General features: G+C 73.8%; 17 protein-coding genes (2 of these 17 cut by a window edge). 11 read left to right on the forward strand and 6 right to left on the reverse strand.

The genetic code is table 11. The annotated features are described in order from the left end of the window. Window positions 1-4,617: the end of a non-ribosomal peptide synthetase gene (locus QSK34_RS35580; protein WP_285590926.1), read on the forward strand. Its footprint begins 4,764 nt before the window's first position; the window shows 4,617 of its 9,381 coding nt (coding positions 4,765-9,381); its start codon lies beyond the left edge, outside the window; its stop codon occupies window positions 4,615-4,617. 50 nt (window positions 4,618-4,667) lie between these two features. Here the strand turns inward: QSK34_RS35580 and QSK34_RS35585 are convergent, their stop codons facing one another. Both QSK34_RS35585 and QSK34_RS35590 read right to left on the reverse strand, forming a co-directional pair. After that, a complete protein-coding gene (locus QSK34_RS35585) occupies window positions 4,668-5,141 on the reverse strand; it encodes a hypothetical protein (RefSeq protein WP_161483861.1) in 474 nt (157 codons plus the stop codon). Window positions 5,142-5,218: 77 nt separating this feature from the next. Beyond that, window positions 5,219-6,712, reverse strand: coding sequence for a tryptophan 7-halogenase (locus tag QSK34_RS35590; protein WP_161483862.1), 1,494 nt, complete (start codon window positions 6,710-6,712; stop codon window positions 5,219-5,221). 100 nt (window positions 6,713-6,812) lie between these two features. Between QSK34_RS35590 and QSK34_RS35595 the strand changes: the two genes are divergently transcribed. Beyond that, a complete protein-coding gene (locus tag QSK34_RS35595; RefSeq protein ID WP_285590932.1) occupies window positions 6,813-8,135 on the forward strand; it encodes a cation:proton antiporter in 1,323 nt (440 codons plus the stop codon). On the opposite strand, the gene QSK34_RS35600 is transcribed toward QSK34_RS35595, so the two are convergent. Beyond that, window positions 8,132-9,067, reverse strand: a complete 936-nt coding sequence (locus tag QSK34_RS35600) for a TauD/TfdA family dioxygenase (RefSeq protein WP_285590933.1) — start codon at window positions 9,065-9,067, stop codon at window positions 8,132-8,134. The two genes, QSK34_RS35595 and QSK34_RS35600, sit on opposite strands and share 4 nt — an antisense overlap. Window positions 9,068-9,148: 81 nt before the next feature. Continuing rightward, window positions 9,149-9,361: an MbtH family protein gene (locus QSK34_RS35605; RefSeq protein WP_030455519.1), complete on the reverse strand. Its 213-nt coding sequence runs from the start codon at window positions 9,359-9,361 to the stop codon at window positions 9,149-9,151. Between the two features lie 201 nt (window positions 9,362-9,562). Here QSK34_RS35605 and QSK34_RS35610 point away from each other — a divergent pair, with 201 nt between their 5' ends. The 5 genes from QSK34_RS35610 (at window position 9,563) to QSK34_RS35630 (ending at window position 15,152) form a co-directional block, all read left to right on the forward strand. Beyond that, window positions 9,563-11,155 carry an MBL fold metallo-hydrolase gene (locus QSK34_RS35610; protein WP_285590935.1) on the forward strand — a complete coding sequence of 531 codons (1,593 nt, stop codon included), beginning with the start codon at window positions 9,563-9,565 and terminating at the stop codon, window positions 11,153-11,155. 6 nt (window positions 11,156-11,161) lie between these two features. Then, entirely contained in the window at window positions 11,162-11,962 is an 801-nt protein-coding gene (locus tag QSK34_RS35615) for an alpha/beta fold hydrolase (RefSeq protein ID WP_285590937.1), read from the forward strand. A gap of 156 nt (window positions 11,963-12,118) precedes the next feature. Further along, complete coding sequence (locus tag QSK34_RS35620) at window positions 12,119-13,264, forward strand: peptidoglycan-binding protein (RefSeq protein WP_285590939.1); 1,146 nt, start codon at window positions 12,119-12,121, stop codon at window positions 13,262-13,264. Further along, the gene (locus QSK34_RS35625) at window positions 13,261-13,962 is read left to right on the forward strand and encodes an ABC transporter ATP-binding protein (protein ID WP_161483868.1); all 702 of its coding nucleotides are present in this window, start codon (window positions 13,261-13,263) and stop codon (window positions 13,960-13,962) included. Before QSK34_RS35620 ends, QSK34_RS35625 begins: the two co-directional genes overlap by 4 nt. Further along, on the forward strand, window positions 13,959-15,152 hold the full coding sequence (locus QSK34_RS35630) for an ABC transporter permease (protein WP_161483869.1): 1,194 nt from the start codon (window positions 13,959-13,961) through the stop codon (window positions 15,150-15,152). The genes QSK34_RS35625 and QSK34_RS35630 overlap by 4 nt, the downstream gene beginning before the upstream one ends. Window positions 15,153-15,157: 5 nt before the next feature. Here QSK34_RS35630 and QSK34_RS35635 read toward each other — a convergent pair whose 3' ends face one another. Together QSK34_RS35635 and QSK34_RS35640 are read right to left on the reverse strand one after the other, a co-directional pair. Then, the gene (locus QSK34_RS35635; protein WP_285590942.1) at window positions 15,158-15,967 is read right to left on the reverse strand and encodes a sulfotransferase domain-containing protein; all 810 of its coding nucleotides are present in this window, start codon (window positions 15,965-15,967) and stop codon (window positions 15,158-15,160) included. After that, window positions 15,964-16,758 (reverse strand): sulfotransferase domain-containing protein, encoded by a 795-nt coding sequence (locus QSK34_RS35640; RefSeq protein ID WP_285590943.1) that lies wholly within the window; start codon window positions 16,756-16,758, stop codon window positions 15,964-15,966. The genes QSK34_RS35635 and QSK34_RS35640 overlap by 4 nt, the downstream gene beginning before the upstream one ends. A gap of 100 nt (window positions 16,759-16,858) precedes the next feature. Between QSK34_RS35640 and QSK34_RS35645 the strand changes: the two genes are divergently transcribed. From QSK34_RS35645 to QSK34_RS35660, 4 genes are all read left to right on the forward strand, one after another. Beyond that, window positions 16,859-17,572 (forward strand): ABC transporter ATP-binding protein, encoded by a 714-nt coding sequence (locus QSK34_RS35645; protein WP_030455527.1) that lies wholly within the window; start codon window positions 16,859-16,861, stop codon window positions 17,570-17,572. Further along, window positions 17,557-19,854 carry an ABC transporter permease gene (locus QSK34_RS35650; RefSeq protein ID WP_285590945.1) on the forward strand — a complete coding sequence of 766 codons (2,298 nt, stop codon included), beginning with the start codon at window positions 17,557-17,559 and terminating at the stop codon, window positions 19,852-19,854. Before QSK34_RS35645 ends, QSK34_RS35650 begins: the two co-directional genes overlap by 16 nt. A 184-nt stretch (window positions 19,855-20,038) precedes the next feature. Then, window positions 20,039-54,241: a non-ribosomal peptide synthase/polyketide synthase gene (locus QSK34_RS35655; protein ID WP_285590947.1), complete on the forward strand. Its 34,203-nt coding sequence runs from the start codon at window positions 20,039-20,041 to the stop codon at window positions 54,239-54,241. After that, window positions 54,241-57,671 carry the start of a non-ribosomal peptide synthase/polyketide synthase gene (locus tag QSK34_RS35660; protein WP_285591170.1) on the forward strand. It continues 22,471 nt past the right edge of the window, so 3,431 of the gene's 25,902 nt are visible here — the first part of the coding sequence; the start codon lies at window positions 54,241-54,243; its stop codon lies off the right edge, out of view. The genes QSK34_RS35655 and QSK34_RS35660 overlap by 1 nt, the downstream gene beginning before the upstream one ends.

The following is a 57,671-nucleotide window of genomic DNA, read 5'->3' on the forward strand; positions in this document are numbered from 1 at the left end:
GACCTCCCGGCGGGGCGCACGCGGATCGTCGCTGCGGAGGACCTGCTCGTGCCGGAACCGGACACGGCGCCCTTCGCCGGGGTGGAGCCGCGCGGGCTGGCGTACGTCATCTACACCTCGGGCTCGACCGGCCGGCCCAAGGGCGTGGCCGTCACCCACGGCGCGCTCGCGGCCTACTTCGCGACCGTGCCCGGCCGGCTCGGCTGGACCGCCCCCGGCGACCGCTACGCCCTCCTCCAGCCGCAGGTCACCGACCTGGGCAACACGACGCTGTTCGGCGCGCTGGTCACCGGCGGCGAGGTGCACGTGCTCGACCCCGACAGCGTGCTCGACCCGGCCGAGGTCCGTCGCTACCTGGCCGACCACCGGATCGACCACCTCAAGGCGGTGCCGTCGCACCTGGCCGCCCTCTCGGCGATGCCGGCCCGCACGCTGGTGCTCGGCGGCGAGGCGGCCCCGCCCGGCTGGGTGGCCGGGCTGCTGGCCCAGGCGGGCGACCGCGAGGTGCACAACCACTACGGCCCGACCGAGACCACGATCGGCGTCACGACCACCCGGCTGACCGCGGACGACGTGGCGGCGGGCCGGGTCCCGATAGGGTCCCCGATCGGCGGCGCGCGCGTGTACGTCCTGGACGACCGCCTTCGCCCGGTCCCCGTCGGCGTCACCGGCGAACTGTACGTCGCGGGCGAGGGCCTGGCCCGGGGCTACGTGAACCGGCCCGGCCTGACCGCCGAACGCTTCGTCGCCTGCCCGTACGGCCCCGCCGGTCGCATGTACCGCACCGGCGACCGCGCCCGCTGGGGCGCCGACGGACGCCTGGCCTTCGCGGGCCGGGCCGACGACCAGGTGAAGATCCGCGGCCACCGGGTCGAGCCCGCCGAGGTGCAGGCCGCGCTCGCCACCCACCCCGAGCTCGGCCAGGCGGCCGTCGTCGCCCGCCACGACGCGCCGGGGGAGACCCGCCTGGTCGCCTACGTCGCCCCGGGCGAACGCGGCGAGCCCGACGGCCTGGCCGGCCGGGTCGTCGACCACCTGTCCGCGCGCCTGCCCGCCCACATGGTTCCCTCGGCCGTCGTCGTGCTGGACGAACTGCCGCTGACCGGCAACGGGAAGCTCGACCGCGCCGCGCTGCCCGCGCCCGGCCACGCGACCGGGCCGGGCGAGGGGCGGGGCCCGGCGACCGTGCAGGAGGAGATCCTCTGCGCCGCCTTCGCCCGTGTGCTCCGCCTCGACGCCGTCGGGCCCGACGACGACTTCTTCACCCTGGGCGGCAACTCCCTGACGGCCGTCACCCTGGTCGAGGACCTGCGGGCGCGCGGCGTCTCGGTGTCCGTACGCGCCCTGTTCCTGACCCCGACCCCGGCCGAGCTCGCCGCGGTCGCCGGGCCGGAACCGGTCGAGGTGCCGCCCAACCGCATCCCCGACGGCGCCCGCGAGATCACCCCCGGCATGCTCACCCTCGTCGACCTCGACCCGGAGGAGATCGCCCGGGTCGTCGCCACCGTGGACGGCGGCGCGGCCAACGTCAAGGACGTCTACCCGCTCGTCCCGCTCCAGGAGGGCATGCTCTTCCACCACCTCACCGACGACGCCGACGTCTACCTCCGTTCGGTGGTGCTGGAGTTCGACACCCGGGACCGGCTCGACGCCTTCTTCGGCGCGCTGCAACGTGTGGTCGACCGCCACGACGTCTACCGGACCGCCGTGGTCTCCGAAGGGCCGCGCGAACCGGTCCAGGTGGTCTGGCGGCGGGCGGTCATCCCGATCGAGGAGGTCACCGGCGAACTCGGGGGAGCCGAGCGGCTGCCGCTCGACCGGGCCCCGCTCATGGGCGTGCGGGTGAAGGCCGGCGGGGAGGGGCCGGTGCGGGCCCTGCTGCGCATCCACCACATGGTGGGCGACCACACCACCGTCGGCCTGCTGCTCGACGAGGTGCGCGCCTTCCTCGCGGGCCGGGGCGACACGCTGCCCGAACCGCTGCCGTTCCGCAACCTGGTCGCCCAGGCCCGGCTCGGGACGCCCGCCGCCGAGCACGAACGCCACTTCGCCGCCCTGCTCGGCGACGTCACCGAGACCACCGCCCCCTACGGGCTGGTCGACGTGCGCGGCGACGGCGGCGGCCTGTCGCGGGCGGGCGGCCCGGTCGACGGCGCCCTGGCCGACCGGGTCCGGGCCGCCGCCAGAGGTCTCGGCACGAGCCCGGCGACCGTCTTCCACCTGGCGTGGGCGCGCGTGCTGGCGACCCTCTCGGGACGCGACGACGTCGTGTTCGGCACCGTGCTCACCGGCCGTCTCAACGGCGGCGCGGGCGCCGACCGGGTGCCCGGCCTGTTCCTCAACACGCTGCCCCTGCGGGTCAGGGCCGGCGACCGGACCGTGGCCGAGGCGCTGGCGGAGGTCCGGAGCGGCCTGGCCGACCTGCTCGACCACGAGCACGCGCCGCTCACGCTGGCCCAGAAGGCGGCCGGGATCGCCTCGGGCGGCCCGCTGTTCACCTCGATCCTCAACTACCAGCACGAACAGCACCTCAAGGAGTCGGTCCCGGTCCTCGACGGCGTCACCGTCCGCGCCACCACCGAGCGCACCAACTATCCGGTGACGCTCATCGTGCGCGACACCGGCGCCGACTTCGTGGTGACCGTCGACGCGCGCACCCCGGCCGATCCGGCCCGCGTCCACGCCCTGCTGCGCACCTGCCTCCAGAACCTGACCGGCGCGCTGGCCGCCGACCCCGCCCGGCCGTTCCTCTCCGTGGACGTGCTCGACCCCGAGGAGCGGCGACGGGTGGTCGGCGACTGGAACCGGACCGCCGCGGCCGGGCCCGTGCCGACCGTGCCGGAGGCGTTCGCCGCGCAGGCGGCCCGCGCCCCCGGCGCCGTCGCCGTCGTCTGCGGCCCCGACCAGGTGCGCTACGGCGACCTGGACGAGCGCGCCAACCGGCTGGCCCGCCACCTGCGCTCCCTCGGGGTGGGCCCCGAGTCGGTGGTGGGCCTGTGCCTGCCGCGCGGCCTCGACATGGTCGCCGCGATGCTGGCCGTGTGGAAGGCGGGCGGCGCCTACGTGCCGCTCGACCCGGCCCACCCGGTGTCCCGGACCGCCGCCGTGCTCGCCGACAGCCGGGCCGGGGTGCTCGTGGGGTCGGCCGACGTCCTCGACGAGATGCCGGTCACCCGCCGGGTCCGCCTGGTCGCGATCGACGACCCGGCCGTGGCCGCCCAGCCCGCCACTCCGCTGGGGCTGGTCCCCGACCCCGGATGGCCGGCCTACGTGATCTACACCTCCGGCTCGACCGGCCGCCCGAAGGGCGTCGCCGTCACCCACGGCAACCTGGCGAACTACACCGCCCACGTGCCGCCCCGGCTGGGCCTGGGCGCCGAGGGCGCCCGCTACGCGCTGCTCCAGCCGCTCGTCACCGACCTGGGCAACACGCTGGTCCTCGCGGCGCTGACCACGGGCGGCGTGCTGCACGTCCTGGACCCCGACACCGTCACCGACCCCGTGGCGGTCGCCGGCTACCTGGCCCGCCACCGGATCGACCACGTGAAGATGGTGCCCTCCCACCTGGCCGCACTCGGCTCGGCGGGCGACCTGACGTGGCTGCTGCCCCAGGGCTCGCTCGTCCTGGGCGGCGAGGCGGCCGAGCCCGGCTGGGCCCGGCGCCTGGTGGAGGCCGCCGGGGACCTGCCGGTCCACAACCACTACGGCCCGACCGAGACCACGATCGGCGTCGTCACCGGCCGCCTCGCCGCCGACGGCGCCGTCCCGATCGGCACCCCCGTGCCGAACACGGCCGCCTACGTCCTCGACGACGCGCTGCGTCCCGTCCCGGCGGGCGTCGAGGGCGAGCTCTACGTCGCCGGCGCGCAGCTCGCCCGCGGCTATGCCGGACGGCCCGGCCTGACCGCCGAACGCTTCGTGGCCAGCCCGTTCGGGTCGGGCACCCGCGTCTACCGCACCGGCGACCGCGCCCGCTGGACCACCGGCGGAGTGCTGGAGCACCGGGGGCGGGCCGACGACCAGGTCAAGATCCGGGGCCACCGGGTCGAGCCCGGCGAGGTGCGGGCCGTGCTCGCCGCACACCCCGCCGTGGCGCAGGCGGCCGTCGTCGCCCGCCCCGACCCGGCGGGGGACCTGTCCCTGGTCGCGTACGTGGTGCCCACCGGCGCCGACCCCGGACTCGTGCGCGGCCTGCGGGACTTCACCGCCGAGAACCTGCCCCGGCACATGGTGCCCTCCGCCGTCGTCCTGATGGACCACCTCCCGCTCACCGGCAACGGCAAGCTCGACCGGGCCGCCCTGCCGGAGCCCGAACGGGTCGCCGCCGACACCGGCCCCCGTCCGTCGGGCGCCCGCGAGGAGGCGCTGTGCGCCGCGTTCGCGGAGATCCTGGGCCTGCCGTCGGTCGGCGTCGACGACGACTTCTTCGCCCTGGGCGGCCACTCGCTGCTGGCCACCCGCCTGGTCAGCCGGGTCAGGGTGACGCTCGGCGAGGAGATCCCGATCCAGGAGCTGTTCGACCGGCCGACCCCCGCCGCCCTCGCGGCGTGGCTGGCGACCGGCGACCGGGCCGACGAACGGCCCCGGCTGCGGCCGATGCGCCAGCCCGCCCGCTGACACGCGAAAGCCCGTCCCCCACGATCGGGGGACGGGCTTCCGTCTGCTGGTCAGGCCTCCGGGGCGGGATACTTCTGGGTGCAGGTCGCGTACGCGGCCCGCAGCTTCTCGGGCGACTCGGCGGCGCCCTCCTCAAGGGTGAGGTTGTTCTCGCCCGGCTTGGGATCCTTCGCGGCGATGCCCTGCTCGCGCAGGCACGCCGCCATCTTCAGCGCGTGTTCGACCACCCCGGCGGGCGGCGCCTGGTCGGCGACGAGGGGCGGGGCGAACCGCTCACACGCCGCGCGGGCCGCGAGTTCCTTCGGGTCGTTCGGGTCGGCGGTCTGGCCGCCGCCGATCGCCGGTCCGCCGTTGGGGTCGGGGACGGGCACCTGAACGCCGTACTCCTTCATGCACTCGGCGTACTTCACCATCTTGTCGCGGTCGGCCTGGGACATCGACCGTCCGGTGAGCTCGTCTCCGCAGCCGGCGAGCCCGAGCGTGGACACGGCCAGGACCGCCGCCGCGAGCATCAGTCTCCTCATGCCCTGAGGATCGCGAACCGGGGGTTTCGGCACGGTGACCGCCAACGTTAACCCTCTCCTTATCCGGCCGGGCCGGGTCAGTCGGTGTCGGGGACGGCCCAGCGCAGGCCGTCGCCCGAGGGCACCAGCCCTCCGGGGAACATCGGCGCGTCGGCGCCCACGCCGAGGATGGCCCGGGTCTGCTCCTGCGTGCCCTGCTCCATCGCCTGGCGCACGACCGACGACTTGAACAGCGGCTTCATGTCGCCGCCCTCCTCGGGGCCGGACAACTCGCCGACCGCGTCGGCGAACTCGGCCGACCGCTTCTTGAACCGCAGCGCCACCGACTCGGCGTCGCTCAGGTCGAACTCCTCGGCCGAGATCCCGGCGACCAGCTCGACGAACGACTCCAGCTCGCCGCGTGTGCTGGAGGTGACCTTCTTCGCCTGCCAGAAGTAGGAGTCCTCGTCGACGTGCATGTCGTAGAACGACATCAGGAACTCGTAGAAGACGCTGTACTCGCGGCGGTAGCGGTTCTCGAACTCGGAGAAGGCCGCCGTCTCGCCGATCTCGCCCGCCAGCACGCTGTTGATCGAGCGGGCCGCCAGCAGGGCGCTGTAGGTGGCCAGGTGGACGCCCGAGGAGAAGACCGGGTCGACGAAGCAGGCCGCGTCGCCGACGAGCACCATGCCCGGCTTCCAGAACTTCGTGTTCGTGTACGAGTAGTCCTTGCGGACCCGCAGCTTGCCGTACTCGCCGGTGGTGACCCGGGTGGCGTCCTTCAGGTACTCGCTGATCAGCGGCGACTCGGCGACGAGCTTCATCAGCGCGGTCTCGGGGTCGCCCTGGATCTTGTCGGCGTCCTCGCGGCGCACGACCGCGCCCACGCTGGTCAGCGTGTCGCTCAGCGGGATGTACCAGAACCAGCCGCTGCCGAACGCCACCGACAGGATGTTGCCCGACCGCGGGGCGGGCAGGCGCTTGCCGTTCTCGAAGTAGCCGAACAGCGCCAGGCTGCGGAAGAAGTCGGAGTACTCGCGGGTGCCGCCGACGTGGCGGTGGAGGCGGCCGGTGTTGCCCGAGGCGTCCACGACGTAGCGGGCGCCGGCCTGGCGGACGGTCCCGTCGGCGTCGGTGTAGGTGACGCCGACGACCTTCCCGTCGTCCTCGACCACGTCGTTCACCGCGCAGCGCTCCCGGACCTCGACGCCCTTTCTCCGCGCGTTGTCGAGCAGGATCTGGTCGAACTTCATGCGCTCGACCTGATAGGCGTAGGAGGTGCTGCCCGCGGTTTTCCTGGAGACCGAGAACGAGAAAGTCCAGGGTTCGTCGCGGGCGCCCCAGCGGAATGTGCCGCCGAGCTTGTGGGTGAATCCGGCCTTCGCCAGCTCGTCGGTCACGCCGATGAGACGGCAGACGCCGTGCACCGTCGACGGTAGCAGGGACTCACCGATCTGGTAACGCGGGAACGACTCCTTCTCGAGGATCAGCACCCGATGCCCGGCCATTGCCACGAGCGTGGCCAGGGTCGAACCGCCGGGGCCGCCGCCCACGACGACGACATCGAATTCCTCTTGATTTACGCTGGTCATTCACGGCCGCCTTCCGAATTTGGGCAATCGCCGATGAAGATAATGCTCTCCACTTCCTTCGCCCGCCAAATGCGCGGCCCTTTTCCATGGAATGGTGACCATGCCGACGGCGCCGATACCGCCAATTCCCGCCCACCAGCTTCTGTTATTCCTCCTCCAGGTCGGCGGACTGCTGCTGCTCGCGTTCGTGCTGGGCCGCCTCGCCCGGCGGGTCGGGCTGCCGCCCCTTGTGGGGGAACTGTGCGCCGGCGTGCTCGTGGGGCCCTCGGTGCTGCTGCACGTCGCCCCGGCCGTCAGCGAGTGGCTGCTGCCGCGCGACCCCGGCCAGCAGTACATGCTGGACGCCGTCGGCCAGTTCGGCGTGTTGCTGCTCATCACGCTGACCGGCGTGCACATGGACTTCGGGCTGGTGCGGCGGCGCGGCGGCGACGCGCTGCGGATCTCGGTGGCCGGGATCGCGGTGCCGCTGGCGGCGGGGGTGGGACTCGGTCTGGCGCTGCCCGGCTCGCTCGTCCCCGACACCGCCGACCGGCCCACGTTCGCGCTGTTCATGGGGGTCGCGATGGGGGTCAGCGCGATCCCGGTGATCGCCCGGACGCTGATGGACATGAAGTTGCTGCACCGCAACGTGGGCCAGCTCATCCTCTGCGCGGTCATGGTCGACGACATCGTCGGCTGGATGTTGCTGTCGGTGGTCGCGGCCATGGCCACGACCGGCGTGGGCGCGGGCGACGTCGTGCTGCCGGTCGTCTGGCTGACGGTGGTCCTGCTCGGCGCCGGGCTGGCCCGCCGGCCCGTCGCCGCTCTGCTGCGGGCCGCGCAGCGGTCGCCGGGGAACGGGACGCTCGTCACCGTCGTCGTGCTGATGACGCTGCTGGCGGCCGCCGCCACCCACGCGATGGGCCTGGAGGCGGTGTTCGGCGCGTTCGTGGCCGGCATCGTGATCAGCAGGTCGGACGCGCTCGACCGGGAGCGCATCGCCCCGCTCCAGACCATGGTGGCCGCGGTGCTGGCGCCGGTCTTCTTCGCCACCGCCGGGCTGCGGATGGACCTCACCGCGCTCGCCGACCCGGTCGTGCTGCTCACCGGGCTCGGGGTGCTCGCCGTCGCCGTCGTCGGGAAGTTCGCCGGCGCCTACCTGGGGGCCCGCCTCAGCAGGCTGAACCACTGGGAGGGGCTCGCGCTCGGCGCCGGCATGAACGCCCGCGGCGTCATCGAGGTGATCATCGCGATGGTGGGGCTGCGGCTCGGCGTGCTCGGGCCCGAGATGTACACGATCATCGTGCTGGTGGCGATCGCGACCTCGCTGATGGCCCCGCCGATCCTGCGCACGGCGATGTCCCGGATCGAGCACACCGCCGAGGAACGGCTGCGCGCCCAGGCCTTCGGCGTCGACGACGGCTCGGGCTCCCGGGCCGTCTAGGACGGCACCCCCGACATCGCCACCAGCACCCGGCGGGTGCCCTCGAACGGCCGCCGCCCGTGCGCCAGCAGCACGTTGTCGATGAGCAGCACGTCGCCGTCGCGCCAGTCGACGTCCACGGCGGCGGCCAGCCCGCGCTCCTGGATCTGCTCGACGTGGGCGTCCGGCACCGGCGTGCCGTCGGCGAAGGTCACGTACTGGGGGAACTCCTCGGCCGGGAGGATGTCGTACAGCTCCGCCGAGGTCTCGTCGCCGAGGCCGGCCGGGTGCCACTGGTCGGCCTGGTTGAACCAGACCTCGGCGCCCGTCACCGGGTGGCGCGTGGTCGCCGGGCGGAGCTGCACCACCCGCAGCCCGTCGGGGCCCCACTCCCACTCGGCCCCCGACTCGCGGAGGAAGTCCTCGACCACGCCCCGGTCGGCCGTCTCGAAGGTGTCCTGCCAGCTCTTGCCGAAGCCGAACCCGTCGTGGAGGTTCTGCACGTAGCGGACCCCGCCCGCGAACGCCTGCCTGACCTGCGGGTCCAGCGAGGCCAGCCACCGCTCCCCGTCGACGACCGGGGTCGCGCCGCCGCGCTCGGCCGCCTTCTCGCAGTAGAACGCCAGCCGGGTGGGCCAGCGGTGGGCGTAGCTGAGCTCGTTGTGCATGGAGATCGTGTACTGCCGCGGATACTCGGTCGAGGTGTAGACGTTCCCGCCGACGCGCGTGCGCGGGGAGTTCCCGTGCACGTACGCGAGCCGATCGGGCACCAGCCGGTCGAACACCGCGCCGACCGAGCCGGGGGTCACGCCGAAGCCGCGGAAGACCAGGCCCCGGCGCTCGGTGAGCAGGGTGGTGAGCTTGTCGGGGCCGAGGTCGTCGAGCCACCCGACCAGGTCGGGCGTGCCCGTCTCCTCGACGGTGATCTCGTGGGGGCGCCAGTCGCCGTTCATCGCGGTCGTCCCTTCGCTGCCGGGGAAATGGAGAAAGCCGGCGGCCAGATGGCCGCCGGCCGGGAACAACGGGCTCGGTCGCTATTTCTGTTTCATCGACTCGATGAGGCTCTTCGGCCTCATGTCGGTCCACGACTTCTCGATGTATTCGAGACACTCGTCCCGCGACGCCTCCCCGAAAACGGTGGTCCAGCCGTCGGGCACGTCGATGAAAACCGGCCAGAGGGAATGCTGGTTCTCGTCGTTCACCAGGACCAGATAACTCGCGTCGGGATCTTCGAACGGATTCGGCACCGGACCGTCCTCACTTGTCGGCGAAAAAGGCGATGCGCTATTCGCGTCGCAGCGGGATCCACCATCGCACGCGCCGCGAGGCCGTTCAAGATTTCGGCGTCGGTGTTCAACCGCGGCCGTGCGGCGGTTGAACACCTTTCGTTGACGCGCCGCCCGGCGCCGTGATGCGTTATCGCTTATTCCAGAATGGGAGAGGTCAGAATGCCCGACAGCAGCGAGCGTCTCTTTCTCCGCTCGAACGCGATCATCGAACCGCTGGTCGACCGGTTCTACGCCTGGATGCACATCGTGGCGCCGGCCCAGGCGGCGATGAACCTGGCGAACGTGCAGGTGCCACTGCTGGAGTCCTATCTCCACTCCCCGCAGGTGCACATCGCCGCCAGCACCAACCCCGCCCTCCGGGGCGGCTACTTCGTCAACGTCGAGGAGTCGCGGGCCACCGAGATCGGTGACCTGCTCGACACGATCAAGCGCGACCGGGCCGACATGCTCACCTTCGCCGTCGCGATCCAGGACGCCGACGAACTGCTGCGGCAGAACGCGACCGGCTTCGACCTGACCCCGCTCTACCCGAAGCTCCACCCGTCGCTGCACGGACTGGTCGAGCTCGCCTACGACACGAGCAACCAGGCCTCGCTCCACGTCATGGAGCCGCTGCTCTACCACAGCCCGGCCTTCGACCGCCGCCGCCAGTCGGTGCAGCTGTCGCTGGAGGACGGCGTCGAGCGGCCGTTCATCCTCAGCACCCCGCGCCTGCCGATGCCCGGCGTGCTGGAGCTGCCGATCGCCTTCGACCACCCGGGACTCGACGAGCTGTTCCGCGCCCGGATCGAGGGCACCACCCTGGCCCGCCTGCGTGAGCTGTTCGACCTCGACGACGCCCAGGCCGCCCTGATGCGCGGCCTGCTCGACACCCGGCCGAGCCTGTCGCCCGACCGCCACATCGAGGGCGGCGGCCGCATCCGCTACTACGGTCACGCCTGCCTGGTGCTCCAGACGCCCGAGGCGGCCGTCGTCGCCGACCCGTTCATCAGCGCCGACAACCGCCACGGCGACCGCTACACCCTCGACGACCTGCCCGACCGCATCGACCTGGTGCTGATCACCCATGGCCACCAGGACCACATCGTCCTGGAGACGCTGCTCCAGCTGCGCTCGCGCACCGGCGCGGTCGTGGTGCCGCGTTCGTCGCGGGGCAACCTGTGCGACCCCTCGATCGGTCTCTACCTGCGGTCGATGGGCTTCACCGTGATCGAGGTCGACGACTTCGACGAGATCCCGCTGCCCGGCGGGGCCAAGGTCGTCGCGACGCCGTTCCTCGGGGAACACTCCGACCTCGACATCCGGGCCAAGTCGACCTACCTGGTCCAGCTCGCCGGGAAGTCGGTGTTCATCGGCGCCGACTCCTCGGGCATCGCCCCGCCGCTCTACCGGTACATCCGCTCCCACCTGGGCGAGGTCGACATCGCCTTCCTCGGCATGGAGTGCGACGGCGCCCCGCTGACCTGGCTCTACCAGGGCCTGCTGACCCGGCCGGTGACCAAGAAGATGAGCGACTCGCGCAAGCTGTCGGGCTCCAACGCCGAGCAGGCCGCCGCCATCATGACCGAACTCGGCTCCCGCGAGGCCTACGTCTACGCCATGGGGGAGGAGAGCTGGCAGGGCCACGTCATGGCGACCACGTACACGCCCGACACCTACCAGATCAAGCAGATCGAGGAGTTCATGACCTGGTGCAAGGAGCACGACGTGGCCGCCGAGCATCTGCTCAACATCCGTGAGTGGACCTGGTAGGAGAGCATGCCTTTCGTCCGCGCCAACGGGATCCGGCTGTCGTTCCAGCGGTCGGGACAGGGCGACACCGTCCTGCTCGTCATGGGGTCCGGCGCGTCCAGCACCCAGTGGGACATGCACCAGACCCCCGCCCTGCGGGCGGCGGGCTACGCCACCGTCACCTTCGACAACCGCGGCATCCCGCCGTCGGACGCCCCGCCCGGCCGCTACACCCTGGCCGACATGGTCGCCGACACGCGGGGCCTGATCGAGGCGCTCGGCCTGGCGCCGTGCCGGATCGTCGGCACGTCGCTGGGTGCCATGGTGGCGCAGGAACTGGCCGCCGGGGCGCCCCATCTCGTCCACTCGGCCGTGCTCATGGCCACCCGGGCCCGGTCGGACATGCTGCGCCGGGCCCAGACGGCGGCCGAGCTGAGCCTCCGGCGCGACGGGGTCACGCTGCCGCCGGAGTACCGGGCGCTTCACTCGGTGCTCACCATGCTCTCCCCCCGCACGCTGAACGACGACCACGCCGTGGCGTCGTGGCTGGAGGTCTTCGAGCTGAGCGGCGGCGGGCCGGGCGCCTCCGGCCAGGAGTGGATCGACACCGACCAGGACCGCCGCGCGGTGCTGGGGCGGATCACGGCGCCCTGCCGGGTCATCGCCTTCGCCGACGACGTCGTCACGCCGCCCCACTTCGGCGCCGAGGTGGCCGACCTCATCCCCGACTGCGACCTGGTCGAGATCCCCGGGGCCGGGCACCTCGGCCACCTGGAGCGGCCCGACCAGGTCAACCAGGCGATCGTGGAGTTCTTCGACAAGGTCTGACGGCCCGTCCCGGCCCCCGCGCGGCACGCCCGCGCGGGGGCTTCGCGTGTCCCCGCCGCGCGCATAAGGCGGTGGTTAACGCTTGCGGTCACCGGGGGGAAACCGCCCGGAGGCCAGAGTTCGGATGGCAGGAGTTCGTTCAAACGGAGGGAGCCGATGATGCTGGATTCCGAGATCGGGGCATCGGCGGCGCGGACGGCCCCGGCGCCACCCGGGGAGGCCCCGTCGCGGCACCGCCGGGGCCGCCGGCGTGTGCTCATGGGTGGAGCCGTCGTCCTGGTGGTCGGCGCGGCCGCCGCCGTCTACGCGCTGCAGAACCGCGCCGAACCCCCGCCCGCAGTGGTCTCGACGCTGCCGACGGTCCCGGTGGAGCGCACCGACATGGTCAACGTGCGGGAGGTCGACGGCACGCTCGGCTACGCCGGTACCTACACCGTCCTGGGCGCCAAGGGCCGCATCACCTGGTTGCCCGAGGCCGGCGACGTGATCAGGCGCGGCGACCGCGTCTACGGCAAGGACGGGGTCACCGTCCCGCTGTTCTACGGCGCGACGCCGTTCTGGCGGGACCTCCAGCAGGGCCGCACCGGCCGCGACGTGCTCCAGCTGGAGCGCAACCTCGAAGCGCTCGGCTACGGGAAGTACGTCACCGTCGACCGCACCTTCACCTGGGCCACCGCCCAGGCGGTCAAGGCCTGGCAGGACGACGTGAACCTCCCGGAGACCGGCGTCTTCACGCTCGACACGGCGGTGGTGCAGCCCGGCGCGATCCGGGTCACCGACGTGAAGGGCCTGCTGGGCGGCGACGCCGGCGGCACCGTCCTGACCGCGAGCGGCCTGGGCCGCACGGTCACCGTCGACCTGCCGGTCAACGACCAGGGGCTGGCCAAGAAGGGCGCCGAGGTCAGGGTCACGCTGCCCGGCGGCAAGGCCACCAAGGGCCACATCACCTCGATCGGGACCGTCGCCACCGCCGGTACCACCAACGCCAAGTCGCAGACCGGCGAGGGCACCGAGAACGCGACGATCCCGGTGTCCATCACGCTCGACAAGGCGAGCAGCGCCGGGCGTCTCGACAGCGCCCCCGCCACGGTCGGCTTCTCCAGCACCGTCCACGAAGACGTGCTGGTCGTGCCGGTCAACGCCCTGCTCGCCTCGGGCGAGGGCGCCTACTCGGTGAACGTCAGGGACGCCTCGGGGGCGGTCCGCTCGGTCCCGGTCGAGCTCGGCATCTTCGACGGCGACAAGGTCGAGGTCAAGGGCGACCTGGAGCCGGGGATGAACGTCGAGGTGGCCCGCACATGAGCCCGACACCGGTCATCGAGGTGGAGCACGTCACCAAGAACTACCCCGGCGGGGTGCAGGCGGTCCGCGACGTCTCGCTCACCATCGGGCCGGGGGAGCTGGCGGCGATCGTCGGGCCGTCCGGGTCGGGCAAGTCGAGCCTGCTCAACCTGATGGGGACGCTCGACCGGCCGACCACCGGCCGGGTCCTGATCCAGGGCCACGACGTCGCCAAGCTCGCCGACAGGCAGCTGGCGGCCGTGCGGGCGCGCTGGATCGGGTTCGTCTTCCAGCAGTTCTTCCTCACCCCCTACCTGTCGGCCGTCGACAACGTGGCCACCGGCCTGCTCTACCACGGCGTCGCCCCGCGGCACCGCCGCGAGCGGGCCCGCGTGGCGTTGGAGCGGGTCGGCCTCGGCCACCGTCTCGACCACCGGCCCAACCAGATGTCCGGCGGCGAGAAGCAGCGGGTCGCCATCGCGCGGGCCGTGGTGAGCGACCCGCCGCTGCTGCTGGCCGACGAGCCCACGGGCAACCTCGACTCGGTCTCGGGCGCCGGGGTGCTCGAACTCCTGGCCGAGCTCAACCGCGACGGCACCGCCATCGTGGTCATCACCCACGACATGGAGGTCGCCGCCGCCCTGCCGCGGCGGCTGGAGGTTCGCGACGGCCGGATCCAGGCCGACGTGCGCGGAGTGGAGACGGGGGTCCCGGCATGATCACTCTTCCCGAGCCGGTCCGGCTGCGCGGCGGCGACCTGGTGGCGGTCGGCCTCGAAGGGCTGCGCGGCCGGATGACGCGGGCCGTGTTGTCGGCGCTGGGCATCGCCATCGGCGTCGCGTCGATGGTCGGCCTGGTCGGCATCAGCACGATCAGCATGGCCGGGCTCATGGAGGAGATCCGGCAGCTCGGCACCAACATGCTGACCGTCGAGGCCGGCACCACCCTGCTCGGCGAGGAGGCCCGGCTGCCCGCCGAGGCCGAGAGCATGGTGGCCCGGATCCCCGGCGTCGAGGGCGTCACGGCGGTCGGCCTGGTCGACGACGCCACCGTCCGGCGCACCGACAAGATCCCGTCGTCCAACACCAGCGGGGTGGCGGTGCAGGCCGCCCGTACCGACCTACTGGGCGCGCTGGGCGGCACGGTGAAGTCGGGCACGTTCCTCAACGAGGCCACCGGCCGCTATCCGACCGTCGTCCTGGGCGCCAGCGCGGCGAACTGGCTCGGCATCGGCGAGGCGGGCGGCCACGTCTACATCGCCGGGCGCTGGTTCATGGTGGTCGGCATCCTCGACGCGGTGAAGCTCGCGCCCGAGATCGACCGCTCGGCGCTGATCGGCTGGGACTACGCCCGCCAGCTCGGCTTCGACGGCTACGCCACCACCCTGTACGAACGCTCCAGCAACGAGTCCGTCCAGTACGTCCGCGACCGGCTCAGCCACACGGTCAACCCGGCACACCCCGAAGAGGTCAAGGTCAGCCGCCCGTCCGACGCGCTGACCGCCGAGGCCGCGGCCAACAACGCCTTCAACGCCCTGTTCTTCGGCCTGGGCGCGGTGGCGCTGGTGGCGGGCGGGGTCGGCATCGCCAACATCATGGTGATCTCGGTGCTGGAGCGCCGCCAGGAGATCGGCCTGCGCCGCTCGCTCGGGGCGACCCGGGGGCAGATCCGCATGCAGTTCTTCACCGAGGCGGTCACGCTGTCGGCGCTCGGCGGCGCGGCCGGGGTCGGCATCGGCCTGGTCATCTGCTTCGGGTACGCCGCGTTCAAGGGCTGGCCGCTGGAGCTGCCGGTCCAGGCCATCGCGGGCGGCGCGCTCGCCTCGGTGGCCATCGGCGCCGTCGCCGGCCTCTACCCGGCCAGACGGGCGGCGCGCCTCACCCCCACCGAGGCGCTCGCGACCGTTTAGACCCCTCAGGGCAGGTAGCCGAACCGCTTCACCAGCGCCGCGAACGCGGCGTCGCCGGCGATCCGCCGCCGGTAGGCCTCCTCGGCCTCGGGGCTGATCTCCGCCAGCGGCGGCGGCTCGTCCGGCGCCTTCCCCGGACGGGGACGGGGGTCCCGGAACGCCTCGATGCCCGGGAGGGGCGAGGAGATCGGGGCCTCCCTGACGGCGTCGGGCGTCCAGGCGGCCAGGGTCCGCTTGATCCGGTCGTCGTCGACCGGGCCCATCGTGCCGAGGAAGGCGACGAGACGGCGCAGGGCCGCGGCCGGATCGCCGGTCAGGTCCTCGTAGCGGACCACGCAGATCTCGCTCAGGCCGGGGAAGTGGGCGCGGGCCCGTTCGGGCGTCGTCCACTCGGCGACGTGGTCCTCCCAAGTGGCCCTCGACGGGCCGAAGCCGGGGATCGCGCCGAGGGCGCCGACCAGTTCGACGGCCGTCCTGGCCCGGTCGCCGGGCTTCACCCGTCCGCCGTGCACGATGGCCGAGATCAGGGACCGCGGATCGCGCACCACGTAGACGACCTTGCCGGTCGCCTCGCGGTAGGGCGCGATGATCTCCTCGCCGGGCAGGGCGTAGGTGCGCACCACGTGGGGGCGGCGCTCGTCGAGCGGCACCGTCCGGCCCCAGTTGCAGAGCTGGAAGAGGTCGGGGGCCGCGGCCAGCGCCGCCTCCTGGGAGACCTCGTGCGGCGGCGCGTCGAACAGGTAGCCGACGAGCAGCAGGTGGGCGGTGGCCGAGCCCGACTGGCGGCACGACGTGATCCAGGCGAGCGGGCTCATGAGGCGTATCCGTGGTCGCGGGCCAGGCCGGCGAACTCGGCGTCGCCGTCGAGCAGGCGGGCGTAGGCCTGTTCGACGCCGGGGCCGTAGCCCGCGAGGCTGCGCCTGGTCAGGCCGTCACCGAAGAACGGCTCGGCCGGGGCGCCGCGCGTGTCGTCCTTCTTCTCGACACCGCGCAGCACGTCGAGGCGCGAGTTGGCGACGGCCCGCTCGACCCGCCCGGGGTCGGGGTCGTCGTCGAACCCCAGGAAGACGATCATCTCGCGCAGCACCGCGACGGGGTCGCGTCTGAGGTCCTCGTAGCGGACGACGCTGATCTCGGCGCCGGGGAAGTGGCGGTGCAGCCGGTCGGGCGAGGTCCACTCCAGGACGCTGGCCGGCCAGGAGCCGTAGCCGACCTTCTCCCACGCCCGCGCGCCCCGATGGGCGACGAAGTGGTGGGCGAACGCCTCGCGGTGGCCGGGGCCGACCCGCAGGAACCGTTCGGCGCTGTGCAGCACGTCGCGCGGGTCGCGGATCAGGTAGAGCACCTTGCCGACCGCGTCCCGGTAGGGGCGGTGGACGTCGGCGCCGGGCAGGAAGTGGGTCTTCACCGCCAGGGTGCCGGGCCGGTCGAGGGGGAGGGCCCGGCCGTGCTCGAAGACGTCGATCAGGTCGGTGACCGCCTCGTCGAGCACGCCCAGTTCGGCGACCTTGAAACTGATGGCCGCGTCCCTCAGGTAACTCGCCAGCAATATGCGCGTCCAGGTGTTGCCCGATCTGGGATAGGAGGCGACCCAGGCCAGCGGCATGATGAGTCCTCTTTCCACGGTGGGGGGAGCGCGCCGGATAAGGACAGGGTTAACGCGGACGGTCACTCGGATGCAACCTTCCGGCGACCATGGTGGGAGCATGAACGAAGGCGAGGGAGCGGTGATCCGGCTCGACGCGGTCCGCAAGGTCTACGGCGGCGTCGCCGCCCTGCACGACGTGACTCTGGAGATCTCCCCCGGCGAGGCGGTCGCGGTCGTCGGGCCGTCGGGCAGCGGCAAGTCGACGCTGCTCAACATGGTGGCGGGCCTCGACCGGCCCACGTCCGGCTCGGTCGTGGTCAACGGCGAGGACCTGACCGCCATGGGCGAGGCGGCGCTCGCGCGGTTCCGCCGCCGGCACATCGGGATCGTCTTCCAGTTCTTCAACCTGCTCGACGACCTGCCGGTGCTGGAGAACGTCGCGCTGGCGGCGCGGCTCGTCGGCGTGCCCGCGCGCGGCGCCCGGGCCCGCGCGCTGGAACTGCTCGACGGGCTCGGCATCGCCGACCGGCGCGACGCCTACCCGGCGACGCTGAGCGGCGGCGAACGTCAGCGGGTCGGCGTGGCCCGCGCTCTGATGAACCGGCCCGCCCTGCTCATGGCCGACGAGCCGACCGGCGCGGTCGACAGCCGGACCGGCGAGCAGATCATGGACCTGCTGCTCGACCTCAACCGCACCGGCCAGACCCTGCTCCTGGTCACCCACGACCAGTGGCTGGTCACCCGGTGCGCGACCCGGCAGGTCGACTTCATGGACGGCCGCATCGTCGGCCAGACCGAGCTCGACAGGGGCCGGTCGTGGCACGCCCGCTGAGCGCCGTCTGGACGGTCGCGCGCGCGGGCGTGCGGCGCCGCCGCCTCCAGACGGTCAGCATCGCCCTGGTCGTCGCACTGGCCACCACCACCCTCATCTTCGGCCTCGGCCTGGTGACCCGGGCCGGCTCCCTCTTCGACGACGCGTTCGAGCGGGCCGCGGGCGCCCACGCGACCGCGCGTTTCGACCCGGCCGAGGTGAGCGCCGGACAGCTGGCCGCGACGGCGACCGCGCCGGGCGTCACGGCCGCGGCCGGGCCGTTCCCGGTCGCCACGTTCCCCGGGGTCGGCGGGCCGGGCCGCGCCTTCAGCCTCGTCGTGGCGGGGCGGCAGGACCCCGGTGGTCCCGTCGACCGGCTCAGCGTGACCGCCGGACGCTGGGCGAGCGCGCCGGGGGAGGTCGTGCTCAGCGGCTCCCCGTCGGCCGGGCTCGGGCTCGGGGCGGTGCTGAGCTCGCCGGGGCTGCCCGAGCTGACCGTCGTCGGGTTCGCCACGTCGGCGACCGGCGGGGTCGGCGGATGGGTGACGCCCGCGCAGTTCGACACCGTGCGGCCCGAGGCGTACCAGATGCTGTACCGGTTCGAGCGGGCCGTCGACTCACCCGAGGTGCAGTGGAGTCTGGCCCAGGCGACGGCCGGGCTGCCGATGACGGGCAACGAGTCCTACATCGCCACCCGGCAGGCGTTCCAGGAGCGGTTCCAGGAGATGATCCCGTTCGTCGGGGTCTTCGGGCTGCTGGCCGTGGCCGTGTCGGTGTTCATCGTCGGCAACGTGGTCAGCGGCGCGGTGGTCGCCGGCTTCCGGCACATCGGCGTGATGAAGTCGCTCGGGTTCACCCCGGGCCAGGTCACCTCCGGCTACGTGCTGATGGTGGCCGTCCCGGCGGCGGCCGGCTGTCTGGTGGGCGTGGTCGCGGGCGGGGTCGTCGCCGCGCGGACCGCCGCCGGGCTGGCCGGGAGCTTCCAGCTTCCCTCGGCCGGGGGGATCTCCGCCCTCCTGGCCGTGGCGGCGGGGGCGGGCGTGCTCGCCCTGGTCGCGCTCGCCGCGCTGGTCCCGGCGTCGCGGGCCGGGCGGCTCCCGGCCGTGCAGGCGATCAGCGCCGGGACCGTCTCGCGCGCCGGACGGGGACGCGGCCCCCAGCGCCGGCTGGCCCGCACCCGGTTGCCCGCGCCGGTCGCGCTCGGGCTCAGCCTGCCGTTCGCCCGGCCGGCCCGGACCGCGCTCACGCTCGCGGGGCTCTGCCTCGGGGTGACCGCGGTGACGATGGGCCTGGGCCTCCACCAGACGGTGATGCGGATCGGGCTGGCCGACACCGAGGGGCACACCTCGGTGAAGGTCGGCGTCGACCCGGGCGTGCCCGAGGAGAGCCGCCCCGGCCAGGAGGAGGTGACCGCGTTCGCGCGGTCACTGCCCGGCACCGCCGCCGTGATGAGCCAGGGCAACCTGACCGCGACGATCCCCGGCCTGCCGTCGCAGATGACCGTCGAGGGCTATCTCGGTGACTACGGCCCGTTCCTGGGTGACAACCTCGTACGCGGGCGGTGGTTCGCCGCTCCCGGCGAGGTGGTGCCCGCCGAGGGGTTCCTCCGGCTCCACGGGCTCGACGTCGGCGACGAGCTCGTCCTGTCGGCGGGCGGCACGGAGACCAAGGTGCGGATCGTCGGCTCGTTCGCCCACCCCGACATCGACCGGCTGATGCTCGACGCCGCCACCTTCCCCCAGCCCGGCCTGCTCTCCATGTCGGCCGCGGTCTCGGTGATCGTCGACCCCGGCCTCGACCCGGCCGCCTACGTCGCGCGGGCCAACGCCGTCATGCCGCCCGGGATGCGGGCCAGGATCAGCGCCCCCGACCTGGGCAACGGCGCCGTGCTGAGCACCCTCTTCCTGGTCTTCTCCGTGGTCATCTGCGTGGCCGCCGCGATCGGGGTGGTCAACAGCGTCGTGCTCAGCACCCGCGAGCGCAGCCGGGACCTGGGCGTGCTGAAGGCGATCGGGATGGCGCCGGGCCAGGTCGTGCTGATGATGCTGGTCTCGATGGCCTCCCTCGGCCTCGCCGGGGGCGTCGCCGGCGTGCCGCTTGGCGTGCTGGCGCACCACGCGGTGGTCGACTACACCGGCGGCCTGCTCGGCAGCGGGATGGCCCGCTCGTGGATCGACGTCTACTCCTGGCCGCTGCTGGTGCCGCTGGCGGCCGCCGGCGCGCTGCTGGCCGTCGTGGGCGCGTGGCCGCCCTCCGTCCGGGCGGCGGCGATGCCGACCGCCTCGGTGCTCCGCAGCGAGTGACCTCCTCCGGCCCTGTTCAACTGCGGCGATGCCGTGGTTGAACAAGGTCGTCTTTCTTGTGTTCCCGCCGGTCGTGCGTTGGAATGTCGAGGTCTACCGGGGGCTGCCGAAACGTACGGGGTAATTCGAATCGACAACCGGGCGTTTCTTCGGCGCGGCGTTCGCTGCTTAAGGAGACGCACAAATGATCCCGTTGTCGTTCGCGCAACGCCGGCTCTGGTTCATCGCCGAACTGGAGGGAATGAGCGCCACCTACAACAACGTCATCGCGCTGGAGCTGCGCGGGCCGCTCGACGCGGCGGCCCTCGGCGCCGCGCTGCGTGACGTCATCGGGCGCCACGAGCCGCTCCGCACGATCTTCCCGACCGTCGACGGTGAGCCCCACCAGCACATCCTCACCCTCGATGAGCTGCGGTGGGAGCTCGACGTGCGGGACGTCGACGCGGACGCGACCGACGCGGAGGTGCGGCGGGCGGGCGAGCACGCGTTCGACCTGTCGGCCGACGTGCCGATCCGGGCGTCGCTGTTACGCCGTTCTCCCGGCGACCATCTGCTGTTAATCGTGGTCCACCACATCGCCACCGACGCGTGGTCGAACCGCCCGCTCGCGCGCGACCTTTCGGCCGCTTATGCGGCCCGTTCGCAAGGCGCGGAACCGGGCTGGGAACCGCTTCCCGTGCAATACGCGGATTACGCCTTGTGGCAGCGTGAACTACTCGGCGCGGATTCCGATCCGGGCAGCCGCGGCGCGGTTCAGATGGATTACTGGCGGCGTACTCTCGCGGGAATTCCCGAGGAACTCCCGCTGCCCGCCGACAAGGTGCGGCCCGCGGCGGCGAGTTATCGCGGGCACCGGGTGCCGTTCCACGTGCCGGGAGAGGTCCACCGGCGGCTCCTGGACGTGGCGCGGGCCGAGGGCGTGACGCTGTTCATGGTCGCCCAGGCCGCGCTGGCGACGCTGCTGTCGAAGCTGGGCGCCGGGACCGACATCCCGATCGGCTCCACCATCGCGGGCCGGACCGACGAGGCGCTCGACGACCTGGTCGGCTTCTTCGTGAACACGCTGGTCATCCGCACCGACCTGGCGGGCGACCCGGACTTCCGCCAGGTGCTGGCCCGCGTGCGGCGGGCCGGGGTCGAGGCGCTGGCCCACCAGGACGTGCCGTTCGAGCGGCTCGTCGAGGAGCTGGCCCCGGCCCGGTCGCTGGCCCGCAACCCGCTGTTCCAGGTCATGCTCAGCCTGCAGAACACCGCCGAGGGCGTGCTCGACCTGCCCGGGGTGTCGGTGCGGCCGCTCTCCTCTAACCTGCCGGTCGCCAAGTTCGACCTCGACGTGACGTTGCGCGAGAGCGCCGACGGGCTGGCCGGCGAGCTCGTCGGCGCGGCCGATCTGTTCGACGAGGAGACCGTGCGGCGGATCGCGGGCTGGTTCGTGCGGGTGCTCGACCAGGTCGGCGCCGCCCCTGAGGTGCGGCTGCACGCCCTCGACGTGCTCGGCCCCGACGAGCGGCGGCGGATGCTGACCGATTGGAGCACCACTCGCGCGCCGGCGGCGCCCGACTCGTTCCCCGAGATGTTCGCCGGGCACGTCCGGCGCACCCCCCACGCGGTGGCCGTGGCCTGCGGCGGCGAGCAGGTCTCGTACGCCGACCTGGACGCCCGCGCCACCCGCGTGGCCGCGCTGCTGCGCGCCCGCGGCGTCGGCGCCGAGGACGTGGTCGGGCTCTGCCTGCCCCGCGGCGCGGGGATGATCGCCGCGATCCTGGGCGTGTGGAAGGCGGGGGCGGCCTACCTGCCCATCGACGGGCAGCTCCCCGCCGACCGGGTCGCGTTCATGCTGGCCGACGGCGGCGTCCGGCTGGTGCTGGCCGACCGCGCCGAGTTCGGCGACCTGGCCGCCGCCACGCCCGCGCCCGTGGCCTGGCTCGACGACCCCGCCACCCTCGCGCCGCATACCGGGCCCGTGGCACAGGAGGCGCCCGACCCGCTCGCTCTGGCCTACGTCATCTACACCTCGGGGTCGACGGGGCGGCCGAAGGGCGTCGCGGTCACCCACGGGTCGCTGGCCAACCTGGTGATCGCCCTCCAGCCCGTCTACGGCGCTTCGCCCGGCGTCGGGGTGCTCCAGTTCTCCTCGTTCAGCTTCGACGTCTCGGTCGAGGAGACGTGCGTCGCGCTGGCGGCCGGCGCGACGCTGCTCGTGGCCACCGCCGAGGAGCGCGCCCAGCCGAGGCTGCTCTCCCGGCTGCCCGGACTGCGGTCGGCGTTCCTGCTGCCCTCGGTGCTCGGGCTGCTCGACCCCGCCGACCTGCCCGGCCTGCGGACCCTCCAGATGGGTGCGGAGCCGGTCGACGAGAACGTGGTCCGCGCCTGGGCCGCCCCCGGGCGGCGGCTGTTCGACACCTACGGCCCGACCGAGGCCACCGTCACCATGACCGTCGCCGAGCTCGACCCCGCCCGCCCCGGCCCGGTGCCGATCGGGCGGCCGATCGGCGGTTCCCGCGTGTACGTGCTCGACGAGCGCCTCGACCCGGTCCCGGTCGGCGTGGCCGGGGAACTCTACGTCGGCGGCGTCTGCGTGGCCCGGGGATACGCCGGGCGGCCCGGCCTGACCGGCGAGCGGTTCGTGGCCTCGCCCTTCGAACCCGGGGAGCGTGTGTACCGCACCGGCGACCTGGTGCGGTGGACCGCCGACGGGCAGCTCGTGTTCGCGGGCCGGGCCGACGACCAGGTGAAGCTGCGCGGGTTCCGGGTCGAGCCCGGAGAGGTCGAGGCGGTGCTCCGCGCCCGCGCCGACGTCGCCCAGGCCGCCGTGGTGGTCCGCGAGGACGTGCCCGGCGACCAGCGGCTCGTCGCCTACGTGGTCGCGGCCGGGCCCGACGCCACCGCGCTGCCCGAGGTGCTGCGCGAGCACGTCGCCGCGCGGCTGCCCGCGTACATGGTGCCGTCGGCGGTGGTGCCGCTGCCGGAGCTGCCGACGCTCGTCAACGGCAAGCTCGACCGGCGGGCGCTGCCGGTGCCCGAATACCCGGCCGGGCCGGGCCGGGGGCCTTCCAGCGTGCAGGAGGAGATCCTCTGCGGCGCGTTCGGCGAGGTGCTCGGCCTCGCCCGTGTGGGCGTCGACGACGACTTCTTCCAGCTCGGCGGGCACTCCCTGCTCGGCGTGCGACTCGTGTCACGCATCCGGGCGGTGCTGGACGCCGAGCTGCCGCTGCGGGTGCTGTTCGAGCGGCCCACCGTCGCCGGGCTGGCCGCCTGGCTCGCCGGGTCAGGCGCCGGGCCCGTCCGGCCGGAGCTGACGCCGCGGGAGCGCCCCGAACGGCCGCCCCTGTCGTTCGCGCAGCGCCGCCTGTGGTTCGTCGACCAGGTCGAGGGGCCCAGCCGGACGTACACTCAGGCGGCCTCGCTCCGGCTGACCGGCGACCTCGACGTGCCCGCCCTCGCGGCGGCGCTGCGCGACGTCATCGGCCGCCACGAGCCGCTGCGCACGGTCTACCGGAGCGCGGACGGCGAGCCCTACCAGCTCGTGCTCGACGCCGACGCGGCCGGATGGGAGCTGGAGGTGGCCCACGTGGCCCCCGACCGGCTGACCGAGGCGGTCGCCGAGGCCGCGCGGCACACCTTCGACCTGTCGGCCGAGCCGCCGATCAAGGCCTTCCTGTTCCGGACCGCGGGCGACGACTACACGCTCGTGCTGGTCCTGCACCACATCGCGGGCGACGGCTGGTCGATGACCCCGCTGGGCCGCGACATCTCGGCCGCGTACGCCGCCCGGACCAGGGGCGAGGCGCCCGGCTGGGCCCCGCTGCCGGTCCAGTACGCCGACTACGCCCTCTGGCAGCGTGACCTGCTGGGCGATCGGGACGACCCGGACAGCCCGCTGGCGCGGCAGGTCGCCTACTGGCGCGACACCCTGGCCGGGGCGCCCGAGGAGCTGCGGCTGCCGTTCGACCACCCCCGGCCCGTCCTGGCCGGGCACCGGGGTCACCGGGTGCCGTTCCGGGTCCCGGCCGACGTCCACGAGCGGGTGGCCGGGCTGGCGCGGGCCGAGGGCGTCACGCCGTTCATGATTCTGCAGGCCGCGCTCGCGGTGCTGCTGTCGCGGCTCGGCGCGGGCGCCGACGTCCCGATCGGCGCCCCGGTCGGCGGCCGGACCGACGAGGCGCTCGACGACCTGGTCGGCACCTTCGTGAACACGCTGGTGATCCGCACCGACCTCTCCGGCGACCCCGCCTTCCGGCAACTGCTGACCCAGGTCAGGGAGGCCACCCTCGGGGCGCTGGCCCACCAGGACGTGCCCTTCGAGCGGCTGGTCGAGGAGCTGGCCGTGACACGCTCGCTGAGCCGCCACCCGCTGTTCCAGACGATGCTCACGATGCAGAACATCGAGCGGGCCGGGCTGACCCTGCCCGGCGTGCACGTCGGCGAGGGCACGGCGGCGTCCGGCGGCGAGGTCTTCTCGGCGGCCCGCTACGACCTGCACGTCATGGTGGAGGACACCTTCGACGACCGGGGCCGGCCCGCGGGGCTGCGTGGTTACGTGAACCTGTCGGCCGACCTGTTCGAGGCCTCGACCGCCGTGAAGGTCGCCGCCCGGTTCACCCGGGTGCTGGAGCAGGTGACCGCCGCGCCGGACGTGCGGCTGCACGCCGTGGACGTGCTCGACGCCGAGGAGCGCGAACGCGTCCTGGCCGGGTGGAACGACACCGCGACGGCCGCCGAGGCCGCCGACCTGCTCGACCTGTTCGCCGGGCAGGTCGCGCGGACCCCTGATGCGGTCGCGCTCGTCGCCGGGGGGACGCGGCTGACGTACGCGGAACTGGACGAGGTCGCGGCCCGGATCGCCGCGCGCCTGCGCGAGCTGGGCGTGGGCGCGGAGTCGGTCGTCGGCCTGTGCCTGCCGCCGGGTGCGCCGACGATCGCCGCGATCCTGGGCGTGTGGCGGGCGGGGGCGGCGTACCTGCCGATCGACGCGCGGCTCCCGGCCGAGCGGATCGCGTTCATGCTGGCCGACAGCCGTGCCGGGCTCCTGCTGGCCTCCCGCGACGACCCGGCCCCCGGGCCGCTGGGTGTGCCGGTGGTCTGGTTCGAGGACGCCCTGACGACGTCCCCCGCCGCCGTGTCCGCGCCGGTCGGTCCGGCCGGGTTGGCGTATGTCATGTACACCTCGGGCTCGACCGGGACGCCCAAGGGCGTCGCGGTGACCCGGGGGTCGCTGGCCAACTACGTGGCCTCGGTGTCGGGGCGGTTCGGCTGGGCGGCGCCCGGAAACCGCTACGCGCTGCTCCAGCCGCAGGTCACCGACCTGGGCAACACGGTGCTGTTCACGAGCCTCGCGACCGGCGGGGAACTGCACGTCCTGCCCGCCGACGCGGTCACCGACCCGGCCGCCGTCGCCGCCTACCTGCGCGACCACCGGATCGACCACGTCAAGGGCGTGCCGTCGCACCTGGCCGCGCTGTCGGCGGGCGGCGGGAGCGCGGCCGTGCTCCCGGCCCGGTCGCTCGTGCTCGGGGGCGAGGCGGCCGACCCGGGCTGGGTGGCCGCGCTCCTCGCCGAGGCCGGGGACCGCCGCGTGTTCAACCACTACGGCCCGACCGAGACCACGATCGGCGTCGCCACCGCCGAACTCGGGGGGACCGGGACGCCGCCGATCGGCACGCCGATCGCCAACACCCGCCTGTTCGTGCTCGACGACGGCCTGTCGCCGGTCCCGGTCGGCGTCTCCGGCGAGCTGTACGCCGCCGGCGCCCCCCTGGCCCGCGGCTACGTCGGCCGCCCCGGCCTGACCGGCGAACGGTTCGTCGCCTGCCCGTTCGGGTCGGGCGAGCGCATGTACCGCACCGGCGACCTGGCCCGATGGACCCCCGACGGCCGGCTCGTGTTCGCGGGCCGGGCCGACCACCAGGTGAAGATCCGCGGCTTCCGGGTCGAACCCGGCGAGGTGGAGGCCGTCCTGCTGAGCCATCCCGACGTCACCCAGGCGGCGGTGCTCGCCCGCGGCGACCGGCTGGTCGCCTACGTGGTCGGCGCGGCCGACGGGCTGAAGGAGTTCGCCGCCGGGCGGCTGCCCGAATACATGGTCCCGTCGGCGTTCCTGACGCTGCCCGCGCTGCCGCTGACCTCCAACGGCAAGCTCGACCGGACCGCGCTGCCCGACCCGGACGCCGCCGCCGCGGTCACCCGCGTCCCGGCCACTCAGGCCGAGGCCGCCCTGTGCGAGGTGTTCGCCCAGGTCCTCGGCCGTGACGCGGTCGGGCCGGACGAGGACTTCTTCGACCTGGGCGGCCACTCGCTGCTGGCCATCCGGCTGCTGTCGCGCATCCGGGCCCGGCTCGGCGCCGACGTCAAGATCCGCACGCTCTTCGAGGCGCCCACGGCGGCGGGGCTGGCGGCCCGGCTGACCCGGGCCGACCGGGTCAGGCCGCCGCTGACGGCCGGGCCGCGCCCCGGACGGCCGCCGCTCTCGTCCGCGCAGCGGCGGTTGTGGTTCCTCGACCGGCTGGAGGGGCCGAGCGCGACCTACCACATCTCGCTGGCGATCCGGCTGGCGGGCGACCTCGACGTGGCCGCGCTCGACGCGGCCCTGCGCGACGTGATCGCCCGGCACGAGCCGCTGCGCACCGTCTACCCCTCGGTCGACGGCGAGCCGTACCAGCGGATCCTCGGCCAGGACGAGATCGACTGGTCGCTCCTTCGCGGGGAGCCCGCGGACGTGGCCTTCGACCTGGGGACCGAGGTGCCGGTCCGGGCCTGGTTGTACCCCGACGGCGACGCCCACGTGCTGGTGCTGGTGATCCACCACATCGCCACCGACGGCTGGTCGCACACGCCGCTGAGCCGCGACCTGTCCGCCGCCTACACGGCCCGGCTCGCGGGCCGCGCGCCCGAGTGGGCGCCGCTGCCGGTCCAGTACGCCGACTACGCCCTCTGGCAGCGCGACGTGTTCGCCGAGGAGGCCCAGATCGCCTACTGGCGGGAGGCGCTGGCGGGGATCCCGGAGGAGCTGGCCCTGCCCGCCGACCGCCCTCGCCCGCCCGTCGCCGGGCACACCGGATACGGCGTGCCGCTGCACGTGCCCGAGCACGTCCACGAGCGGATCGCCGAGCTCGCCAGGGCCGAGGGCGCGACCGTCTTCATGGTCCTGCAGGCGGCGCTGGCGGTGACGCTGTCGCGGCTCGGGGCGGGCACCGACGTGCCGATCGGGTCGGCCGTCGCGGGCCGTGCCGACGAGGCGCTCGACGACCTGGTCGGCTTCTTCGTGAACACGCTGGTGATCCGGGCCGACCTGGCGGGCGACCCGGACTTCCGGCGGGTGCTCGCCCGCGTGAAGGAGGCGAGCCTGGGGGCGCTGGCCAACCAGGACGTGCCGTTCGAACGGCTCGTGGAGGAGCTGGCGCCCGAACGCTCGCTCGCCCGCCACCCGCTGTTCCAGGTGATGCTGACGCTGCGCAACACCGGGACCGCCGCCCTGGACCTGCCCGGCGTCACCGCCGAGCCGCTGCCCGCCGGGCCGCCCTCGGCCCGCTTCGACCTGGAGATCCACCTCAGGGAGACCGCCGACGGGCTCCGGGGCACCCTCGACGTGGCGCTCGACCTGTTCGACCCGGCCACCGCCCACACGCTGGCCGAGCGCTGGACCCGCGTGCTCGACCAGGTCACCGCCGACCCGGACGTCCGGCTCCACGACGTGCGCGTGCTCAGTGAGGGGGAGCTGGCCCAGGTCGTCACCGGGTGGAACGACACGGCCGAGGAGATGCCGCCCCTCCTGCTGCACGAGCTGTTCGAGGCCCAGGCCCGCCGCACGCCCGACGCGGTCGCCGTCGTCTTCGAGGGCGCGGAGGTCACCTACGCCGACCTCGACACCCGCGCGGAACGGCTGGCCCGGCACCTGGCCGCGCGGGGCGCCGGCCCCGACGCGGTCGTCGCGGTCGTGCTCGACCGGGGGATCGAGCTCATCGTCGCCCTCTGGGCCGTGCTCAAGGCCGGGGCCGCCTATCTCCCGGTCGACCCCGGCAACCCGGCCGACCGGATCGCGCTGCTGCTCGCCGACGCGGCGCCGGTCGTCGTGCTGGACGACCCCGCCGAGGTCGCCCGGCTCGCCACGACCGACGGCGGTGTGGCCCCGCGCCGGGCCGCCGCCGACTGCGCCGCCTACCTGATCTACACCTCCGGATCGACGGGACGGCCCAAGGGCGTCGTCGTCTCCCACCGGAGCATCGTCAACCGGCTGGAGTGGATGCGCCGCCACTTCGGCATCGGGCCGGACGACCGGGTCGCCCAGAAGACGCCGACGGTCTTCGACGTCTCGGTGTGGGAGCTGTTCTGCCCGCTCGTCGCGGGCGCGACGCTGGTGGTGGCCCGGCCCGGCGGGCACCGCGACCCCGCCTACCTCGCCGGGCTGGTGCGCGAGGCCGGTGTCACGATCGCCCACTTCGTGCCGTCGATGCTGGACGCCTTCCTGCTCGACCCCGCGGCCGCCGGGCTCACCGGGCTGCGGCTCGTGGTCAGCAGCGGTGAGGCGCTGCCGCTGGCGACCCAGAACCGCTTCACCGCCGTGCTCCCCGGCGCGGAGCTGCACAACCTCTACGGCCCGACCGAGGCCGCCGTCGACGTCTCGGCCTGGCGCTGCGACCCGGCCCAGACCGAGGGCCCGGTGCCGATCGGCGCACCCGTCGCCAACACCCGCCTCTACGTGCTGGACGACCGGCTCGCCCCGGTGCCCCCCGGCGTCACCGGGGAGCTCTACCTGGCCGGAGTGCAGCTCGCCCGCGGCTACGCGGGCCGCCCGGCGCTCACCTCCGAACGTTTCGTCGCCTCGCCCTTCCAGAGCGGCGAGCGCATGTACCGTACCGGCGACCTGGCCAGATGGACCGCCGACGGGCAGGTCCTGTACGGCGGCCGGGTCGACGACCAGGTGAAGATCCGCGGCTTCCGGATCGAGCCCGCCGAGGTCGAGGCGGTCCTGTCGGGGCACCACGGCGTCGGCCAGATCGCGGTGATCGCCCGTGACGACCGGCTCGTCGCCTACGTCGTCGGCAGCGCCGACGGCCTCCACGAGTACGCCGCCGCCCGCCTGCCCGAGTACATGGTCCCGGCCGCGTTCGTCACGCTCGACGCGCTGCCGCTGAACCCGAACGGCAAGCTCGACCGCCGCGCGCTGCCCGACCCGGTCTACCGGACAGGGGCGGGGCGGGCGCCCCAGAACGTCCGGGAAGAGCTGCTGTGCGAGGTGTTCGGGCAGGTCCTCGGCCTGGAGTCGGTCGGCGTCGACGACGACTTCTTCCGGCTGGGCGGCCACTCGCTGCTGGCCGTCCGGCTGGTGGAGCGGCTGCGGGCACGCGGGCTGCCGGTGCCGGTGCGGGCGCTGTTCGAGTCGCCCACCCCCGCCGGGCTCGCCCGCGCGGCCGGCGCCGCGGCCCCGGAGGCGCCGGCGAACCTGATCCCCGACGACGCGCGGGAGATCACACCGGACATGGTGCCGCTCGCCGCCCTGACCGAGGAGGAGATCGCGACCGTCGTCGCGTCGGTCGACGGCGGCGCCGCCAACGTGGCCGACGTCTATCCGCTGACCCCGCTCCAGCAGGGCATGCTCTTCCACCACCTGCTGGCCGGCGACGGCGCCGACGTCTACGTGACCGCGCGGGTGCTGGAGTTCGCGTCGCGGGACCTGCTCGACGCCGTCGTCTCGACGATCCAGCGGGTCGTCGACCGGCACGACATCTACCGCACCGCGATCGTCTGGCGCGGCCTGCGGGAACCCGTCCAGGTGGTGTGGCGGCACGCCGTCATGGCGGTGACCGCGCACGTGCTCGACGGCGACCCCGCCGACGGGCTCCTGGCGGCGGCGGGCCCGGCCATGGACCTGGCGCGGGCGCCCCTGATGGACCTGCACATCGCCGAGGGGACCGGCGGCCGATGGTTCGGGCTGCTCCGGATGCACCACATGGTCTCCGACCGCCACGGCATGAACGTGCTGGTCGACGAGCTGCGCACGCTCCTGTCGGGCGAGCCCGCCGACCTGGCGCCGGTCGCGCCGTTCCGCAACTTCGTCGCGCGCACCCTCGACCCGACCGGCCACGAGGACTTCTTCGCCGGCCTGCTCGGCGACGTGACCGAGCCGACCGCGCCCTACGGGCTGCTCGACGTGCACGGCGACGGCTCCGGCGTGCGGACCGCCCTCGTGCCCCTCCCGGTGGACACGGCCCGCGCGCTGCGGGAGACGTCACGGCGGCTGGGGGTCAGCGCGGCGACGATCACGCACGTCGCGTGGGCGCGGGTGCTCTCCGCGGTCTCCGGCCGTGACGACGTGGTGTTCGGCACCGTGCTGTTCGGGCGGATGAACGCCGGCGAGGGTTCCGACCGCGTGGTCGGCCCCTTCATCAACACCCTTCCCGTACGGGTCCGCGACGCCCGCCAGGGGGTCGGGTCCGCCGTGGAGGGGATGCGGTCGCAACTGGCCGCGCTGCTCGAACACGAGCACGCGTCCCTGGCCGTGGCCCAGCGGGCCGCCGGGCTGGAGGGCGGCGCACCGCTGTTCACCTCGTTGTTCAACTACCGGCACGTCCTGCCGGGCGACGAGGAGACCGGGTCGTTCGCCGGCATCCGGACCGTCCGGGTGGTCGAGCACACCAACTATCCGCTGAACGTGGCCGTCAACGACGCCGGGCCCGACGACCTGGCCTTCAAGGTCGACGCGGTCAGCCCCATCGACCCGGCCTCCGTCGGCCGCCTGCTCCAGACCGCCGTGGCCAACCTGGTCGAGGCCCTCGACGCCGAGCCCGGCCGGGCACTCGGCGCGGTCGACGTGCTCGACGCCACCGGACGTGACCGGCTCCTGCGCGAATGGAACGACACCGCCGCCGACCTGCCCGACGGCGACGTCGTCGCCCTGTTCGAGCGGCAGGCCGCCGCCGACCCCGGCGCGTTCGCCGTGGGGGACGAACTGACCTACGCCGAACTCGACCGGCGCGCCAACCAGCTGGCCCGCCACCTGGGCCGCCTGGGCATCGGGCCCGAGTCGGTCGTGGGCGTGTGCCTGCCGCGCGGCGCCGACATGATCGTGGCGATCATGGGCGTGTGGAAGGCGGGGGCGGCCTATCTGCCGGTCGACCCGGCCAACCCGGCCACGCGGATCGCGGCGGTGTTCGCCGACGCGGACGTGGCGTGCGTGCTGACCGCCAACGAGCTCCGCGACCTGGTGACGGCCGACCGGGTGGTCGTGCTCGACCTGCTGCGCCTGGACGACCTGCGCGCCACCGCACCCGAGATCGAGATCGACCCCGACTCCCTCGCGTACGTGATCTACACCTCCGGGTCAACGGGCACTCCGAAGGGTGTCGCGGTCAGCCATCGCGGCTTGGTCAACCTCGTCGAGGTGTTCGGGCCTCTGCTGGGTGCGGGGCCGGGTGTGGGGTTGTTGCAGTTCGCCTCGTTCGGGTTCGACGCCTCGGTGCTGGATGTCGCGGTGGCGCTGGCGACCGGGTCGACGTTGTGGGTGCCCGGCGAGCAGGAGCGGCTGCAGCCTCGGGCGCTGCGGGCGCTGACCGGGGTGGGGGCGGCCAGTGTGGTTCCCTCGCTGCTCAACGTGCTCGATCCGGCCGATTTCTCGCACATCGGGCCGATCGTGGTCGGTGCGGAGGGCATCACCGAGACCGTCGCCCGGCGGTGGGCTCAAGGCCGGCGTCTGGTCCACGCCTACGGCCCGACCGAGGCCACGGTCATCGTCGCGGCCGGGGAGGTCGACCCTGATGAGGAGGGGCCGATCTCGTTCGGGCGGCCGATCGCCAACTCGCGGGTCTACCTGCTCGACGACCGGCTCGCGCCGGTTCCGCCGGGGGTCGCGGGAGAGGTGTACGTCGCCGGTCTGGGCCTGGCGCGGGGGTATCTCGGCCGTCCTGATCTCACCGGTGAGCGGTTCGTGGCCTCGCCCTTCGCGGCGGGGGAGCGCATGTACCGTACCGGCGACCTGGCGAAGTGGACCCCTGACGGCCGGCTGATCTTCCAGGGCCGCGCCGACGACCAGGTGAAGATTCGCGGCTTCCGGGTCGAGCCCGGTGAGGTCGCGGCCGTCGTCCTGAGGTCTCCGGGTGTCTCGCAGGCGGCGATCGTGGCCCGGCACGACACCCTGGTCGCCTATGTCGTCGGCGAGACCGACGGACTGCGCGAGTTCGCCGCCGCCCGGCTGCCCGACTACATGGTCCCCGCGGCCTTCGTCCCGCTCGACGAGCTGCCGCTGACCCCCAACGGCAAGCTCGACCGGCGGGCCCTGCCCGAACCCGAATTCGCGAGCGGCTCCGGGCGGGCGCCCGCGACGGTCCAGGAGGAGATCCTCTGCGCCGCGTTCGCGGAGGTGCTCGACCGGCCGCTGATCGGCGTCGACGACGACTTCTTCCGGCTCGGCGGGCACTCGCTGCTGGCCGTCCGGCTGGTGGAGGTGCTGCGGGCCCGTGGCGTCTCGGTGTCGGTCCGGGCGCTGTTCGAGTCGCCCACCCCGGGCGGCCTCGCCCGGACGGCCGGGGTCGAACCGGTCGAGGTCCCGCCCACCGCGATCCCCGAGGGCGCCGAGCGCCTCACCCCCGGCATGCTGCCGCTGGCCGACCTGACCGAGGCCGAGCTCGACCGGGTCGTGGCCTCCGTGGAGGGCGGCGCGGCGAACGTGGCCGACGTCTATCCGCTGGCTCCCCTCCAGGAGGGCATGCTCTTCCACCACCTCCTCGCCGGTGACGGCGTCGACGCCTACGTGACCATGCACGTGCTGGAGTTCGCCTCCCGCGACCGCCTCGACGCGTTCGCCGCCGCGCTGCGGCAGGTCGTGGCCCGGCACGACATCTACCGGACCGGCATCGTCTGGGACGGTCTGCGCGAACCCGTCCAGGTCGTGTGGCGGCACGCCGCCCTGCCGGTCGTCGAGCACGGCCCGCACGAGTCCGAGGCCGCGTTCGTCCAGGCCGTCGGCTCGGCGATGGACCTGGGCCGGGCCCCGCTCATGGACCTGCACATCGCCCCCGCGGAGGACGGCCGGTGGCGGGGCCTGATCAGGATGCACCACATGGTCTCCGACCACCAGGGCATGGACGTCCTGGTCGAGGAGCTGCGAGCCGTCCTCGACGGCCGTGACCTCGCGCCCGCCCTGCCGTTCCGTGACTTCGTCGCCCAGGCCCGGCTCGGCGTGCCCCGCGAGCACCACGAGCGCTTCTTCGCCGACCTGCTCGGCGACGTGACCGAACCGACGGCGCCGTTCGGCCTGATGAACGTGCACGGCGACGGCGGCGACGTCGGCTCGGCCGTCCTGCCCCTGCCCGGCGACCTCGTGGACGGGCTGCGGGACACCGCCCGCACGCTCGGGGTCAGCCCGGCGACGCTCATGCACGTGGCCTGGGCCCGCGTGTTGTCGGTGGTCTCGCGCCGCGACGACGTGGTGTTCGGCACGCTCCTGTTCGGCCGGATGAACGCCGGCGCCGGCTCCGACCGGGTGCTCGGCCCGTTCATCAACACCCTCCCGGTCCGGGTGCGGACCGGTCGAGTCGGCGTGCGGACGGCCGTGGCGGAGATGCGCTCCCAGCTCGCCGCCCTGCTCCAGCACGAGCACGCGCCCCTCGCGCTGGCCCAGCGGGCCAGCCGCCTGGAGGGCAACACCCCCCTCTTCACGTCCCTGCTCAACTACCGCTACGCCGCCACGACCGGCGGCCGGGAGGTCGAGGGCATCAGGGCGGCGGGGATCCACGAACGGACCAACTACCCGCTGACGATGACCGTGACGGACTGGGGCGGTGGTGGCCTCAGCCTCAACGTGCGCGCGGCGGGCTCGGTGAGCGCGACCGGCGTGACCGTGCTCATGCGGACCGCGCTGGAGAACCTGGTCACGGCGCTGACCTCCGACGACGTCGCCCTCTCGCAGGTGGACGTGCTGGCGGAGGGGGAGCGGGATCGGGTGCTGCGCGGCTGGAACGACACGGCCCGCGAGGTGCCCTCTTCGAGCATCGTGGACCTGATCAACCGGCAGTCCCCTGACGCCTTCGCGGTCGACGGTGAGCTGACCTATGGGGAACTGGACCGCCGGTCGAACCGGCTGGCCCGGCGGTTGCGAGCCGCGGGTGTCGGTCCGGAGTCGATCGTCGGGGTCTGCCTGCCGCGTGGCGCGGAGATGATCACCGCGATCGTGGGCGTGTGGAAGGCGGGCGCGGCCTACCTGCCGGTCGACCCCGGCAATCCCGCTGAGCGGGTGGGTGCGGTGCTGGCCGATGCCGGGGTGGCATGTGTGCTGGCCTGTGCGGAAACCCGGCATCTGGTCCCCACCGGGATGGAGATCGTCGAGCTCACTGGCATGTGGGATTCCGTGGTGTCGGCCTCTGCGGGGACCGAGGATGAGCCGGGCCTTGCCGTGGAGGATTCGGCGGTTTCGGTCTCTGCGGGGACCGGGGATGGGTCGGGCCGTTCGGGCGTGCGGGATTCGGTGGTGCCGGTCTCTGCGGGGAGCGGGGGTGAGTCGGGCCTTTCGGGCGAGGAGGGTCCGCTCAGCGTCCGGGTGGAGCCGGATTCGCTGGCGTATGTGATCTACACCTCGGGGTCGACGGGCACTCCGAAGGGGGTCGCGGTCAGCCATCGCGGCTTGGTCAACCTCGTCGAGGTGTTCGGGCCTCTGCTGGGTGCGGGGCCGGGTGTGGGGGTGTTGCAGTTCGCCTCGTTCGGGTTCGACGCCTCGGTGCTGGATGTCGCGGTGGCGCTGGCGACCGGTTCGACGTTGGTCATCGCGGATGAGGGCAGGCGGGCGCAGCCTGAGCGGTTGCGGGAGCTGACCGGGGTGGGGGCGGCCAGTGTGGTTCCCTCGCTGCTCAACGTGCTGGACCCGGCCGACTTCTCGCACATCGGCCCGATCCTGGTGGGTGCGGAGGGCATCACCGAGACCGTCGCCCGCCGCTGGGCTCACGGCCGGCGGCTGGTGCACGCTTATGGGCCGACCGAGGCCACGGTCATCGTCGCGGCGGGTGAGGTCGAGGCTGATGAGGAGGGGCCGATCTCGTTCGGGCGGCCGATCGCCAACTCGCGGCTGTATCTGCTTGATGACCGGCTCGCGCCGGTTCCGCCGGAGGTCGCGGGGGAGGTGTATGTCGCCGGGTTGGGTCTGGCGCGCGGGTATGTCGCCAGGTCGGGCATGACCGCCGAGCGGTTCGTGGCCTCGCCCTTCGCGGCGGGGGAGCGCATGTACCGTACCGGCGACCTGGCGAAGTGGACCCCGGACGGCCGGCTGATCTTCCAGGGCCGCGCCGACGACCAGGTCAAGATCCGCGGCTTCCGCATCGAACCAGGCGAGGTCGCCGCCGTCCTGCTGAAGAGTCCGGATGTCGCGCAGGCCGCCGTGATCGCCCGGGACGACCAGTTGATCGCCTATGTGGTGGGCCGGACGGACGGGCTCAGGGAGTTCGCCGCCGAGCGGCTGCCTGACTACATGGTCCCGGCGGCGTTCGTCGGGCTCGACGAGCTGCCGCTCACCCCCAACGGCAAGCTCGACCGCCGCGCCCTGCCCGCCCCCGAGTTCGCGAGCGCGGGCCGGCCGCCCGCGACCGTGCAGGAGGAGATCCTTTGCGGGGAGTTCGCGCAGCTCCTGGGCCTGGAGTCGGTCGGCGTCGACGACGACTTCTTCGAGTTCGGCGGGCACTCGCTGCTCGTGGCGCGCCTGGTGTCGCGGATCCGGGTCGTCCTGGGTGTCGAGGTGCCGTTGTGGATGGTGTTCGAGGCGCCCACGGTGGCGGGGCTGGCGGCGCGGCTGGCCGAGACGGGGCGGGCCAGGGAGCAGCTCGCTCCCCGGCCCCGGCCGGAGCGGGTTCCGCTGTCGTTCGCGCAGCGGCGTCTGTGGTTCCTGTCGCGGCTCGACGGGCCGAACACGGTCTACAACGTGCCGACCACGGTCCGGTTGTCCGGCTCGCTCGACGTCGAGGCGCTCGACGCGGCGTTGCGCGACGTGATCGTCCGGCACGAGTCGCTGCGGACCGTCTTCCCGTCGGTGGACGGGGAGCCCTACCAGCGGGTCATCGAGCCGGAGGAGCTCGATTGGGCCCTGTCCGTCGATCCCGCCGGGACCGGGAACGAGCCGTTCGACCTGACCAGCGAGGTGCCGATCAGGGCGGCCCTCTTCACGAACGGGCCGGGCGACCACGTTCTCGTCGTGACCCTCCATCACATCGCGGGTGACGGCTGGTCGTCCGGCCCGCTCGCCCGTGACCTGTCCACGGCCTACGCCGCACGCGTCGAGGGCCGGGCCCCCGAGTGGGCGCCGCTGCCGGTCCAGTACGCCGACTACACCCTCTGGCAGCGCGACCTCCTCTCCGGCGACCTGCTGACCGAGCAGGTCGGCTACTGGCGCAGGGCCCTGGCCGGGATACCCGAGGAGCTCACGCTGCCCGCCGACCGGCCCCGGCCCGCCGTCGCCGGGCACACCGGGCACCGGGTCGCCGCCTGGATCCCCGCCGAGACCCACCGGCGGCTGGCCGACCTCGCGCGGGCCGAGGGCGTCACCGTCTTCATGGCGCTGCAGGCCGCGCTCGCGGTGACCCTGTCGCGGACCGGCGCGGGGACCGACATCCCGATCGGCTCGGCGGTCGCGGGGCGGACCGACGCGGCCCTCGACGATCTGGTCGGGTTCTTCGTGAACACGCTGGTCGTCCGGACCGACCTGGCCCGCGACCCGCGGTTCCGGCAGGTGCTCGGCCGGGTCAGGGAGGCGAGCCTCGGCGCGCTGGCCAACCAGGACGTGCCGTTCGAGCGGCTGGTCGAGGAGCTCGCCCCGCAGCGCTCGCTGGCCCGCCACCCGCTGTTCCAGGTCATGCTGACGCTTCAGAACACCGCCAGGGCCGGGCTCGCGCTGCCCGGTACGGCCGTGCGTGACGGCGCCGCCGACCTCACCGGCACGACCACGGCCCGGTTCGACCTCGACGTGACGCTGTCGGAGACGTTCGACGACCGGGGCCGTCCGGCCGGGCTGCGCGGATCCGTGATCGGCTCGGCCGACCTCTTCGACGCCGAGTCGGTCGCGGTGTTCGCCCGCCGGCTGACCCGGGTGATCGAGCAGGTGACCGGCGACCCCGACGTGCGGCTCCACGCGGTCGACGTGCTCGACGACCGGGAACGCGACCAGGTGCTGCACGTCTGGAACGACACCGCCGCCGACGTCCCGGACACCGACGTCGTGGCGATGGTCGAGCGGCAGGCCGCGCTGGTCCCCGGCGCGGTCGCCGTGGTCGCCGACGGCGAGAGCCTGACCTACGCCGACCTCGACGCGCGGGCCAACCGCCTGGCCAACCGGCTGCGCGGCCAGGGTGTGGGCGCCGAGTCGCTGGTCGCGCTGCGGCTGCCGCGCGGCGCCGACATGGTCGTGGCGATCCTGGGCGTCTGGAAGGCCGGGGCGGCGTACCTGCCGATCGACCCCGCCAACCCGGCCGAACGGGTGGCGGCGGTGCTGGCCGACGCGGCGCCCGCCTGCGTGCTCACCCCGGCCGACCTGCGTGACCTGCCCCTGGACGACACCCGGCCGGACGTGGCGATCGACCTCCGCGGGCTCGCGTACGTGATCTACACCTCGGGGTCGACGGGCACGCCGAAGGGCGTCGCGGTCGCCCACCGGGGCCTGGTCAACCTGGTGTCGGTCTTCGGGCCGATCCTCGGTGTCGAGCCCGGCGCCGGCATGCTGCAGTTCGCCTCGTTCGGGTTCGACGCCTCCGTGCTCGACGTCGCGGTGGCGCTCACCCACGGCGCGGCGTTGTGGGTGGCCGACGAGCCCCGGCGCCGCCAGCCCGAACGGCTCGGCGAGCTGACCGGGGTGACCGCCGCGAGCGTGGTGCCGTCGCTGCTCGGCGTGCTCGACCCGGTTCGGCTGCCGCAGGTGGAGACCATCCTGGTGGGCGCCGAGGCGATCGGCACGGAGACCGCGCGGGCCTGGTCGCGGGGCCGGGCGCTGATCAACACCTACGGCCCGACGGAGGCCACGGTCATGGTGGCGGCCTCCCCGGTCGACCCCGACCGGCCCGGCCCGGTGCCGTTCGGCCGCCCGATCGCCAACACCCGGCTGTTCGTGCTGGACGACGGGCTCGGGCCCGTCCCGGCCGGGGTCGCGGGTGAGGTGTACGTCGCCGGGGTGCAACTGGCGCGCGGGTACGCCGGGCGGCCGGGGCTGACGGCGGAGCGCTTCGTGGCCTGCCCGTTCGGGTCGGGCGGGCGCATGTACCGTACCGGCGACCTGGCGAAGTGGACCCGGGACGGCCAGCTCGTCTTCCTGGGCCGGGCCGACGACCAGGTGAAGGTGCGCGGGTTCCGGGTGGAGCCCGGCGAGGTCGCCGCCGTTCTGCAGGGTCATCCGGGCGTCTCGCAGGCCGCCGTCGTCGCCCGTGACGGCAACCTGGTCGCCTACGTCGTCGGCGAGGCCGACGGCCTGCGGGAGTTCACCGCCGAACGGCTGCCCGACTACATGGTCCCGGCGGCGTTCGTCGGGCTCGACGCGCTGCCGCTCACCCCCAACGGCAAGCTCGACCGCCGCGCCCTGCCCGAACCCGTGTTCGCCGCCGGATCGGGCCGGGCCCCCGAGTCGGCCCGCGAGGAGCGGCTCTGCGCCGCGTTCGCCGAGGTGCTGGGCCTGGAGACGGTCGGCGTCGACGACGACTTCTTCCGCCTCGGGGGGCACTCCCTGCTGGCGGTACGGCTGGTCGAGGTGCTGCGGGCGCACGGCGTCCCGGTGTCGGTCCGGGCGCTGTTCGAGTCGCCGACCCCGGCGGGCCTGGCCCGCGCCGCCGCCCCCGGACGGCCGGAGGCGACGGCCCCGCTCGCCGACCTGACCGAGGCCGAACGGGAGCGGGTCGTCGCCACGGTCGAGGGCGGCGCGGCCAACCTGGCCGACGTCTACCCGCTCGCCCCGCTCCAGGAGGGCCTGCTCTTCCACCACCTCCTCGCCGGGGACGGCGCCGACGCCTACGTCACCATGCACGTGCTCGACTTCGACGGCCGCGCCCGCCTCGACGCCTTCGCCGGCGCGCTGCGGCAGGTCGTGGCCCGGCACGACATCTACCGGACCGCCGTCGTCTGGGCAGGACTGCGCGAACCCGTCCAGGCCGTGTGGCGGGACGCCGCCCTGCCGGTCGTCGAGCACGGGCCCCAGGAGTCGGGCGCCGCGTTCGCCCGCGCCGTCGGCGCCGTGATGGACCTCGGCCGGGCGCCCCTGATGGACCTGCACGTCGCCCCCGCGGCCGACGGGCACTGGTTGGGCCTGCTCCGGATGCACCACATGATCGCCGATCACCAGGGCACGGACGTGCTGGTCAGGGAGTTGCGGGCCATCATCGACGGCGAGGAGCCGCCGCCCGCGCCGCCGTTCCGCGACTTCGTCGCCCAGGCCCGCGGCGGGGTGTCCCGCGAGGAGCACGAACGGTTCTTCGCCGACCTGCTCGGCGACGTCACCGAGCCGACCGCCCCCTTCGGCGTGCTCGACGTGCACGGCGACGGCGGCGACGCGGTCTCCGCGCTGGTCCCGGTGCCCGCCGAAACCGTCGCGGCGCTCCGCGAGAGGGCGCGGAATCTCGGCGTCAGCGTGGCGACGATCATGCATGTGGCCTGGGCGCGGGTGTTGTCGGTCGTGTCGGGCCGCGACGACGTGGTCTTCGGCACGGTGTTGTTCGGGCGGATGAACGCGGGCGAGGGTTCCGACCGGGTGGTCGGGCCGTTCATCAACACCCTTCCGGTACGGGTGCGTTCCGGTCGTGCCGGGATCACGCAGGCCGTGGGGGAGATGCGGGCGCAACTTGCCGGCTTGCTCGAACACGAGCACGCGCCGCTGGCCCTGGCCCAGCAGGCCGCCGGCCTGGAGGGGAACACGCCGCTGTTCACCTCGTTGTTCAACTACCGGCACATGGCGCGGCAGGGCGAGCCCCGGCAGGCGCTGGAAGGGGTGCGGACCGCCTACATCCGCGAGCGCACCAACTATCCGGTGTCGGTGTCCGTCAACGACCTCGGCGCGGCCGGGCTCAGCCTCAGCGTCGAGACCGTCACCGCCATCGACCCCGGCCTCATCGGCCGCCTGCTCGTCACCGCCCTCGGCGACCTCCTCGCCGCGGCCCCGGACACCCCGCTGGCCCGCGTGAAGGTCCTCGACGCCGACGATCACCACACGGTCGTGCGCCGCTGGAACGCCACCGAGGCGCCGGCCGGACCCGCCACGGTGCTCGACCTGATCCCGCGCACCGACGCCGTCGCCGTCGACACGGGCGACGCCCGCATCACGTACCGGGAACTGCACGAACGGGCCGACCGGCTGGCCCGTCACCTGCGCGCCCAAGGGGCCGGTCCGGAGTCGGTGGTCGGGCTGTCGCTCCCCGACGCCGCCGACATGGTCACCGCGATGCTGGGCGTGTGGAAGGCGGGCGCGGCCTACCTGCCGATCGACCCGGCGCTGCCGGAGGCGCGGGTCTCCTTCCTGGTCGCCGACAGCGGCGCCTCGCCGGTGCTCACCACCCTGCCGGACCTCGGCGACGAACCGGTGGCCGCGCCGGACGTGCCCGTCGGGCGGGCCGGGCTGGCCTACGTGATCTACACCTCCGGCTCCACCGGCACGCCCAAGGGCGTGGCCGTCACCCACGGCGGCCTGGTGAACACGATCGCCGCGCAGCGCGAGCGGTTCGCGGTCGGCGCGGAATCGCGGGTGCTCCAGTTCGCCTCGTTCGGGTTCGACGCGGCCGTCTCCGAGGTCCTCATGGCGCTGACCGCCGGGGCCGTCCTGGTGCCGGCCGGAGGACGGCTCGACGGGCTGCCCGGCCTGATCGCCGACCGGGCGGTGACGCACGTGACGCTGCCGCCCGCCGTGCTGGCCGGCCTCGACGACCTCCCCGCCACGGTGGAGACCGTCGTGGTCGGCGGCGAGGCGCTCCCGCCCGCGCTGGTGGCCCGCTGGGCGCCCGGCCGACGTCTGGTCAACGCCTACGGGCCCACGGAGATGACCGTCGACGCCACGATCAGCCGCCCCCTGGACGCCGCCTCCGCCGTCGTACCGATCGGCACTCCCATCGCCAACACCCGCGCCTACGTGCTGGACGCCGCGCTCAACCCGGTGCCGCCCGGGGTGACCGGCGAGCTCTACACGACCGGACCAGGCCTGGCCCGGGGCTACGCCGGCCGTCCCGGCATGACCGCCGAACGGTTCACGGCCTCCCCGTTCGACCCCGGCCTGCGGATTTACCGGACGGGCGACCTGGCATGGTGGACGCCCGAAGGTGAGCTGGTGTTCGCGGGCCGGGCCGACGACCAGGTGAAGCTGCGCGGGTTCCGGATCGAGCCCGGCGAGGTGGAGGCCGTCCTGCTGACGGCTCCCGGCGTGAGCGCGGCGGCGGTGGCCGTGCGCGACGAGCGGCTGATCGCCTACGTCGTGGGAGAGACCGGCGGCCTTCGCCGGTTCGCCGCCGCGCGCCTGCCCGCGCACCTCGTCCCGGCCGACGTCGTGCCGCTCGGCGCGCTGCCGCTGACCCCGAACGGGAAGCTCGACCGCCGCGCGTTGCCCGCCCCCGGCACCCCGGCAGGCGGCGGCCGGGCGCCCTCGACGCCCCGCGAGGAGGTGCTGGCGGGGATCTTCGCCCAGGTCCTCGGCCGTGAGTCGGTCGGCGTCGACGACGGGTTCTTCGACCTCGGCGGCCACTCGCTGCTGGCCGTCCGGCTGCTGTCGCGCCTGCGGGCGGTGATGGGCGTGGAGGTGCCGCTGCGGACCCTCTTCGAGGCGCCGAGCGTGGCCGCGCTGGCGGCGCGGCTGGCCGACACCGGGGCGGCCCGCCCGCCGATCCGGCCGGTCGCCAGGCCCGGCCGCATCCCGTTGTCGTTCGCGCAGCGACGGCTCTGGTTCCTGGGACAGCTCGACGGGCCGACCACGACGTACAACATCCCGCTGGTCACCCGGCTCACCGGCGAGGTCGACGCCACCGCGCTGAACGCCGCCCTGCTCGACGTCATCGGACGCCACGAGTCGCTCCGCACCGTCTTCCCCTCGGTCGACGGGGAGCCCTACCAGCGCATCCTCGACCTCGGCGAGCTCGACTGGGCGCTGCGGCTGGAGGACTCGGACGACGTCGACGCGGTCACCGCCCACACGTTCGACCTGGCCGCCGAGATCCCGATCCGGGCGTGGCTGCTGCGGGGGCGGACCCTCGTCGTGCTGACCCACCACATCGCCACCGACGGCTGGTCGAACGCCCCCTTCTCCCGCGACCTGGCCACCGCCTACGCCGCCCGCATCGAGGGCCGGGCCCCCGAGTGGGCGCCGCTGCCGGTCCAGTACGCCGACTACGCCCTGTGGCAGCGCGAGACGCTCGGCGAGGAGACCCTCGCCGCGCAGGTCGCCCACTGGCGGGAGGCGCTCGCCGGCGTCCCGCAGGAGCTCGACCTGCCCTACGACCGGCCGCGTCCCGCCGAGCCCGGCCACAAGGGGCACGGTGTGCCCGTGGACATCCCGGCCGACCTGCACCGCCGCCTGATCGACGTGGCGCGGGCGGAGGGCGCGACCCTGTTCATGGTCCTGCACACCGCCCTCGCCGCGGCGCTGTCGCGGCTCGGCGCCGGGACCGACATCCCGATCGGCGTCGCCGTGGCCGGACGCTCCGACGAGGCGCTGGAGGAACTCGTCGGGTTCTTCGTCAACACCCTGGTCGTCCGGGCCGACCTGTCCGGCGACCCGACCCTCGGCACGCTGCTCGGCCGGGTCAGGGCGGCCGGGATGGCGGCGTACGAGCACCAGGACGTGCCGTTCGAGCGGCTCGTCGAGGAGCTCGCGCCCGACCGGTCGGCGGCGCGGCACCCGCTGTTCCAGATCGTGTTCGCGCTGCAGAACGTCGTCGGCACGGGGGAGACCCGGCCCGCGGGCGGCGCCTCGGCGGTCAAGTTCGACCTCGACGTGCTCGTCGACGAGGTCACCGACCCCCAAGGAGCCCCTGCGGGGGTGCGCGGGGTGATCGTGGGCGCGGCCGACCTGTTCGACCCCGCGACCGTCGAGCGGATCGTGCGGGCGTGGCGGCACGTGCTGGAGACGATGACCGGCGACCTCGGCGTGCGGCTCAGCGGGGTCGACGTCGCCGACCCCGGCGAGCGCGAGCGCATCGCCCGCGACTGGAGCCGCGGGCCCCTCGTCGGCGGGCCTGAGACGGTCCCCGACCGGTTCGAGGCGCAGGCCGCCCGCACCCCCGACGCCCTCGCCCTGGTCGGGCCGGGCTTCGCGGCGACGTACCGGGACCTGGACGAACAGGCCAACCGGCTGGCCCACCACCTCGTCGGCCTCGGAGTGGGGCCGGAGTCGGCCGTCGGCGTGGCGGTGGCGGGCGGGCCCGGGGTCGTGGCGGCCTGGCTCGGGGTGCTCAAGGCCGGGGGCGCGTACGTGCCCGTCAACACCGCCTACCCGGCCGAACGGGTCGCCCTGATGCTGCGCGACTCCGGCGCGGTCGCGGTGATCGCCGACGCGCCCACCGAGGACTTCGGGCTGCCGGTCGTGACGCTCGGCGACCCGGCCGTGCTCGCCGCGCCCGCCACCCCGCCCGCGCGGAACCTGCTCCCCGGGCATCCGGCCCACGTCGTCTACACCTCGGGCTCGACCGGCGTTCCGAAGGGCGCCGTCATCCTCCACCAGGGCGTCGACCGGGTCGCCCGGCACGTGGACGTCACCCCCGGCGACGTCGTCAGCCAGCTGGCCTCGGTGTCGTTCGACGCCGCCACGCTGGAGGTCTGGGGCGCGCTGCTCAACGGCGCCACCCTCGCGATCCCGCCGGCGGACGAGGCGTCCCCCGCCGAGCTGCGCGACTTCATGGGAACCTTCGGCGTCACCACCGCCTGGCTGACCGCCGGCCTGTTCCACGAGGTCGTCGACGGCGACGTCGGCGCGCTCGCCGGACTGCGCGAGATCTGGGCCGGCGGCGACGTGCTGTCGCCCGCCCACTGCGCCCGCGTGCTGGCCGAACTGCCCGGCACCGTGCTCACCAACGTGTACGGCCCGACCGAGTGCACCGTCTTCACCACCACGGGCCCGGTCGGCCCCGACGGCCTCGACGGCGGCGTCTCCATCGGCCGCCCGGTCGCCAACGGCGGCGTGCACGTCCTCGACGGGCACCTGCGCCCCGTCCCGGCCGGTGTTCCCGGAGAGCTCTACGTCACCGGCGCCGGCCTGGCCCGCGGCTACGTCGGCCGTCCAGCCTTCACCGCCGAACGTTTCGTCGCCTGCCCCGCAGAGCCCGGCGAGCGCATGTACCGTACCGGCGACCGGGTGAAGTGGACCGCCGACGGCCGGCTCGCCTTCCTCGGCCGTGCGGACGACCAGGTGAAGATCCGCGGCTTCCGGGTCGAGCCCGGCGAGGTCGAGGCCGCCCTCCTGGCCTCGGCCGACGTCGTGTCGGCCGCCGTCGTCGCCCGGGACGGCCACCTGGTCGCCTACGTGGTGCCGGAGAGCCCCCGCGACGACCTCCCCTCCGAGTTGCGGGACCACCTCGCCGGACGGCTGCCCGCCTACGCGGTGCCGTCGGCCGTCGTCCTGCTCGACCGGCTCCCGCTGACCGTCAACGGCAAGCTCGACCGCCGCGCCCTGCCCGCCCCCGAGTTCACCACCACGGCCGGACGCCGCCCGGCGACGCCCGGCGAGGAGATCCTGGCCGGTGCGTTCGCCGACGTCCTGGGCCGCGAGTCGGTCGGCGTCGACGACGACTTCTTCCGGCTCGGCGGCCACTCGCTCCTCGCCGCACGCCTGGTGTCCCGCATCCGGACCCTGCTCGGCGTCGAACTCCCCCTCCGCGCCCTGTTCGAGACGCCGACCGCGGCCGGGCTGGCCGCCCGGCTGCCGGGTTCGGGCACCGCCCGCCCGCCCGTACGGGCGGCGGCCCGTCCCGAGCGGATCCCGCTGTCGTTCGCCCAGCGGCGGCTCTGGTTCCTCGACCAGATCGAGGGCCCGAACGCGACCTACAACATCCCGCTCGTGGCCCGCCTGACCGGCGACCTGGACGTGGCCGCGCTGAACGCGGCCCTGCGCGACGTGATCGGCCGGCACGAGTCGCTGCGCACCGTCTTCCCGTCGGTGGACGGCGAGCCGTACCAGCGGGTCCTGGACCTGGACGACCTCGACTGGGCCCTCGAACTGGCGGATGCGGAGGACGTGGCCGCGGCGACCTCCCACACCTTCGACCTGGCGAACGAGGTCCCGATCCGGGCGTGGCTGTTCGGCGGCCGGATCCTCGTCGTGGTGATCCACCACATCGCGGGCGACGGCTGGTCGATGGGCCCGTTCGGCCGCGACCTGTCCACCGCCTACGCGTCGCGTGTCACCGGCGTGGCGCCACGCTTCGAACCGCTCCCCGTCCAGTACGCCGACTACGCCCTCTGGCAGCACGACCTGCTGGGCGAGACCGAACTCGCCGCCCAGATCTCCTACTGGCGCGACGCCCTGGCCGGCGCCCCCGAGGAGCTGACCCTGCCCGCGGATCGCCCGCGCCCCCTGGTGAGCAGCCACGCCGGCCACACGGTGTCGGTGCGCGTCCCCGCCGAAGTGCACGAACGGCTGGCCTCGCTGGCCCGCGCCGAGGGCGCGACGGTGTTCATGGCCCTGCAGGCGGCGCTGGCGGTGACGCTGTCGCGTCTCGGCGCCGGGACCGACATCCCGATCGGCACGGTCGTGGCCGGGCGGACCGACGAGGCGCTCGACGGCCTGGTCGGCTTCTTCGTGAACACCCTGGTCGTCCGGGCCGACCTGTCCGGCGACCCGGCCTTCGCGGACGTCCTCCACCGGGTCAGGGAGGCGAGCCTCGGAGCGCTGGCGCACCAGGACGTCCCCTTCGAGCGCCTGGTCGAGAGCCTGGCGCCCGCCCGGTCGCTGGCGCGGCATCCCCTGTTCCAGGTCGCGCTGACGTTGCAGAACGTCGAGCGGGCCGGGGTGGAGCTCCCGGGCGTCACGGTCGGCGGGGCGGGCGTGGGCGGCGGCGTCGCGGCGGCCAAGTTCGACCTCGACCTGGCCCTGGTGGAGACCTTCGACGAGGAGGGGCGGCCCGACGGCCTGCGCGGCTCGGTGACCGCGGCGACCGACCTGTTCGACGCCACGACGACCGAGAGCCTGGTCGCCCGGTTCCTGCGGGTGCTGGAACGGGTGACGGCGGAACCGGATGTGCGGGTTCACGCGGTGGACGTGCTGGAGGAGGGGGAGCGGGAGCGGGTGCTGCGCGGCTGGAACGACACGGCGCGCGAGGTGGCCTCTTCGAGCATCGTGGACCTGATCACTCGGCAGTCCCCTGACGCTTTCGCGGTCGAGGGTGAGCTGACCTACGGCGAGTTGGATCGCCGGTCGAACCGGCTGGCGCGGCGCCTGCAGACCTTGAACGTCGGTCCGGAGTCGATCGTCGGGGTCTGTCTGCCGCGTGGCGCGGAGATGATCATCGCGATCGTGGGCGTGTGGAAGGCGGGCGCGGCCTACCTGCCCGTCGACCCTGGCAATCCGGCTGAGCGGGTGGGTGCGGTGCTGGCCGATGCCGGGGTGGCGTGTGTGCTGGCCTGTCCGGAAACCCGGCATCTGGTCCCCGCCGGGATGGAGATCGTTCTCGCGGGCACGTGGGATTCTGCGGTGCCGGACCCTGCGGGGGCCGGGGATGGGTCGGGCCTTTCGGGCGCGTGGGGTTCGGCGGTGTCGGCCTCTGCGGTGGCCGGGGACGGGCCGGGCCTTTCGGGCATGGGGAAGTCGGCGGTGCCGGCCTCTGTAGGGGCAGGGGATGAGTCGGGCCTTTCGGGCGCGTGGGGTTCGGCGGTGCCGGCCTCTGCGGGGACCGGGGACGGGCCGGGCCGTTCGGGCATGCGGGATTCCGCGGTGCCGGTCTCTGCGGGGAGCGGGGACGGGTCGGGCCTTCCGGACGACGGCGGTTCGTTGGGTGTCCGGGTGGAGCCGGATTCGCTGGCGTATGTGATCTACACCTCCGGTTCGACCGGCACACCCAAGGGTGTCGCGGTCAGTCATCGCGGTCTGGTCAACCTCGTTGAGGTGTTCGGGCCGATTCTTGGTGCGGGGCCGGGTGTGGGGTTGTTGCAGTTCGCCTCCTTCGGGTTCGACGCCTCGGTGCTGGACGTCGCGGTGGCGCTGGCCACCGGTTCGACGCTGGTCATCGCCGATGAGGGCAGGCGAGCGCAGCCTGAGCTGCTGCGGGAGTTGACTCAGGTGGGGGCGGCCAGTGTGGTTCCCTCGCTGCTCAACGTCCTCGATCCTGATGACTTCTCGCACATCGGGCCGATCGTGGTGGGCGCGGAGGGCATCACCGAGACCGTCGCCCGGCGGTGGGCTCAAGGTCGGCGGCTGGTCCATGCCTATGGGCCGACCGAGGCCACGGTGATCGTCGCCGCCGGTGAGGTCGACGCCGATGAGGAGGGGCCGATCTCGTTCGGGCGGCCGATCGCCAACTCGCGGCTGTATCTGCTTGATGACCGGCTGGCGCCGGTTCCGCCTGGGGTCGCGGGTGAGGTCTATGTCGCCGGGTTGGGTCTGGCGCGCGGGTATGTCGCCAGGCCGGGTATGACCGCCGAACGGTTCGTGGCCTCGCCTTTCGACGCCGGTCAGCGCATGTACCGTACCGGCGACCTGGCGAAGTGGACCCCCGACGGCCGGCTGATCTTCCAGGGCCGCGCAGACGACCAGGTCAAGATCCGGGGCTTCCGCGTCGAACCGGGCGAGGTCGCCGCCGTCCTGCTAAGAAGTCCGGATGTCGCGCAGGCCGCCGTGGTCGCCCGTGAGGACCGCTTGGTCGCTTATGTCGTGGGCCAGGCGGAGGGGCTCAGGGAGTTCGCCGCCGAGCGGCTGCCCGACTACATGGTTCCCGCGGCTTTCGTCACGCTCGACGAACTCCCCCTCACCCCCAACGGCAAGCTCGACCGCCGAGCCCTGCCCGAACCCCAGCAGGTCACCGGTTCCGGCCGCCCGCCCGCCACCGTCCAGGAGGAGATCCTCTGCGCCGCGTTCGCGCAGGTCCTGGGCCTGGAGTCCGTAGGGGTGGACGACGACTTCTTCGACCTTGGCGGGCACTCCCTGCTCGCCGCGCGGCTCGTGTCCCGCATCAGGACCGTCCTCGGGGTCGAGGTGCCGTTGCGGGCGCTGTTCGAGTCGCCGACCCCGGCCGGGCTGGCGGGGATCGTGGCCACCGCCACCGGACGGACGCGGGCAGCGCTCGTGGCGGGGGAGCGGCCCGAGCGGCCGCCGCTGTCGTTCGCGCAGCGACGGTTGTGGTTCCTCGATCAGCTTGAGGGGCCGAACACGACCTACAACATCCCGATGCCCGTGCATCTCGCCGGCGATCTCGACGTGGCCGCGCTGAACGCGGCGCTGCGGGACGTGCTCGGCCGCCATGAGGCGTTGCGCACGGTCTTCCCGTCGGTGGACGGGGAGCCCTACCAGCACGTCCTCGACCTCGACGAGCTCGACTGGGCGCTCCAGGTGGAGGATTCGGGGGACACGGCCCTGGCGGAGGCCTACACGTTCGACCTGGCGAACGAGGTGCCGATCCGGGCCTGGCTCTTCCAGGGGCGGACCCTCGTCGTCGTCATCCACCACATCGCCGGTGACGGCTGGTCGTCGGCACCGCTCGCCCGTGACCTGTCCACGGCCTACGCGGCACGCGTCGAGGGCCGGGCCCCCGAGTGGGCGCCGCTGCCGGTCCAGTACGCCGACTACGCCCTCTGGCAGCACGACCTCCTCGGCGGGGAGCTCGCGGAGCAGGTCGGCTACTGGCGGGAGACCCTGGCCGGACTGCCCGAGGAGCTGGCGCTGCCGGTCGACCGGCCGCGTCCGGCGACCCTGAGCCACGTCGGGCACCGGCTCCCGCTCAGGCTGCCGGCCGAGACCCACCGGCGGCTGACCGAGCTGGCGCGGGCCGAGGGGGTGACGGTGTTCATGGTCGTCCAGGCGGCGCTGGCGGTGACGTTGTCCCGGCTCGGCGCGGGCACCGACATCCCGATCGGGTCGGGGGTGGCGGGGCGGACCGATGAGGCGCTCGACGACCTGGTCGGGTTCTTCGTGAACACGCTGGTCATCCGGACCGATCTGTCGGGTGATCCGGAGTTCCGCGAGGTGCTGGCGCGGGTCCGTGAGGTGAGCCTGGAAGCGCTGGGGCACCAGGACGTGCCGTTCGAGCGGCTCGTGGAGGAGCTCGCGCCCGTCAGGTCGCTGGCCCGGCATCCGCTCGTCCAGGTCATCCTCACCCTGCAGAACACCGAGCGGGCCGGGCTGGAGCTGCCGGGGGTCCGGCGGGAGTCCGCGATCGTCGTGGACGGGGCGGAGCTCGCGCCCGTACAGGCCGATCTCGAAGTGATGGTCGGGGAGACCTTCGACGAGCAGGGGCGTCCGGCCGGGCTGCGCGGCTCGTTGACGGCCTCCGCCGACCTGTTCTCCGCCGCCACGGCCGAGAGCCTGATCCGGCGCTGGGGGCGGGTGCTCGACACGGTGACCTCCCGGCCGGACGTCCGGCTCCACGAGGTGGACGTGCTGGACGCCGGTGAACGCGAGCAGGTCGTCACCGGCTGGAACTCCACGGCGGCCGAGGTGCCGGCCTCGACGGTGGTCGAGTTGTTCGAGCGCCGGGTGGCCGAGGTTCCGGACGCGGTCGCGGTGGCCGGTTCGCTGACCTATGCCGAGCTGGACGCCCGCGCCAACCAGGTGGCGAACTATCTGCGTGGCGCGGGGGTGGGCGCGGAGTCGGTGGTCGGGTTGTGTTTCCCGCGTGGCGGCGATCTGGTGGCGGCGATCCTGGGGGTGTGGAAGGCGGGTGCGGCCTTCCTGCCGCTGGACGCGCGGCTGCCGGTGGAGCGGATCGCGTTCATGCTGGCCGACAGCCGCGCCCAGCTCGTCCTGGGCACCGACGACGTGCTCGGGGACCTTCCGGCGGGCCGGATCAGGCTGGTGCCCATCGACCATCCTCTGCTGGCCATGGGCCCGGCCACCCCGGTGGAGGGGGACGTCGATCCTCGGGGATCGGCGTATGTGATCTACACCTCGGGCTCGACCGGGACGCCCAAGGGCGTCGCGGTTCAGCACGGCGGTCTGGTCAATCTGGCCGTCGCGCAGATGGACCACTTCGCCGTCATGCCGGGTTCGCGGGTTTTGCAGTTCGCCTCGATCGGGTTCGACGCGGCGGTGTCGGAGATCGTGATGGCGTTGTGCTCGGGCGCGACGCTGGTCATGACGTCGACCGATGAGGTGCTGGCGGGTGAGCTGTCGGGGGTGACGCACGCGACCCTGCCGCCCGCCGTGCTGGCCACGCTGCGGGAAGAGCATCTCGCCTCGGTGACCACCCTCGTGTCGGCGGGTGAGGCGATCGACGCCGCTCTCGCGGCGAGGTGGTCGGCGGGACGCCGGTTCGTGAACGCCTACGGTCCGACCGAGACGACGGTGTGCGCGTCGATGTCGCCGCCGCTGCGGCCGGGGGACGAGCCGGTCATCGGCACGCCGATCGCCAACGGCCGCGCCTACGTCCTGGGTGAGGACCTCCAGCCGCTCCCGCCCGGAGTGACGGGGGAACTGTACGTCGCCGGCACACCGTTGGCCCGCGGTTACCTCCGCCGCCCGGCTCTCACCGCCGAACGGTTCGTGGCCTCGCCCTTCGCGGCGGGGGAGCGCATGTACCGTACCGGCGACCTGGCGAAGTGGACCCCCGACGGTCAGCTCGTCTTCCTCGGCCGGGCCGACGAGCAGGTGAAGGTGCGCGGGTTCCGGGTGGAGCCGGGCGAGGTCGCCGCCGTCCTGCTCATGCATCCGGCCGTCTCGCAGGCCGTCGTCGTCGCCCGTGACAGCAGCCTGGTCGCCTACGTCGTCGGCGAGACCGAGGGCCTGCGGGAGTTCACGGCCGAACGGTTGCCCGACTACATGGTCCCGGCGGCGTTCGTCGGGCTCGACGAGCTGCCGCTCACCCCGAACGGCAAGCTCGACCGCCGCGCCCTGCCCGCCCCCGAATACACCTCAGGCGGGGGACGCGGCCCGGAGACCGCGCAGGAAGAGCTGCTGTGCGCGGCGTTCGCCCAGATCCTGGGCCTGAAGACGGTCGGCGTCGACGACGACTTCTTCCAGCTCGGCGGCCACTCCCTGCTGGCCGTCTCCCTCGTCGAGGCGCTGCGGGCGCACGGCGTCTCGGTGTCGGTCCGGGCGCTGTTCGAGTCGCCGACCCCGGCCCGGCTGGCACGCACGGCGGGAGCCGAGGCGGTCGAGGTGCCCGCCAACCGCATCCCCGACGGCGCGCAGACCATCACGCCCGACATGCTGCCGCTGGTCGACCTGACCGAGGCGGAGCTCGACCGGGTCGTCGCCTCGGCCGAGGGCGGCGCGGCCAACGTGAAGGACGTCTATCCGCTGGCCCCGCTCCAGGAGGGCATGCTCTTCCACCACCTCCTCGCCGGAGACGGCGTGGACGCCTACGTGACCGTCCAGATGCTGGAGTTCGACACGCGGTCCCGGCTCGACGCCTTCGCCGCCGCACTTCAGCAGGTCGTCGACCGCCACGACGTCTACCGGACCGGCGTGGTGTGGGAAGGGCTGCGCGAGCCCGTCCAGGTCGTGTGGCGGCGGGCCTCCCTGGCCGTGACCGAGCACACCCTGACCGGGGAGCCGGTGGAGGCCCTGCTCGCGGCGGCCGGACCGGGCATGGACCTCAGCCGGGCGCCCCTGATGGACCTCCACATCGCACCGTCGGCCGACGGCCGCTGGCTGGGGCTGGTCCGGATGCACCACATGGTCTCCGACCACCAGGGCATGGACGTGCTGGTCCAGGAGCTCTGGACGGTCCTCGAAGGCGGCGGCGAACTCGCCCCGGCCCTCCCGTTCCGCAACTTCGTCGCCCAGGCCCGCGGCGGGGTCTCCCGCGAGGAGCACGAACGGTTCTTCGCCGACCTGCTCGACGGCGTCACCGAGACCACGGCCCCCTACGGCCTGACCGACGTGCACGGCGACGGCGGCGACGTCGTCGCCGAACAGGTCCCGATCCCGGCCGAGACGACGGCCGCGCTCCGCGCGGCCGCCCGTGACCTCGGTGTCAGCGTGGCGACGATCATGCATGTGGCCTGGGCGCGGGTGTTGTCGGTGGTGTCGGGCCGGGACGACGTGGTCTTCGGCACGGTGTTGTTCGGGCGGATGAACGCGGGTGAGGGGTCTGACCGGGTGGTCGGGCCGTTCATCAACACCCTTCCGGTACGGGTGCGGTCGGGTCGTGCCGGGATCAGGCAGGCCGTGGAGGGGATGCGGGCACAGCTGGCGGGTCTGCTCGAACACGAGCACGCGCCGCTGGCCCTGGCCCAGCAGGCGGCGGGCCTGGAGGGCAACACGCCGCTGTTCACCTCGTTGTTCAACTACCGGCACATCGGCGGCACGGAGGCCGACGCCGCCGACCGGCGGGTCTCGATCGACGGGGTGCGCAACGTCTACTCGCGGGTCCAGAACAGCTACCCGCTGACCGTGTCCGTGAACGACCGGGGCCCGGCCGGGCTCAGCCTGAGCGTGCTGACCTCGGGGACGACGGACGGGCGCGAGGTCGGGCGGCTGATGTGCGTGGCGGCGGCGAACGTGGCCGCCGCCCTGGCCGAGACCCTGGACGGCGCCCCCGACCCGGCCCTGAGCTCGGTGGACGTACTCGGCGAGGAGGTCCGGGCGCTCCTGGGCACCTGGAACGACACGGCTTCCGACGGGGTGGCGGAGCCGGTGCTGCGGTTGTTCGAGCGGCAGGTGGCACTGCGCCCGGACGCGGCGGCGGTGGTCGCCGACGGCCGCGAGCTGACCTATCGAGAACTCGACGAGACGGCCCGGAAGGTCGCGGCGGTCGTGGCCGGTGGTCGCGAGCTGACCTACCGGCAGCTCGACGAGTCGGCCCGGGTGGCGGGTGCGCCGGTGGTGGGGTTGCGGTTGCCGCGTGGCGCGGACATGATCGCGGCGATCCTGGGCGTGTGGAAGGCCGGTGCGGCCTATCTGCCGATCGATCCGCAACTGCCCGTCTCGCGGGTGGAGGCGATGCTGGCCGATGCCGGGGTGGAGATCGTGCTGGATGACCTGTCCGATCTTTCCGAAGCCGGGGCCGGGGATCGTGAGGGTGATCTGGCGTATGTGATCTTCACTTCTGGTTCGACCGGGGCTCCCAAGGGGGTGGCGGTCACCCAGGCGGGGCTGGCCAACTATGTCGCCTCGGTGTCGCAGCGGCTGGGTTGGAGTGAGCCGGGTACCCGGTATGCGTTGCTTCAGCCGCAGGTGACCGACCTGGGGAACACGGTGGTGTTCATCAGCCTGGCCACCGGCGGTCAGCTCCACATTCTGGATGAGGAAGCCGTCACCGATCCCGAAGCGGTGGCCGCGTATCTGGCCGAGCATCGCATCGATGCGTTCAAGGCGGTGCCCTCGCACCTGGCGGCGCTGACGTCGGTGGCGGGGGTCGAGCGGTTGATGCCGGCCGATTCGCTGGTCCTGGGCGGGGAGGCGGCCTCGGCGGAATGGGTGGCCGAACTGGTCGCCACGGGCCGGAGGGTGTTCAACCACTACGGGCCGACCGAGACGACCATCGGCGTCACCACCGCAGAACTGACCGGAGAGATGGCGCTCGGCACCCCGATCGCCAACACCCGCCTGTATGTGCTGGACGACACTCTCAGCCCGCTCCCGCCCGGCGTGGCCGGGGAGCTCTACGTGGCAGGGGCAGGTCTGGCACGGGGATATGTCTCCCGGCCCGCTCTGACCGCCGAACGGTTCGTGGCCTCACCCTTCGATGTGGGCGAGCGCATGTACCGTACCGGCGACCTGGCGAAGTGGACCCCCGACGGGCGGCTGATCTTCCAGGGCCGCGCCGACGACCAGGTCAAGGTGCGCGGCTTCCGCGTCGAGCCCGGTGAAATCGCGGCCGTTCTGGTGAAAAATCCTGACGTTTCCCAAGCGGCGGTGATCGCCCGGGACGACCGGCTGATCGCCTATGTGGTGGGCCAGACGGAGGGGCTGCGGGAGTTCGCCGCCGAACGCCTTCCCGCCTACATGGTCCCCACCGCCTTCGTCACGTTGGACGAGCTCCCGTTGACCGCCTCGGGCAAGCTCGACCGCCGGGCCCTCCCCGAGCCCGATCGCCCCGTCGTCCGGAGGGAGCCCGCGAACGAGCGGGAGGCGGCGCTGTGCGCGGTGTTCGCGCACGTCCTCGGCCGGGAGTCGGTCGGGGTCGACGACGACTTCTTCCAACTCGGCGGGCACTCGCTGCTCGCGATCCGGCTGCTGTCGCGGATCCGGGCCGAGTTCAGCGTGGAGGTCAAGATCCGAATGCTGTTCGAGGCACCGACCCCGGCGCTGCTCGCAGCGGCCCTTGGGACCCAGAAGTCGGCACGTCCGGCGTTGCGCCCGATGCGTAAGGAGACCCCGTGATGATTCCGCTGTCGTACGCGCAGAGCCGGTTGTGGTTCCTCGGCCAGATGGAGGGACCGAGCCCGACCTACAACATCCCGGTGATCGTGCCGGTGCCGGGCGACGTGGACGCCGTGGCCCTGGGCGCCGCGCTGCGCGACGTGATGACCCGCCACGAGTCGCTGCGCACGGTGTTCCCGGCCGTGGACGGCGAGCCCCATCAGCGGGTGCTGGACATGGCGGACCTGGACTGGGCGCTGGAGGTGCGCGACGTCCCGGACGGCGATCTCGCCGGGACGGCCGACCGGCTGGTGTGGCACACCTTCGACGTGGCGGCCGAGGTGCCCTTCCGGGCGTGGCTGCTGCGGGCCGAATCGGGCGAGCGGGTGCTCGTGCTCGTCGTGCACCACATCGCCGCGGACGGGTGGTCGCTGACGCCGCTCGCGCGGGACGTGTCGGCGGCGTACGCGGCGCGGGTGCGCGGCCGGGCGCCGGAGTGGGAGCCGCTGCCGGTGCGCTACGCCGACTACGCGCTCTGGCAGCGCGAACTGCTGGGCGCCGAGTCCGACCCGGAGAGCCTGTTGTCGGTGCAGGTCGGCTACTGGCGGCGGGCGCTCGCCGGCATTCCCGAGGAGCTGACGCTGCCCGCCGACCGGCCGCGCCCGGCGACGGCCGGGCACCGCGGCCACGAGGTGCCGTTCCAGGTGCCGGCTGAGACCCATCGGCGGCTGGTGGAGCTGGCCCGCGCCGAAGGGGCGACCACCTTCATGGTGCTGCAGGCGGCGCTGGCGGTGACGTTGTCGCGGCTCGGCGCCGGCGCCGACCTGCCGATCGGCGCCGTCGTCGCGGGCCGCACCGACGAGGCGCTGCACGACATGGTCGGCTTCTTCGTCAACACCCTGGTGATCCGCACCGACCTGGGGGGCGACCCCGGCTTCCGCGAGGTGCTGCGCCGCGTGCGGGAGCGCACCCTCGAAGCGCTCGACCACCAGGACGTGCCGTTCGAGAAGCTGGTCGCCGAGCTCGCCCCGGCCCGGTCGACGGCGCGGCACCCGCTCTTCCAGGTGTCCCTGAGCGTGCAGCAGAGCGCGCGCGGGGGCGGCGACGACGCGGTCAGGCTCAGCATGGTGCCCGCGAAGTTCGATCTGGAGGTGGCGGTCTACGAGACGGTCGGCGAGCGGGGGCCCGCGGGAATGCGGGGGTCGGTGATCGCCTCGGACGACCTGTTCGACGCCGCGACCGCCGAGCGGATCGGGCGTGCGTGGCGGCGGGTCCTGGACCTGGTCGCCGGCGATCCCGGGGTGCGGGTGAGCCGGGTCGACGTGGTCGAGGAGGACGAGCGGCATCTCGTCCTGCGGAAGTGGAACGACACCGCCGCCCCGCCGCCCGCCGCCACCGTGCCGGAGATGATCCGCGGCCGTGCCGTCGGCACGCCGGACGCGACCGCCGTCGTCGACCAGACCCGGACCCTCACCTACGCCGACCTCGACGAGCGCGCCGAACGGGTCGCCGGGCTGCTGACCGGCCTCGGGGTGGGCCGGGGCGACGTCGTCGGCGTCCGCCTGCCGCGCGGGGCCGACCTCGTCGCGGCGGTGCTGGGCGTGTGGCGGGCGGGGGCGGCGTACCTGCCGATCGACCTCGCCGACCCGGCCGAGCGGACCGCGTTCCTGCTGGCCGACAGCGGCGTCTCGGTGCTGCTCGGCGACGGGGGCGTGGCCGTCGCCGACCTGCCTCCGGTCGCCGATCAGCCCGTACCGAGGACGCACCCGCACGACCTCGCCTACGTCATGTACACCTCGGGCTCGACCGGCACGCCCAAGGGCGTCGCGGTCACCCACGGCGGGCTGGCCAACTACGTGGCCTGGGCCGCCGAGGCGTACGAGGTGGGCCGGGGCGGCGCACCGCTGTTCTCCTCGCCCGCGTTCGACCTGACCGTGACCAGCCTCCTGGTGCCGCTCGCGGCCGGGGCGACCGTCGTCGCGGACCCGGCCGGCGGCCCCGACGGGCTGGCCGGTCTGCTCTCCCGGCATGAGGGCTTCGACCTCGTCAAGGTCGTGCCGGCCCACCTGCCGATCCTCGCCGAGACGGTGCCCGGCGCCCGGATCGCGGGCGCGGCCCGCCGCTGGATCGTCGGCGGCGCGGCGCTGCCCCCGGCCGACGTGGCGCGGCTCCTGGCGGCCGCCCCCGACACCGTCGTCGTCAACGAGTACGGCCCCACCGAGACCGTGGTCGGCTGCGCGGTCCACGAGATACGCGCCGGTGATCCCCTCGACGGTCTGGTGCCCATCGGGCGGCCCATCGCCAACACCCGCCTGTACGTGCTGAACGACACCCTCCAGCCCGTCCCCGTCGGCGTGATCGGGGAGTTGTACGTCGCCGGGGCCGGACTCGCCCGCGGGTACACCGGCCGCCCCGGCCTGACGGCCGAACGGTTCGTGGCCTCGCCGATCGAGGCGGGGGAGCGCGTGTACCGTACCGGCGACCTGGCGCGATGGACCGCCGACGGGCGGCTGGTGTACCTGGGCCGGGCCGACGAACAGGTGAAGGTGCGCGGTTTCCGGGTCGAGCCCGGCGAGGTCGAAGCCGTCCTCCTGAAACATCCGGATGTCTCCCAGGCCGCGGTCCTCGCCAGGGACGACCGTCTGATCGCCTACGTCGTCGGCGGGACCGAGGGCCTGCGGGAGTTCGCGGCCGAGCGGCTGCCCGACTACATGGTCCCGGCCGTCTTCATCTCCCTGGACGCCCTTCCGCTCACCCCCAACGGGAAGCTCGACCGGAGGGCGCTGCCCGATCCGGAGCTGCCCGCCGGGACCGGCCGCGCCCCCGCCACCATCCAGGAGAGGCGGCTCTGCGAGGCGTTCGCCGGTGTCCTCGGCCTCGACTACGTCGGCGCCGACGACGACTTCTTCGGGCTCGGCGGCCACTCGCTGCTCGCGGTCCGGCTGGCCTCCCGCATCCGCGCGGCGCTCGGCGTCGAGGTGCCGCTGAAGGTCCTGTTCGAGACGCCCACCCCGGCCGGCCTGGCCGCCCGGTTCACCGAGATCGGCGCCGGCCCGGCCCGTCCGCCGCTGCGCGCCGCCGTGCGGCCGGAACGGGTGCCGCTGTCGTTCGCCCAGCGGCGGTTGTGGTTCCTGGAGCGCCTCGAAGGGCCCAGCCCGACGTTCAACGTGCCCGTCGTCCTCCGGCTCGCCGACGACGTGGACGCGACCGCGCTGAACGCCGCGCTGCGGGACGTGATCGGCCGCCACGAGGCGTTGCGCACGGTCTTCCCGTCGGTGGACGGCGAGCCCCACCAGCACGTTCTCGACCTGGACGACCTCGACTGGGCCCTCCAGCTGGAGGACTCGGGGGACGTGGCGACCTCCTACACCTTCGACCTGGCGAACGAGGTGCCGATCCGGGCCTGGCTCGTGGGCGGGCGCACCCTCGTCATCGTCATCCATCACATCGC

The organism is Herbidospora sp. NBRC 101105 (genome assembly GCF_030269205.1).
GTDB classification, from domain to species: Bacteria; Actinomycetota; Actinomycetes; order Streptosporangiales; family Streptosporangiaceae; genus Herbidospora; species Herbidospora solisilvae.

Bases quoted from the DNA above. Each gene is read 5' to 3' on its own strand.
- QSK34_RS35585 (WP_161483861.1), bottom strand. From the start codon at position 5,141: ATGAGGAGACTGATGCTCGCGGCGGCGGTCCTGGCCGTGTCCACGCTC.
- QSK34_RS35635 (WP_285590942.1), bottom strand. From the start codon at position 15,967: ATGAGCCCGCTCGCCTGGATCACGTCGTGCCGCCAGTCGGGCTCGGCC.
- QSK34_RS35625 (WP_161483868.1), top strand. From the start codon at position 13,261: ATGAGCCCGACACCGGTCATCGAGGTGGAGCACGTCACCAAGAACTAC.
- QSK34_RS35630 (WP_161483869.1), top strand. From the start codon at position 13,959: ATGATCACTCTTCCCGAGCCGGTCCGGCTGCGCGGCGGCGACCTGGTG.
- QSK34_RS35655 (WP_285590947.1), top strand. From the start codon at position 20,039: ATGATCCCGTTGTCGTTCGCGCAACGCCGGCTCTGGTTCATCGCCGAA.
- QSK34_RS35590 (WP_161483862.1), bottom strand. From the start codon at position 6,712: ATGACCAGCGTAAATCAAGAGGAATTCGATGTCGTCGTCGTGGGCGGC.
- QSK34_RS35615 (WP_285590937.1), top strand. From the start codon at position 11,162: ATGCCTTTCGTCCGCGCCAACGGGATCCGGCTGTCGTTCCAGCGGTCG.
- QSK34_RS35595 (WP_285590932.1), top strand. From the start codon at position 6,813: ATGCCGACGGCGCCGATACCGCCAATTCCCGCCCACCAGCTTCTGTTA.
- QSK34_RS35620 (WP_285590939.1), top strand. From the start codon at position 12,119: ATGATGCTGGATTCCGAGATCGGGGCATCGGCGGCGCGGACGGCCCCG.
- QSK34_RS35640 (WP_285590943.1), bottom strand. From the start codon at position 16,758: ATGCCGCTGGCCTGGGTCGCCTCCTATCCCAGATCGGGCAACACCTGG.
- QSK34_RS35645 (WP_030455527.1), top strand. From the start codon at position 16,859: ATGAACGAAGGCGAGGGAGCGGTGATCCGGCTCGACGCGGTCCGCAAG.
- QSK34_RS35600 (WP_285590933.1), bottom strand. From the start codon at position 9,067: ATGAACGGCGACTGGCGCCCCCACGAGATCACCGTCGAGGAGACGGGC.
- QSK34_RS35610 (WP_285590935.1), top strand. From the start codon at position 9,563: ATGCCCGACAGCAGCGAGCGTCTCTTTCTCCGCTCGAACGCGATCATC.